The organism is Cellulosilyticum sp. I15G10I2 (assembly GCF_900095725.1).
GTDB lineage: Bacteria > Bacillota > Clostridia > Lachnospirales > Cellulosilyticaceae > FMMP01.
The window spans coordinates 57,539-115,209 of record NZ_FMMP01000015.1; the positions used below are offsets into that span (position 1 = coordinate 57,539).

The following is a 57,671-nucleotide window of genomic DNA, read 5'->3' on the forward strand; positions in this document are numbered from 1 at the left end:
GTCAATTCGGCCTGGCTGTTCGTATTGATTTACAAAGCTAAAAGTATAGCTACAATCTATGTTATTGCCATTACTGTCTTTTAAATAAAAGAATCCATGATTATCTTTATCTAAATTATCTTTAACTGAAGTCTGAATATGAAGATTGCCATCAATGTAACCTATCCCCGTCAAATCAATCCCATCTACGGTAAATTGACTCATAGGTGACGCTGGAACTAAGGCAATTATATTATCGCTCGAATCAATATACTCGTTATACTTGATTCCACCACCCCCAGTAATATTGTAAACCTTCTGTGTTTTTTGTTCAACATCAACTGATGAAAGAGATATTGGGATTTCTATATCCTCATATGTTTTTTTATGACTTAGAAATTGACGGACGGTGAATGTTATTTTATCTCCCAAAATATCTTTGTTGCCCCCTTCTTCAATAGTAATTAAAAATGTAGCTATCTTTGTGTTTTCGTCATATCCAACACGTTCGCAGCGAGCTGAACTGTCAAACGGACGATTAATTGAATAGCTGTCAAAAAGATCTGTGGTTTCATCAATGCGTTGTTCTGTTAGATCTTTCATTGTTATATAAATTTCCGCTACATTATCATGAATGTAGGCTGATACAACCTCCATTTTTATACCGTTATTCTCATCAGATTTTTGGACAGGCATAAAAAACTGTGCAATAGCTGGAGAAACCCTATACATAAGTTGATATATTGGTTCTACTGTAGCCGCTAAAGCTGGCATTGCAAGATATAAACAAAGACAAATGGACACTAACGCTATGGCAGGCTTACGGAATAAATAGACTTTATTATCACATTTTATTTCCAGTTTTTTAGCCTCACTAATGGTATCTCGCAGTAAATTTTCATTAGGGAGGACTTGTTTATTGAGTTCATCATACTTTTTTCTAAACATAATCTTCCTCCTTCATAAATTTTCTTAGAATGATTCGTGCTCGTGTGAGTTGAGTTCTAATTGTTGAATTCTTTCTATTAAGGGTACGGCTTATTTCTTCAAGTGACATGTTTTCGTAATAGAACAAATGAATGACTTCACGATATTTTAATGGTAGTTGTTGCAATTCAGCATATAGATTTACAGTTTCTTCTGATTCGAACAATATTTCTTCTGTAAGTTTCTGTGTTTTTTTCTTCCATGAAGAATTCCAGAAATTATTTGAACAATTAATTGTAACTCGAATTAGCCAAGCCTTTCGATGTTCCTCATCTTGGAATACAGGTTTCTTTTTCACATAGCGAAAAAAAACCTCTTGAAAAACATCATCAGCATCATGTTTTGTTCCTGTACGAGCAAAGGCAAGGCGGTATACCATATCTGAATAATATCGAATCACTTTTTCTGTGTAATCATTCATACACAATGGATGTTGATGCATGTTTCTAATCCTCCTTTTACTCTTAACACCAGTATGAAGTAGAAAATGCTACACAAAAAACATAAAATTTTAGCGTGCCTTTATAGCACGCTAAGTAAGGAATTATATAAATAATGGGCCTGCTACAAATACCCCATGATTAAAGCTCCAGCGAACTACTCACTAAATCAGAACAGGGATGTTCCAGCCTTTTGCACCCATTTTGTAGAACTACGGGACTCCCAACACTCATGAGTGAGGTGCCCGATTTTTCAACTTATAATTATACATAGTAGTACTATAAGAAGATCTATAGAAAAAACTTAAATCTGATCTTATACAATCAGATGAATTCAGTAAACAATTGCTACAGCTTAAAAAAAATTTAATAATTTAAAATATTATATTAATAATATACTATATTGTAGAAGTGAGGAGAATAGAGTAGATGTGAAAAATTCATGGGAGAATTAACAGGGCCAGTGTGGATGACCGTGATTAATGGAAAAATAGTTTATAAAGACGGTATACTCCAAGGAAAATTATAACTTAGGGAGTTTTATGCTTTGCCATCCATAAGCAGAAACAATACCAGAGAGTAGATCATTACTGCTATTAAATAGTATTGGTATAATCTTGACTTTTGGCGAGGTTTTAATAGAATAGTATTAATAAAAAGAATTTTTTATTCAAGAAGTGTTACTTATGGCATCAAAAAATGCTCTTTTCTTAATGTATGTTATATTTTTGAGTGGTAGCTTATAAAATATCACAAAATGATATTGAGAGGAATTTTATGCAAAAAGTTAAAACTTTACTACTTATTCTATTAGTTAGATTAACAATGGTTATTTATGCTTTAGCACAATCCCTCATTTTCTTGATATAAATTCCCGTGAAGAGTTTCAAGCAACAGACCATGAAATTCCTTTATATTTAGTGAATATATTTGACGATATTTCTCTATCCTGTAAGGTTTTAGATCGTTCTAACAATAGAGCCTTTAAGCCTATTTGGATTGACGACTATACAATAGAATATGATGCCCCACACACAGCCTCATATGAAACTGAACGCTTAACCTTTTTTTGGCTTTAAATATTCTAAGGAAATAGTCAAGTGACTTATGAATAAGTTTAAAAGTGGGAATGGGGTTATAGAGTTTACCGATGGCACATATATCAGATTTAGTAATACAACCGCTGGGTTTAGAATGGTCTCTTGTGGATATATAAAAGATAACGTATATTAGCAGCACATAAAAGTAGCCAACAAATGTTATTTGCTTCTAACTGCGCTTCCACCAATATAAACTTCTTTTATTATATTACCATCCAAGTTCAACTTAGCTATAATCTTTGAGGGCTTCTTCATACTGTAACCCTGCTCAATAATGAAATTACCGGTAAATTCATTTCTCATATACTTCATTAAATAACAGGCCAGTGCACCGTTAGAAGTTCCAGTAGCAGATTCTTCAGGAATTCCATACCTTGGTGCAAAGTTTCTTGTATGTGCCTCACATCCAGTAAAGGTGTCCAGGCAAAATGCATGAATGCCAGTCACATCATATTTCCTGCTTAATAAATCAATCAACTTAAAATCAGGCTGCATATCCAATAATGTCTTTAAATTTTTAACAGGCAAAATAATATCTTTAAGCCCCGTTGATACAATTTGTATGGGCATCTCACCAATATAATTCTTAAACTGACTTTTAAAACATTCTTCAATCACTGTCTTATCAATTAACTCAAAAAACTCAGGGGGATTCTGTTCCATATATACAGAATCATTATGAACCTGAATCTTTAAAATGCCCGCTTTTGTTTCTTGCGTATAATTGCCAATACTAATTAAACCTAGATCTCTTAACAAATTAAAAACAGCTATTGTAGCATGCCCGCATAAAGCCACCTCATCAACAGGTGTAAAAAACCTCACTCTAAAGTCGGCCAGAGCCGACTTCATAACAAAAGCCGTTTCAGAATACCCCACCTTTTTAGCAATTTCTAACATCTGTTCATCAGTAAAGAAATCTGCATCCAATACAACACCAGCAGAATTACCACCTTGAATATCTTTTGTAAAAGCGGAGATTCTATAAATTAAGTTCGACATAATTCCCTCCACAAATCTCTATTTATAGGTTGCTCATTATACTTCATTTGAATAGTCCATAATTTATAACCATAACAAAGTAAGACACTAAAGCCCTACTCATATTGATACAACGCTTAACGTCCTCGAGTTTACGAAGTTCATGAACCTTAGATAGCTCTTATCTTAGGTTCATGAATTTAGGTGCAGCGTAGCGGAACCGTAAACTCTTTGTTAGGTGATATATTATACGGAAGGTACCCATATTGTTCCATCTTCATCACCATACCCTTTTGTTTTATCAAATAAATAATCCATTCCTACTAGTGAAGAAATTAAAGAATCAATTATATCCTCATATCCTTTAAGATACCATCCAACATAATTTGCATTGATATCTAATAAAGGTAAATAGTCTTTAATATTATTTATTCTTATGCTTAACTTTTCTACTAGGTTATTTAAATTGTTAATAAGCTTCCTATCCCTTTCTTGCTTTGAAAGAAATTTCCAATCTTTATATTTATTTTTCTTACTTATTTTATATTCGTAGCGGTAGCCTAACTCCAAATATTCAATTATCGCAGTGTGTGGATATACTTCAATTAATGCTTTATTTCTGATTTGATTATGAGTAGTTGATAAATTATAACCTAATTCTTTGGCTGATTGGACAAGGTCAAAAGATATTCTTCCAGGCCTTTCAATAGTAGGACTATGAGTCGCGGCTCCTTTTGCTCCATAAGCCTTAGAAATTTCACTCTCACAACTTCTTCTGCCTTTAATTAATTGATTAGATAGTGGCATATCAATTGCTATACAATCGATACTGTATCCCTCAACTTCAATATCCTTAATCAATTTATATATTTCAGGTTTTGAACCCTTAGGCTTATTAACTAAACTTTGCTTTTTATACAAAAAGTTATAATATGAGTCAGCTAATCTTAATATTTTACAGTTATGTCCATCATCAGAGGATATTAGTGAAATTCCTGACGGTTCAACTTCTGTCCATGCTGCATCTATTCCTAATGCATTCAAATTACCACCCCCTAAATCTAGTATAATATGTCAACTAACTACGGGACTCCCGACACTCATGAGTGAGGTGTCCGTTTTTTTAACTTATAATTATACATAGTTGTACTATAAGAAAACTTATAGAAAAAACTCAAATCTGATCTTGTACGATTAGGTGAAGTTTAACAGACAATTGCTACGACATAAATAATATTACAATAATTTAAAATATTATATTAATAATATACCATACTGTAGAAGTAAGGAGAATAGAGTAGATTTGAAAATTCATGGGGAGGGGTAACTTTCAATTCGACTTGGAGCCTGTCGACGGAGAAGTGAAAGTTATCCCTCCCCATGAATGAGAAGACTAATGTGATACACAAAAAAAGCCGCAAGATATATAACATATCTTACGACTTATATAAACCCAATAAACTAACTTTTACTATAAAGAGTAGCGAAAACTAGATGCTCTTAAACCTCTCCATAGCTTCAATAGTAGCTTCCCTACCCCCAAAAGCAGTCAATCTAAAGTACCCCTCGCCATTCTTACCAAATCCAGCCCCAGGAGTCCCCACTACCGCAATTTTATTAAGCAGATAATCAAAAAACTCCCATGAACTCATACCTTCAGGGCATTTAAGCCAGATATAAGGAGAATTGTCTCCACCTACATACTCAATGTCCTTATCTTGCATTGCCTGGGCAATAATCTTAGCATTCTCCATATAGTAAGCGATATTTTCTTTAATTTCTTTTTGACCTTGCGCTGTAAAGATAGCAGCAGCACCTTTTTGTATAATATAAGGCACGCCATTAAACTTAGTGGTTTGTCTTCTATTCCAAAGCTTATTAATAACAACTTCGTCACCATCTGTAGTTGTACCTACAAGAGCCTTTGGCACAACCGTATAGCCGCAGCGTGTTCCTGTAAAGCCAGCAGTTTTTGATAAACTGCAGAATTCAATAGCACACTCTTTAGCTCCCTCAATTTCATAGATGCTTCTTGGAAGCGATGGATCTTGAATAAAAGCTTCATAGGCAGCATCATATAAAATAACAGCCCCTGCATTTTTTGCATAGTCTACCCATGCTGTAAGCTGCTCTTTGTTATAAACAGAACCCGTTGGATTATTAGGAGAGCAGAGGTAGATAATATCTGGAGCAATTTCATCATCTTGAGGAGGCATTGGTGAGAAATTGTTGCTTGCATTAGAGTCTAAGTAAACAATCTCACGGCCTGACATGATATTGGTATCGACATACACAGGATAGACTGGATCTGGAATCATGACAACATTCTCATTTCCAAATATATCTGTGATATTACCTACATCACTTTTAGCGCCATCACTAATAAAGATTTCATCTGCTTCAAGAGAAACTTTCATGCTTTCATAGTAAGCTTGAACGGCTTCGCGTAAGAAATCATAACCCTGTTCTGGACCATAACCTTTAAAAGTTTCCTTTTTACCCATTTCATCAATAGCTTCATGCATTGCATTAAGTGCAACAGGGGTAAGTGGAAGTGTTACATCACCAATCCCCATTCTTATAAGTTTTTTATCTGGATTTGCAGCTACAAATTCGTTTACTTTTTTTGCAATGGTCGCAAATAAATAGCTGTCCTTAAGTTCTAAATAGTTTTCATTAATAAATGCCATTATTCATCCTCCTAGTATTCTATTACACCGTCAAAGACTTTAGTTGCAGTTCCTTTCATAAGAACTGTTTCATCTGTTTGATAGGTAATTTTTAAGTCGCCACCAAGTAGTTTAACGGTTATTTCATCGTCTTTTTTGCAGTAGCCATTTAGTACAGCAGCTACAGCACTGGCACATGCACCTGTACCGCAGGCAAAAGTCTCACCGGATCCTCTTTCCCATACACGCATCTTAAGAGTGGATGCATCTATAACTTGCACAAATTCAGTATTAATTCTTTCTGGAAAAAGCGCATTGAATTCAAATTTAGGTCCTATTTTTTCAAGCGGAATATTATCTACATCATCACAGAAAACAACGGCATGAGGATTACCCATAGACACGCAGGTTATACCATAATCTTTATCTTCTATATGTATAGGCAGATTAATAAAGTGCTCCAGCTCTGATACAATAGGAATTTCTTTAGGTACAAGTATTGCTTTACCCATATCAACTTCAACATAAACTACAGTATTATCCTCTACAACAAGAGTTAAGTATTTGATACCACTAAGTGTTTCAATAGAGATTTCCGTATTACTTGTATAGCCTGCTTCATAAACGTATTTGCCAACGCATCTAATAGCGTTGCCGCACATTTTGCCTTCTGAACCATCTGCATTAAACATACGCATTTTAAAGTCAGCAGCATCAGATGGCAAGATCATTACCAAGCCATCTGAACCAATACCAAAATGTCTGTCACTTACAAATTCAGAAAAGGCATTTGGATTTTCTATTGTTTCTTTAAAACCATCGACATACACATAGTCATTGCCTATGCCGTGCATTTTTGTAAAGTTAATTTTCATAATTACACCCCTAAATCATACTTCATAAGTCTTGAGAATGTTATCAGCTACAGTTCTTGGAGAAACTCTAAGATCCATGGCTTGTTTTTGAATATACCTATGAGCTTGTTTTTCGTCGAAGCCTAAATATTTACTGAGACAATATTTAGCACGCTCTATGACTTTGACATCATCCATTTTTTTCTTAAGAGCTTTATTTTGTTCTCTTAAGGTAGCTATTATTTGTTTAGAGTTAAGGACAAAAGGTATAGATTGTAATAAAACATGCTTGTTGATGGGCTTACCTACAACAAAAGCACCCGTAACAGCAACTTTTTCTTGAACCTGTTCCAAAAGATCTGATTTCACAAGAATAAGTATAGCAGATAAAGATTTTTCTGCTATATCAAGAGCAAGCTCAGAGCCAAATTCATCAGTTAGAGGGGCATTGATGATAGTAAGATCATACTCAGCGTAGTCAAATTTTCTCCGAGCTTCACTCGCAGAGGAGGCATAATCATAACCAGATAAAACAAGCGGTTTAATGATATCATACAAGGCATCTGAAGACTGTTTTTGGGTAGATACGATCAATATCTTTTCCACGCTTCCTACTCCTTTTGCAATCATTTATAGTTAAGCTTTAGACTAAAGATAATTTTTTATTTCCCAGTCATGTATTGTCTGATTATATATATTCCATTCTTCTGATTTCAGTACTAAATAATGTTTGAATAAGTGCTCACCAATAGTTTCCTTTACGAAATCGCTAGCTTTCATGTAACACAAAGCTTCATGCAGACTTGCAGGCAATGTATCTATGCCTAGATCAATCAGTTCAGAAGGTGTTAGCTTATAAGCATTAGTTGTTAAAGGTGCTACAAGCTCCATTTTGTTCTTAATGCCATCAAGACCTGCTGAGAGAATAAGTGCCAGTGTAAGATAGGGATTGCATGTTGTATCAGGGCTGCGAAGTTCAATGCGGTTATAGCCAGAAGTGCCGCATGGTACTCTTATAAGTGAAGAACGGTTCTTATAAGACCAAGTAATATGCCTTGGTGCCTCAAAACCAGAAACAAGTCTTTTATAAGAATTAACAATTGGATTTGATATGGCACTGATTTCCTTAACATGTGAAAGGATGCCCGCAATAAAGTGCTTTGCTGTATCAGGCATTTCCTTATCGGACTTCACATCAAATATATTTTCGCCATCTTTATGCAGAGACATGTTAATATGCATACCAGAACCGCTTGTATCCATAAGAGGTTTTGGCATAAAAGATGCATAAAGCCCATTTCTTTGAGCAATGGTTTTTACGACAGTTTTAAAGCTTAGGATATTATCGGCAGAGGCTATGACACTATCATATTTAAAGTCTATTTCATGCTGACTAAAGCCAGATTCGTGATGCGAAGTTTCTATTTCAAAGCCCATTTGTTCAAGTGTTAAGCATATTTCGCGTCTGGTATTTTCACCTTGATCTAAAGGCGCAATATCAAAGTAACTAGCCTCGTCACTAAGATCAAGTGTAGCATTACCTTCAGCATCTGCTTTAAATAAGAAAAATTCACATTCTGCCCCTACTTTAAATACAAATCCCATTTCTTTTGCTTTTTCAAATGTACGCTTTAAGATATAACGACTATCGCCCTCAAAAGGATCACCTTCTGAGGTTTTAATATCACAAAAAAATCTTGCTACTTTCCCATGCTGAGGTCGCCAGGGTAAAATACAAAGGGTAGTAGGGTCTGGAAACAAAAATAACTCAGAATCCTCAATTGTTCCAAAGCCTTTGATGGAAGAAGCATCAAAGGCGATTCCTTCATCAAAGGCACGACTTAGTTGTTTTGAGGATATAGAAATATTTTTGAGTTCTCCAAAAATGTTGCAAAATTGGAGCTTTATAAATTTAACGTCATTTTCTTCTACGAATCTTAAAGCTCCGAGCTTGTTGTATGACATATAGCATCCTCCTATTATTGCAAATAATAAATTTAATTATCTATTATTAATAGTTTAAAACAATTAGTGATGTGTGTAAAGTTGTCTGTATGGATTTTTAGAATTTGCAGTCAATTTATAGAAGTTATCTTTTAATAATGTTTCGGAGTCAAGATCAAAAGCTGTACAAAATTCATCGATATGCACAGCTATTTCCTCTAAGTCTTCGGAAGTAGCAACTTGTGCCATAACTTGACTAGGTAAATCATTTGGAAGTTCATTTGAACGAATATAAATGGCACCGCCGTGCATACCTGTACCACAAAAATCTCCTACAGGCGTTTTACCTTCACTATTTAAACCAAGTACGATCAGAAGACCTCCGGCTTGATATTCGCCTAAGAAATCGCCGACCCTGCCACCTATTACAATAACCGGCTTGCATTCCTTATATTCTTTCATATGAATACCCATGCGGTAGCCGCCATCACCTTTAACAAAGATTTTGCCGCCTCGCATACCATAGCCAGTTGTGTCACCACAGTTTCCATGAATAATAATAGAACCTGTATCCATAGTATCTCCAGTAGCATCTTGCGCATTACCATAAACAGTAATCTCACTACCTGCAAGATAAGCGCCAAGGGCATTACCGGGTGTACCATGAATAGCGATAGTTTTACCAGCAACACCTGAACCTATGTATCTATGTCCAAGACAGTTAGTAATTTCCACATGAGCGTCCAAAGAAGCTTTTAATTTTTCATTTAAATCACGAAAATGAAGAGAGCATGCATTAATTTCCAACTTTAACACCTCCTAGTTTCTCAAGTCTACGGGTTTTGCCAAATAACATCATTTGTGGTTTTGTAAAGAGTAAGTTTGAATCTACCGCTGATAGTGGTATTTGCTCCTTAATAATAGAAGTATAAATACCAGCACGTGCCACATCACCAATCATAATGTATCCTTTAAGTAAACCATCTTTATAAACTAGTTTTTTATAATCACTCTCAGTTTCTAAAGTATAAGCTTCACCTTCGTAATTACCTGCAGTAATCATATGAAGACCAAAGAAACCAATGGCATTCATAGGTATAGCATTTTCATAGTTCTTTTGGCCGCCCGCCATATTAATGCCCGCTGCTTCTCCTTGCATATAAGCATTAGGTAAAAGCGCAAGTATTTTTCTTGTACCAGTTGATACGTCAAAGCTTTCACAGCAGTCGCCAGCAGCGTACACAGCTTCATCAGAAGTCATACAAGTATCATCTACAATAATGCCCCTATTAACTTCTAAGCCACATTCACTTGCAAGCTCTGTATTAGGTCTTACACCAACTGCAACAACAAGAATATCAAATGTGAGAGTAGTACCCCCATCAAGTAGGGCAGTATTTGACGTGAATTTTGAAACCTTATCATTTAAAATAAAATGCACGCCTTTACTTTCTAAATGTTTTTGTACAATATTAGAACCCTCGTGATCTAAAATACTAGGAAGTATACGGTCCGCAAGATCCACCACTGTAATATTTTTAGTCATTTTATAAACGCCTTCAGCGGCTTTAAGGCCAATAAGACCAGCACCTATAATAAGTACTTTGCTATCAAGACTTAGGACTTCTTTTACGGCTCTCGCATCATCATACTTCATAAAAGTAAACTTATTTTTTACTGTATCCAGGCCGCCCATTGGAGGAACAAAAGCACGAGAACCGGTAGCAATGAGCAGTTTATCATAATTAAGGATACTATCATCTTCAAGCGTAACTTCCTTTGCAGTTTTATCAATCTTGATGACTTTTTTGCTAAGAATCACATTACAGTTATGTTTTTTATAAAAATCTTCTGGTCTATAAAATATTTTATCATCTGATACTTTACCTTCTAACCAATAAGAAATAAGAGGTCTAGAATAAGTATGGTAAGATTCATCAGATATAATTGTAATAGTCCCAGCAGTATCTATTTTTCTTATCCCTTCAACACAGCCAATAGCAGCGGAAGAGTTACCAATAATTAAATAATTCATAGTTTAACCCCTTTCCTCAAAGACAATAGCTGCATTAGGACAACCTTTTACACAAGCTGGTTCACCAGTTCTTGATGCACATAGATCACACTTTTTAACAACTTTTTCATTGTCTGTTACAATACATCCAAATGGACAAGAAAGTACACAAGTATAGCAGCCTACACAACGCGTATCGTCTATTGTAATGACACCCTCTGTAATAGTTAATGCACCAGCAATACAGCCTTTTACACAAAGTGGTTCATCACAATGTCTGCACTGAACGGCGAAGTTAATATCGCCGCCTTCTTCTATCACAATACGAGGGGTAGTTTTTGTAGTCCCATTAAAAGCTTTAACCATATCAGGCTTACCGCTGTTTGCAAAACTGCAGTGATATTCACAAAGGTGACAGCCAAGGCACCAGTCTTCATTTACATATACTTTTTTCATTATTTTGCCCCCCTTATTCACCAGCATGAGAAATGCCTAAGATTTCTAATTCTTTTTCTGAAAGTCCAATGCCTCGAAGCATTAAACGATTACCACGAAGAGATTCGATAGAGTTAATACCCATACCACCCATCATTTCTTTTACTTCATGGTCCCAAGCATGAACAAGGTTAACGAGACGTTTGTATCCAATCTCTGGATTTAAACGCTTTACAAGATCTGGGCGCTGGGTTGCGATACCCCAGTTACATTTAGCGCCATGACAGCTTCTGCATAAGTGGCAGCCAAGTGCTAAAAGTGCAGCTGTCCCAATGTACACAGCGTCTGCACCAAGTGCAATGGCTTTAACAATATCAGCCGCATTGCGGACACTGCCCCCAACAACGACAGAAACATCATTACGTATCCCTTCATCACGAAGTCTTTGGTCTACTGAAGCTAGGGCAAGTTCAATAGGAATCCCTACATTGTCCCGGATTCTTGTAGGTGCAGCACCAGTACCGCCCCTATAACCGTCAATTGCAATAATATCTGCACCAGAACGGGCAATACCAGATGCAATGGCAGCTACATTATGCACAGCAGCTATTTTAACGATAACAGGTTTTTTATAATCAGTTGCTTCTTTAAGTGAATAAATAAGCTGTCTTAAGTCTTCAATAGAATAGATATCATGATGAGGTGCAGGGGAAATAGCATCTGTTCCTCTTGGAATCATTCTCGTTTTAGAGACATCTTCTCCAACTTTTGTACCCGGGAGATGGCCGCCAATACCAGGTTTTGCCCCTTGGCCCATTTTGATTTCTATAGCAGCACCCGCTTCTAAGTATTTTTTATGTACGCCAAAACGACCAGATGCTACTTGCACGATAGTATTTGCGCCATATTGATAAAAGTCTTCATGAAGACCGCCTTCGCCAGTGTTATAATAGATACCCAGTTTTGAAGCTGCCCGTGCTAAACTCTCATGGGCATTTTTGCTGATAGAACCATAAGACATAGCAGAGAACATCACTGGAATATTAAGTTTTAAGTTAGGATAAGTTTCTGAAATAATATTGCCTTCTTTATCGAATTCAATCGTCTTAGGATTTTTACCTAAAAAAGTTTGTGTTTCCATTGGCTCTCGAAGAGGGTCAATCGAAGGATTAGTTACCTGACTGGCATTGATAAGCATTTTATCCCAATACACAGGATAAGGTTGAGGGTTACCCATACTCGATAGAAGTACACCGCCGCTGCCAGCTTGTCTGTATGCTTCTGTTATAAGTGATTGAGACCAGTTTGCATTTTTCTTAAAGGTATTATCTGTTTCAACTATTTTAAGAGCTCTTGTTGGACATAGACTTACACATCTTTGACAATCAACGCAGCTCGCATCATCGGCACTCATACAGTCTAATTCTTCATCATAAGCATGTACTTCATTTGCACATTGTCTTTGACAGGCTTTACACTTGATACATTTTTTCTCGTTTCGAACAATTTCATAGTCAGGATAAAAATAATTAATTGCCATGCGCTCCACCTCCGTTATTTAAAGTTACGATAATAGGTTCTCCGCCTTTTGGAGACCAGATTCTGTCAACTTCAGGACAGATTGCACGGATTGCACATTCTTCACTAGCGATATACACCATATCATCTTTTTCAGCAGCCACCATTGAACGAAGTTTAAGGCGGTCATTAAGCGCCATAATACCTCCTTCAAAGCCTAAAATGATAGAAAATGGACCTGTAATCAAAAGACTTGAGAACATATTGCGGAAGAGGGTTAGTTTTTCTTTTTCTTTTGCAGGAAGTGTATCTATTTTGCTCCAGAAAGGTGCCGCAATAATTTTAGCAATATCTTCCATGCTTAATTTATGTTTTCGGTTTAATAAATCAATAATGTAAGTGATAACTTCTGTATCAGTAAGTAGTGTACATTTATAACCAAACATCTCAACAAAACGTCTGTTAGCATCGTAAGATGATATTTCTCCATTATGTACAATTGTATAATCAAGAAGTGCAAATGGGTGAGCACCGCCCCACCAGCCTGGTGTGTTAGTAGGATATCTGCCATGGGCTGTCCAAGCATAACCTGAATAATCTTCGAGTCTATAAAACTCCCCAACATCTTCTGGAAAACCAACCGCTTTAAAAACACCCATATTTTTACCGCTAGAAAAGACATAAGCACCATCAATTTTGATATTAATATTGATAACTGACTGTGCTACAAATTCTTTTTCCTCAAGCTGAGAGGCTATGAGCTTTGTAGAAATAGGCTCAAGAAAATATCTCCAGATTAAAGGTTCATTGGTAATATTCTTATGTTTCCTAGTAGGTATGCGACTGAGATTAACGATATCAAAGTGTTCCTCTAAAAATCTTTCGGTTTCTTCTCTTGCAGTGCTGCCTTCATAAAAAACGTGAAAAGCATATAAATCTTTATATTCGGGATAAATTCCGTAACCTGCAAAACCACCACCTAAACCATTTGAACGATCATGCATGTAAGAGATGGATTTTACTATTTTGTCTCCAGCGATGCGCGTGCCATTTCGATTGATAAAGCCCGAAATCGCACATCCTGAAGGAATTCTGATTTGCCCTTCTTTTTTTAGCATAGTGCATTTCTCCTTAAAAAAATTTTGTTATAAGATACTCCAGACACTCCAAATAACCAAAAAAAGGCGCACTTTGGGTATGGTTTACCCAAAGAACGCCTTTGTTCTTGTATATGATTATTTTATAGCATTTATATAGAAAAAAGTCAATGGATTTTGCAGGAAATCTCAATAGAAGCGTCATTTTTGGTACTTATTATAAAATAATATAATATAATAGGAGTAAATTATAATTTTTAGCAATAAAAAGATTATTGAAGAGGAATTAATTGCAAATTAAGTTATGTTTAAGAGGGAATATGCTGAAAAAGTAGGCATTATGGGAAATAGGGAAGCCTCATTTAAAAAAATAAAAGGCACTTAAAAAAATAACTCTTGAAATTTTAAATCTGACAATGTATAATGAGTCACAAAGAGAATAAAATTTAGCAATGGCGCTAACTTATTAACATAATTCATGTTATGATAAGTGGCGTTTTTTATTTTTTAGCAGTTTAGTATAATAAATCATAGGGAATTGGAGTAACCTATGATGGGCAGTAAAAATCGGAGTAATCTATTAGGTAGGTGATAGGAATGTTAGATACTGATTTAATTACTTATTTAGCAAAGCTCTCTAAGCTTCAGGTTGATGATGCAGATAAGGAGAGACTTGTATCTGAAATGAGTGCCATTGTTGATTTAATGGACACCATGAATGATGTAGCTATGGGTGAGGATGAAGATTTAAAGGGTGAAGGAGTGAGCCCAGAGAATCTAAGAGAAGATAAGTCAAGAGATTCTTTTGACAGAGAAAAAATACTTCAAAATGCCTCTCATAAAAAAGATGGTTTTTTTGTTGTACCAAAGATTATGGAGTAGTTAATTAGGAGGAAATTATGGAGCTATGTGATAAGAGTATTCTTGAGCTTAGACAGCTGCTGGATCAAAAAGAAATATCATCCGTGGAGTTGACAAAATATTACCTTAATAGAATTAATCAAATAGATAATAAAGTAGACAGTTATATTACAGTATGTGAAGAAGAAGCACTAAAAGGTGCCGAATGCGCAGATAATAGGATTGCAAGAGGGGAAGCTATGCCTCTTACAGGTATACCAATCAGTATCAAAGATAATATGTGTGTAGAGGGTATACGTACAACTTGTGGCTCTAAAATGTTGGAGAATTTTATCCCCCCATATAATTCAACGGCAGTTAATAAATTATTAGCAGAAGATGTGGTTATACTAGGGAAAGTAAGTATGGATGAGTTTGCAATGGGTGGTTCTACTCAGACATCCTATTATAAAAGAACAAAAAATCCATATGATACAACCAGAGTACCTGGCGGTTCTTCAGGCGGTAGTGCCGCATCTGTAGCAGCTAGACTTGCAGCTGCATCTTTAGGGTCAGATACGGGAGGTTCAATCAGACAACCGGCTGCTTTTTGCGGTATCACAGGGATGAAACCAACTTATGGGGCAGTATCAAGATTTGGACTTGTGGCTTTTGCAAGTTCTTTTGATCAAATAGGGCCTCTAGCTCATAGTGCAAAAGACTGTGCAGCAGTATTAAATACAATATCAGGGCAAGATCCTTCAGATGGTACTTCATCAAAACAAAAGATAAACTTTAGCAGTAAATTAGGCAAAGATATCAAAGGCTTAAAACTGGCAATACCCAAAGAGTTTTTTGGAGAAGGCATAGATCAAACCGTTAAGGATAATGTGCTTAAAGCTGTATCAGAATATGAGAAAATGGGAGCGGATATTATAGAAGTTTCCATGCCAAGCTTAAAGTATGCGATAGCAGCATACTACCTTATAGCTTCAGCAGAAGCAAGCTCAAACCTTGCCAGATATGACGGTATAAAATTTGGCTATTGTGCAGAAGATGCTAAGACTTACGAAGAGCGTATCACCCGTACTCGTAAAGAAGGGTTTGGAGAAGAAGTAAAAAGAAGAATTCTTCTTGGAACTTATGCACTATCTAGTGGGTACTATGATGCCTATTATAAAAAGGCACTTTATATACAACAGAAAATAAAAACAGAATACAAAAATATATTTGAAAAGTGTGATGCAATGATCACACCAACAGCACCTACAACAGCTTTTAAAATAGGAGAAATTGAAGGGGACCCAGTTAAGATGTATTTAGCGGATATTTGTACTGTAACGGTTAACATTGCAGGACTTCCAGCGATATCAACAACTTGTGGTTATGACGAAATAGGTATGCCAATAGGTATGTCTGTAGTAGGCAGAGCCTTCGATGATGCAACAGTACTCCAAATAGCAGATGCATTTGAGAGTAACTTTACAATTAAAAATCCTAAACTATAAAAGAAGAGGTAGGTGATAGAAATGGCAAAATACATTCCCGTAATAGGACTTGAAATACATGCCCAGCTTCTTACAAATACAAAAATCTTTTGTAGCTGTGAGGTAGATTTTGGGGGAGAACAAAACACAAGATGTTGTCCAGTATGTACTGGGCTTCCAGGTACACTGCCCGTACTTAATAAGCAAGTAGTAAACTATGCGATACGAGGCGGCCTTGCACTTAACTGTGACATTAACAGATTCTCAAAGATAGATAGAAAGAACTATTTTTATCCTGATCTTCCTAAGGCTTATCAAATTTCACAGTTTGATTTACCTTTATGTATAGATGGGAAGGTAAAAATAGATGTAGATGAAGAAGAAAAATATATTCGTGTGCATCGTATTCATATAGAAGAAGATGCGGGCAAGCTTGTACATGATGATATCGATAATACAAGTCTTGCAGATTATAATAGGTGTGGGGTTCCACTTATAGAGATTGTTTCTGAGCCGGATATAGGATCAAGTGAAGAAGCAAAAGCTTATGTGGAGAAAGTTGCAGGCCTTTTGCAGTATGCAGGAGTCAGCCTATGCCGAATGGAAGAAGGTTCATTAAGAGCTGATGTTAATATCTCTCTTAAAACGCCGGAAGCTGCAAAGCTTGGTACAAAGGTAGAAATCAAAAATCTTAACTCCCTTAAGTCTATTGTAAGAGCGATCGAGTATGAAATAGAAAGACAAACAAAAATGCTTAACGCTGGAGAAGAGATTATTCAAGAGACAAGAAGATTTAATGATAATAGAGGTATAACGACTTCTATGCGTTCTAAAGAGGATGCTCATGACTATCGCTATTTTAAAGAGCCAGATGTTACCCCTGTAAGTATTACAGATGAAGATATAGAAACAATAAGAAAAGAACTTCCTATGCTTATTGATGAGCGTTTTATGCTTTATGTCAAAGAATATGGTTTAAATAGAGCGGATGCAAAGATCCTTGTGGCCACTAAAGAAATATCCGATTTGTATAATGAAGCGATTAGTCATTATCCAAATTATAAAGCAGTAGCAAACTTTATAGTGGTAGAACTCTTAAGATATGTTAATGAAGGAGAACTTGATAGTAAAAACATTCCTTTTAAAGCCGAAGAGTTTGCAGAACTTGTAAAAATGGGCGAAGAAGAAATTGTTAATAAAAACAATGCTAAAGCTATCTTAAAGATCATGTTAGAAGGACAAAAATCACCACAGCAGATTGCTAAAGATGAAGGCTTTCTTATGAATGATAGTACAGATGAAATAGAAGAAGTAGTAAATGCAGTAGTTGGTGAATTTACTAAAGAAGTAGAAGGCTATCTTGCCGGTAAAGAAAAATTATTTGCTTTTCTGATGGGGCAATGCAGTAAGAGACTTGCAGGCAGAGCTAATCCGAAGAAGATTAAAGAAATACTTGAAGAAAAACTTAATAAACTTAAGTAAGCTAGAAAGGAGGCGTTTTTTTTGTTAAAGATGGATGGCGTATCAATTAAAAAAACACTGGATATAGAGTATATCAAACAAAATATAGACAGTACAGTAACTATAGAAGCATGTGTACACAAGATTAGAACAATGAGTGAATTTTCTTTTATTATTCTTAGAACGGCTAAATATCTTGTTCAGGCTATTTATGAAAAAGATAAATGTAAAAAGACTATAGATGATTTAAGAGAAGGATGCTATATTAGAGTACAAGGGCATATTAAAGAAGACGAAAGGGCAAACCTAGGTTTTGAACTTCAGCTTACAGATTTTGAGATATTAAGCAGACCAAGTGGGGATTATCCTCTTAATGTTGCACATAAGAAAATAGGATGTGGACTTGAAGCGAATTTAGATAATCGTTCAGTTGCACTTAGAAACCCTTATGAAAAAACTATTTTCAAAATTCAAGAAGGCGTTGTTTCTGGATTTAGAGAATTTATGCTAAAGGAAGGTTTTACGCAAGTTTTCACTCCTAAAATAGTGGCACATGGCGCAGAAGGTGGAGCCAATATCTTTAAGCTTGACTATTTCGACCAAGAAGCCTATCTTGCACAAAGTCCTCAATTCTATAAACAAACTTCAGTTGCTTTTTTTGATAGAGTATTTGAAATAGCACCTGTATATAGAGCTGAAAAGCACAATACATCAAGGCATCTTAATGAATATATTGGACTTGACTTTGAAATGGGATTTATAGATAGTATGTATGATATAATGACAATGGAAACAGCTATGCTTAAACATGTTATGAATTATCTTAATGAAAATTACAAAGAAGAGCTTCAAGTTTTAGGGGTTACTCTTCCTGTAATAGATACCATACCATCAGTTACTTTTGTAGAAGCCATAGAGCTTATGAAGGGTAAGGGCGGAAAAAATAAATATGACTTAGAACCAGAGGACGAAGTGCTGCTTTGTGAGTATGCAAAAGAAAACTGGGGCAGTGAGTTTGTATTTATTACACACTTTCCTGCATCAAAACGTCCATTTTATGCAATGAATGATAAGGAAGATGATAGATTTGCTCTAAGCTTTGACTTATTATTTAGGGGGCTTGAGATTACAACAGGCGGGCAGCGTATTCACGATTATACTGAACAAGTTGCCAAAATGAAGGAAATGGGTATGCACCCAGAAGAATTTACGCATTACTTAAATATTCATAAGTATGGGATGCCACCCCATGGCGGGCTTGGCATAGGCCTTGAAAGACTCGTCATGAAGCTTCTCAATCTTCAAAATATTAGGCAGGCAAGTATGTTCCCAAGAGATGTTCATAGATTAGAACCATAGTAGACAACAAAAAAAAAATAAAAATAAAAGAGTAAAATAAGGAGGATTTAGCAATGACAGAAGTAAAAGAAATTTTTGGATGTAACGTATTTAATGAAACAGTAATGCAAGCAAGATTACCTAAAAGTATTTTCAAGTCTCTTAAAAAGACAATGGCAGAAGGAAATGGCCTTGCACCAGAGGTAGCAGAAGTAGTTGCAAGCGCTATGAAAGATTGGGCTATTGAAAAAGGCGCAACACATTATACCCATTGGTTCCAACCAATGACAGGTATTACAGCAGAAAAACATGATGCGTTTATCGCACCAGCAGCAGATGGAAAAGTTGTTATGGAATTCTCAGGTAAAGAACTTATTAAAGGAGAGCCAGATGCATCATCATTCCCATCAGGTGGTCTTCGTGCAACTTTTGAAGCAAGAGGCTATACAACTTGGGATCCAACATCTTATGCATTTGTTAAAGATGGTACATTATATATTCCAACAGCTTTCTGCTCATACGGTGGCGAAGTATTAGACAAAAAAACACCACTTCTTCGTTCAATGGAAGCTATTAATGTTCAAGCTATAAGAATCTTGAAATTGTTTGGTAAAACAGTAACTAGGGTAAATACAACAGTAGGACCAGAACAAGAATATTTCTTAGTAGATAAAGCAATGTACAAAGAACGTAAAGACCTTATTTTAACAGGCAGAACATTGTTTGGTGCAAAACCAGCTAAAGGACAGGAACTTGAGGATCATTACTTTGGGAACCTAAGACAAAGAGTTTCTGATTACATGAAAGAATTAGATGAAGAACTTTGGAAACTTGGGATCTTAGCTAAAACAAAACATAATGAAGTTGCGCCAGCACAACATGAGCTTGCACCAATCTTTAGTACAACAAACATCGCAACTGATCATAACCAACTTACAATGGAACTTATGAAAAAGGTAGCAGACAAACATGGTCTTGTATGCTTGCTTCATGAAAAACCATTTGCAGGGGTAAATGGATCAGGTAAACATAATAACTGGTCAATTTCAACAAATGCTGGTGAAAATCTTCTAGAGCCAGGCAAATCACCAAAAGATAACACACAATTCTTATTATTCTTAAGTGCAGTTATTAAAGCTGTAGATAAGTATGCAGAACTTCTTAGAGTTGCTGCTGCAAGTGCAGGAAATGATCATAGACTTGGGGCTAATGAAGCACCACCGGCGATTATTTCTATGTTCCTTGGCGATGAGCTTACAGCTATTTTAGAAGCTATTGAAAAAGGCGAAGAAGCACAACCTAGTGTTAAAGCATTTTTAGAAACTGGTGTTGCAGCACTTCCAAAATTACCAAAAGATGCAACAGATCGTAACAGAACATCACCATTTGCATTTACAGGCAATAAATTTGAATTTAGAATGCTTGGATCATCTGCATCTATTTCAGGCGCAAATATTGTACTTAATACAGCTGTTGCAGAGGTTCTTGATGAATTTGCAAGCAGACTCGAAAATGCACAAGACTTTGGAAAAGAAGTTGCTGCTATTGTTAAAGAAACAGTTGCAAGTCATAAAAAAGTTATCTTTAATGGTAACAACTACAGCGATGCATGGGTAGAAGAAGCTGCAAAACGTGGACTTCCAAACCTAAGATCATCTGTAGATGCAATCCCAACATTTGCATCAGAAAAGAGCATTGCATTATTTGAAAAATATGGTATTTTCTCAAAGACAGAAGTTATTTCACGTTGTGAAATTATGTTAGAAGGTTATGCTAAAACTATCAACATTGAAGCGTTAACCATGCTTGAAATGGCTAAAAAAGAGATTTTACCAGCAGTTCTTAAATACAACAAAGAAGTATTTAAAACACTTAAAGTTAAACAAGAACTTGCTCTTAATATTAGCTTAGAAAAAGAAATTGCTTATGCAACAAAATTGTCAAATCTTACAGAGTCACTTATGAGTAAGATTGATGAACTTGATAATATATTACTTGAAACTAAAAACTATGAAGAAGTTCGTGAACTTGCTAAATTCTTTAGAGAATATGTATTTGAAGCAATGCAGACACTTCGTGGTGTAGCAGATGAATTAGAAACAATTGTATCTGCAGCTGACTGGCCATTTCCAACATACGTAGACCTACTCTTCTACGTATAATCACATAGATACTCCAAAAAAGGCGCCGCTACTCCCGGCGCCTTTTTACTATTGGAAAAATACTTTATCCTTATCAAAGTAAATAGAGACCAACCTTAAATGGTTGATCTCTATTATTTAGCTTACCTGGCATTGGAAGTGTTTGCTTTTAACATACTTATAAATTCACTAGCAATAAGTGGATCAAATTGTGTTCCAGAGCATTTAAGTATTTCCTTTATTGCATAATCCTTGTTAAATGCTTGCTTATATGCTCTTTGATGTGTCATGACATCAAAAGCATCTACCACATTAATAATTCTAGCGGATACAGGTATCTCCTGACCTTTTAAACCATTAGGATATCCCGTGCCGTCAAATCTCTCATGATGAGCAAGTATACCACTAGCAATATGAGAAAGTTCTGGAGTAGATTGCGCGATTCTATAACCTATCTCTGTATGTGTTTTCATAATGTACCATTCTTCATCAGTCAGTTTAGAAGGCTTAAGTAAGATATGATCTGGAATGCCAATTTTACCTATATCATGCAGTAAAGCCAAAAGTTCCAGTTCATCTAATTTATCTTGAGAAAGCTGAAGCCGCTTACCTAATTGCAGACTTAGATTTCTTATACGCATGGTATGTTCTTCTGTTTCACTGTGTTTTTCATGAAGGGTTCTTGAAAGAGAGTTGATAGTAGCACTTCTTGCACTTTTATTTTCCATGAGTTTATTACGATACATCCTTTTTTCTGCTAAGTTCATTACAGCCTCTGTATCACTATTTTCAGAACTTTTTTCGGCGTAGCCTAGGGCCATACTTATTTTAAAATGAAAGTCTGAAATATTTTCACAGGCTTCTCGTATTTTAGAAATGAGATTGGAAGTATACTTTTTATCATTATCTTTAACGAGTATAACAAACTCGTCTCCTCCCCATCTAGAAACAATATCATCCCTTGAACAAACTTCAAGAAGAACTTTACTTACAATGCCAAGAAGTCTATCGCCTTCTTTATGTCCTAAAGCATCATTAGTTAATTTTAAGCCATTTAGGTCACCCATGATAATGAAATAGTGGGTAGTCTTATTAAGATCTAAGGCTTCGAATTGTTCTTCCATATAAGCCCTGTTTTTGAGTCCAGTAAGCTTATCTGAATAGCTCAAAAACAAAACTTCTTCTTCATGAGTTTTGCGATCTGTTATATTAGTTAAGGTGCTGACCAATCTTATTGGCAGACCTTGTTCATCTTTTTCTACAACCTTACCTCTTTGTAATACCCATATAACTTGTCCAGAATGAGTCATAATTCTATACTCACAATTAAAGTAATCACAAACCCCAGAAATAACTGAGAGATAACTATCATCTACCCGTGGATAGCATTCAGGATGAATTTTAGAGGCATAAATTCTAAAAAGTTCATGAGGATTACTGCCATCGTATCCAAATAGAAGTTTCCATTCTTGGCTCATATAGATTTCATTTTTATGGATAAAGTAGTCTAAATAACCATCATTAGTAGCTTCCATAATAATTCTAAATCTTTCGTTCATTTGCTGAATACTTTTATAAGCGGTATCTAATTGTGCAAGCATTTTATTAGTAGAATCAGCAAGCTCATAAAACTCATCATTTCCAGACATAGATAAGACTAAAGAGGTATCCTTCGTCTTTGCTACAGTATTTAGGAAATCATTAATCTTTAAAAGCCTTTTTAAAATATATTTATGTATAATGAATATATTTATTATCCCAACAAGCAGAACAATAAATAAGAAGCCACTGATAAATAGTTTAAAGTAATAATAAATATTTTCGTAATTCTTATGTTCTTTTTTGACAGTAAGCAATATATTACTCTCACCATTGAGGTCAGTTATAATACGTGTTGCTTCTAAAAAAGTTTTAGAGCGGTGATCATCTAGAGTAGGAAGAAGCGTATTTAATTTTTCATGATTTTTAAAGCTCGTAGTATTATAGGATTCGAATTTCAAAGAAACACCCGTTACATTGCGTATATAACCTAATAGTTTTTCATCAATCTCACGAACCATTATAAGATAACCATTTGTGAGAGCCTGGCGACTAGAATCAGTTATAGGAGATATACCTACCAAGAATGTTTGATCTTTAACTAGAAGTATTCCAAGTTTAGTACTATGTATATCTGTATTTGATTGGATTTTTTGCAGACTTTTTTCTTGGTATAGAAGCTTATTAGTTATACTATGAACGACATCGCTTTGCAGATTTAGGTTAATATTATGAACAATGTCACCTTTAGTATTTAAGAAAATCATCATTCTTAATTTTAGGGCTTCTAATGTACTATGATCTAAATTTGAGTCAATATATTGTGTATTATTGGTATTTATAAAATCATAAGTATCATCCCAATAGGCCCAATCAATAAGTGTGCTTCTGAGGATATCTCTTTCGTTATAGAGCATATGGTCTATAACTTCAAAGCTTCTTTTTATTTGCTGCTCTTGATTTGTATTGATATAACCAAAATATGAAATATGAAAGACGAAATAAGTCAGAAGTACCACTAAAAGGGTACTCACAGCGGCGATTATAAAAGTCTTGTATCCGATCTTCATAGGCTGTCCTCCTTCCAGATAAAACGATTGTATGTATAGATTCATGTAATTCTTATAATTTGAATATTAAGATATAAAAAGGATATCTTAATAAATATTTTATAAAAACAAGTAGATATTATTAATAAAAAATATCTATTTAATACAAATTATACCATATTTTGCGTCCAAAGAGAACATATAATAAAAAGAGGTTGACGTGAAAAAGTTTCACGCCAACCTCTAAAAATATATTATTTATATAGAATGTTTTTTTAATGTCATATAAATAGGTGTTGTGATTAATACAGTAGATAAAATTAAAGTAATAATAAGCTCAGGGATAATATAAGATGCGTTATAAGCTAAAGAATATAGGATAGGACTTTGCCCTTCTGGTGCATAGTCTGCAAAGAAAACTGCGCCTGATAAAAAGTGCATGAGACCTCGGCCAAGTACTGCAATAGATACAGCGAAATAGGTACGGATTTTTAAGTTTGTTAAGAAGTTTGGAGCAAGGCCTGCAATTCCTAAAAACCCAAAAGCTAAAGGATAATCTAAAAATAACTGAGCCCAGTTAAGAACCCATGCATCTTGAATCAGTTGTAAAAGTCCGTAGGCAACGCCAGTTATAATACCAGCAATAGGCCCAAATACCATAGAATACAAAATGATTGGGAACATACTAGCAAGTGTAATAGATCCTCCTTGCGGCATTTTATAGAGCCTTATATAAGATAATATAAAAGCAATAGCAATGCACATTCCGCCATAAACAAGTTTTTTAGTCGTTAGAACAGAAGGACTTTTCTGATCTTTTTTTGATGTGATAATAAGACCAATAATAGACAGTATAACGATGATGCCAATAATTGCCCACACTATGGGACTGACTTCTAATAATTTGCCAAAAATTCCTTGCATTAAAAAAACCCCTTTCACAATTTTGTTTAGGTTTACTAGGGGCGTAAAAATGGCAATAAAAAAATGCCATACGAATGTGTAGGCAATAAATAATTATAGCACATTCGCTTCCTTGTAGCAGCATTATCTGTAAACAAGTTATGAGGGTCTGCATATATGTACGTTTGTACTAATGTACGTTCGTACTATGCACTCTCAGCTTAAAGCTCCCCTAGCAAAAAAATATTAAGTTACTATGAAAAATTATAGTCGATTTTTAATTTAATGTCAAATACTAGAAATAGAAATAGAAATATAAGCTCAATAGATTGACGTTTTAGGGTAAATATTATATGATAAAAATATTAACGTTAACGTTTAATCCGCATTAGACGAAAGTTGGTGGAAGGCATGAGTACTAATAAGGCAACATTAAAGGATATATCTAAGGCTATGAATGTTAGTATGACGACTATACACAGAGCTCTGCATAACAAAGAGGGTGTAAGTGAGAAGATTAGAGAAGAAATTAAAAGAGTTGCCGGCGAAATGGGATACAGAACAAATTATGTAGCTGCATCTCTGAAAAGAAAGACCGTAAAATTTGCAATTATAATACCAGAGCCTACCAATGAAAATAGATACTACTATTTATGTTTATGGCAAGGTATAAGGAAATTTTTAGATGAAGTTTCAGAATTTAATATCGAAACTTTGGAGTTTTCTTATCCCCTTTCAGTTGGGAGTAATGGTAATAAGCTGAAAGAAGTTTATGAAAAACATGGTGATGCATTAGACGGGATACTAACAGTAGGGGTAAATCATAATCAATCAAAATACTTTATTGAAAAATTCCATGATAAAAATATACCAGTGGTACTCATTGGTGCAGATCTATTAAAAGATAAAAGGTTATGTTGTGTAAAAACCTATGATCATATGGCTGGAAGCTTAGCGGCAGAGCTGCTCACCAGTTTTATAGAAAAGAGTCAAAACAAAAAGATTATGCTTACTGGAGATATGGAAATGATGGACCAGTATTATAATGCAGAAGGTTTTGAAAACTATATGAGAGACAATGTACCCAATATAGAAATTATTAAAGTAAGCAACCTAAAGGATGAAGAGGTATATTTAAGCATTAAGGAAGTACTGCTTAGAGAAAAAGATATTTATGCAATCTACTCATGCAGTGCAAGGAATACAGTTCAAATGTGTAAGGTAGCAATAGACCTGAATATGCAAAATAGTTTAAAGCTGGTTGGAAATGATAGTTTCCCAGAAAGTATAGAACTGTTAAGACAAAATATACTTAATGCAATAATACACAAAAGACCGAATAGGCAGGCATATATTGCTATGAAGGTTCTTTTTGATTATGTGGTTAAAGGAGAGTATCCTGATAGCAGTACGATTTTAATCAATTCTTTAATTACAATGAAAAGCAATTTAGATATATGTATATAAAATAGTGCAGCGTTTGGTTGCACTATTTTTACGTGTATTAAAGTTAACGTTTTCTGTTTTTTAAATAAAGGATAAAACTTTAAAAATGATATAAAACTATTATTTATTGTAAAATATGTAGCAAAAATAATTAAAATATATATCTGTATTGACAAATTAGATACTTATGTTAAAATAATAAAATAAATACTACGTAAACGTTTAAGTAAAACGTGAAGAAGTATAATAATATATCCAGGGGGTAATAAAATGAAAAGAAAGTTATGGGCATTATTAATGGCAGTGGTTACTGTGGGATCTTTTACAGCATGTGGGTCATCAACATCAGCACCTGCAACTGTGGCAAAAACTGAAGCAGCAGCACCAGAAGCCGCAAAGCCTGAAAATGTGAAAACACAGACATGGAGAATGGCATTTAATCAAACAGAAGCCCATCCTCAATATAGAGTGATGCAAGAATTCAGTGATAGCTTTAAAGAAAGAACAGGCGGAAAGTATGAGATTAAACTTTTCCCAAATGAAACGTTAGGCAACCAAAGAGAAACGCTAGAGCAAGTTCAAGCAGGAACTATTGAGATGTCTATTGTAAATAATACACATCCAGGCAGTGTTTCAGACTATTTTAAAACATTTGATATTCCTTTTGTTTTCAATGATATTGATCATGCTATTAAATTTATGTTAGAATCACCAGTTATGGAAGAAGTTAAGAAAGATACAGAGCAGTATGGATTTAATATTGCAACTTACCTTCCAGCAGGCGTAAGAAGCATGTATACGGTAAAAGCACCTATTAAAAGTGCTGCTGATATGAAAAGCTTAAAGATTAGAACGATGGAAAGTGATACATACGTAAAAATGATGACTTATTTAGGTGGTAATGCAACACCGATGGCGATGGGTGAACTTTATACAGCGATTCAATCAGGGGTTGTAGACGGCGCAGAAAATAATGAGATTACTTACGTAAATTCAAAACACTACGAAGTTGCACCATATTGGTCTGAAACAAAGCATCTTATTGTTCCAGACTGGTTAATTATTAATCATGATACTTTTGAGAGCCTGACAGACGAAGAAAAAGCTATTTTCAATGAAGAAGCGGCAATTGCTGTAGAAAAAGTTGCAAAACTTTGGGATGAAGATGTTGAGAAGTTAATGGCTACTTTAGCTGATAAAAAAGTTACAATTACAACAGGTGTTGATACAGAATCATTCAGACAAGCAGTTCTTCCACTACATGAAGAGTTAACGAATGCCAATGAAAAAATCAAAAAGGTTTATGATGCTGTTCAAGCTGTAAAATAAGCATTAAGACTTATAAAAGCTTTAAAGCTATAGGAGGGTAAAAGGTAGTGCAGACTATTAGAAAAAACTTAAATAAAATAGCAGTAAGTCTTAGCATAGCTGTAATGGGAATAATGGTTTTGCTCGTTACCTGGCAGGTTATTACAAGATATGTTTTTAATAATCCAAGTACATTTACAGAGCAGCTAGCGAGATATATGTTTGTATGGTTGGTGGTTATTAATGCAGCTTACATATTTGGCAGAAGAGAACATATGAATATTGGATTTGTTCATAGTAAATGCTCACCTAAATTACAAATGATCCTTAGTTTAATAAGTGAACTTGTTGTTTTAGTATTTGTGTTAGCTGTATTAGTTGGTGGAGGTATTCAAGCTGTAAAGCTTGCCATGCCGCAAATGGACTCAGCACTTCCTATAAAGATGGGGATTATATATTTAGCACTGCCTATTAGTGGTGTGCTTACCACAGCTTATACAATTTGTAATATTACAGATTTAATCAGAAGATCAAAAACTGCTTAATTACTTATTGTGAACATAAACTAAAAATACATACACTTTATTACGATTGGAGTTGAAGATATGGACGCTGCACTAGTGTGCGGACTCATTATGCTTGTATTAATTACTATACTTTTAATTATTGGTACGCCAATTAGTATCAGTATAGGCTTTGCTTCTACCATGGCAATGCTTGCTATTTTACCAGTAGGAAAGGCTGTCTTAATGTCAAGCCAAAAAATGTTTGCAGGAACGAATTCTTTTTCACTCCTTGCAATACCGTTTTTTATACTAGCGGGTATTATTATGAACAATGGCGGTATCGCCAGAAGACTTGTAAACTGTGCCCAGCTTTTAGCTGGAAGATTACCAGGCTCAATGGCACAGACTAATATAGTTGCTAACATGCTTTTTGGTGCTATATCTGGTTCAGGGGCAGCGGCGGCGGCTGCTATAGGTGGTATCATGGGGCCCCTTGAAGAAGAGGAAGGGTATGATAAGAGCTATTATGCGGCAGTAAACGTGGCATCTGCCCCTACGGGAATGATGATTCCACCAAGTAATACCTTGATTGTATATTCCACCGTTGCTGGAACAGTTTCTATTAGTGCATTATTTATGGCAGGCTATATTCCAGGAATTCTTTGGGGGCTTGGAAATATGGTAGTTGCAGGTATTATGGCAACAAGGCTTGGCTATAAAGGAAAAACTAAAATTCCATTTAAGCAGGGATTAAAGGTCTTTTTAGATGCTATACCAAGTTTGCTTTTAATTTTTATCGTTATAGGCGGTATTCTAAATGGTGTATTTACACCTACTGAAGGATCAGCAATTGCAGTTGTCTATGCAGCCGTTTTATCTATGATTTATAAAAGTATAAAACTAAAGGATGTTCCAAGAATTTTATTAGAAGCTGCGAATATGACATCTATTATTATTTTTATGATTGGTATTTCTACGATTATGTCCTATGTTATGGCCTATACAGGAATTCCAACGATTATTGCAGATGCTTTATTGGGGATTACAACGAATAAGTACCTTATTCTAATGATTATGAATGTATTTCTACTCATACTTGGTACTTTCATGGATCCAACACCGGCAATACTTATATTTACACCAATTTTCTTACCGATAGTACAGAGTTTTGGAATGAGTCCAATACACTTTGGTCTTATGATGACATTTAACCTTTGTATTGGTGCTATCACACCACCAGTTGGAACTGTATTGTTTACAGGTTGTAGGGTTGCAAATACTAATATAGAAACGGTTGTAGGGAAGTTAATACCCTTCTTTGCAGTAACTATTTTAGTACTACTATTAGTAACCTATATACCAGCACTTACTTTGACAATACCAGCATGGTTTGGCTTAATATAATTTTGAAAGCTATAGTATGTGCTTTATTGAAAGGACTAGAAAATGTTTGTTTTAGATAAAGAAATGACATCAACAACTTTAGAAAATGGCGTTATACGTAAAATAAAGGGTTATATAGATGAACTTATGGTAGTTGAGCTTAAATGGCAAAAGGGGATGGTTGGAGATGTGCATACACATCCTCACTGTCAATGCGGCTATATTATTAAGGGGAGCTTTGAAGCCTATATGGACGGCAAAAAACAAGTATTAAAAACTGGGGACTGTTTTTATGCCACCAAGGATGTACCTCATGGGCTTGTATGTTTAGAAAATGATTCATTAATGATAGATATTTTTACGCCTATGCGAGAAGATTTTATACAATAACATTGATTATATATTTTCCAAAGAAATATGTTTTGATATAAAAGACAGCTATGAAAAATAAATTATATTTTTCATAGCTGTTATTGTCTTAGGTAGCTTGACAATAGGTTAGTATTTGATTATTCTATAATAAGATTAATAAAATAATGCTATAAGCAATGAAGAGAAATCAATAGTGTAAATGGTTTAAGATTAAAAGAGAGGAAGCTCACCGGCTGCAAGGCTTCTAAAAATCAAACTTTATTGTCCAAGTCTCTGAGCACTGCGTAAACTCATAAGCGCAGCGGGTTCTCCCGTTATAGAGACCTAAGCGAATAGAGTAAACTATAAGAGAACTTACTTTATTAATCAGGGTGGTACCGCCGATTATTTGGCCCCTATGTATTTTTACATAGGGGTTTTATTAATTTTAAAGATGAATACTTAAAAATAAACTATAAAAGTTGGGAAATAACAAGGAGGATATTATGGCAGGAAAACAAAAGTTTGTATCAGAGATAACTGATATGGATCAGGACTTTGCGCAGTGGTATACGGACGTTGTAAAAAAAGCAGAACTTGTAGACTATGCAAGTGTTAGAGGATGTATGATTATTAAACCTTATGGCTATGCCATCTGGGAACTTATTCAAAGTGAACTTGACCGCCGTTTTAAAGAAACGGGGCATGTGAACGTCTATATGCCGATGTTTATACCAGAGAGCTTACTGCAAAGAGAAAAAGACCACGTAGAGGGCTTTGCACCAGAAGTGGCATGGGTGACTCATGGGGGTTCTGAAAAGCTTACAGAAAGACTTTGCGTAAGACCTACATCAGAAACATTATTCTGTGATCATTATGCAAAAGAAATACAATCTCATAGAGACCTTCCTAAGCTCTATAACCAGTGGTGTTCGGTAGTAAGATGGGAAAAAACAACTCGTCCATTTCTACGTACTTTAGAATTTTTATGGCAAGAAGGGCATACTGCACATGCAACAGCAGAGGAAGCAGAAGAAGAAACAGTACGTATGCTTAATGTGTATGCGGAGTTTTGCGAAAATGTCCTGGCTATTCCAGTTGTAAAAGGACAAAAAACAGAAAAAGAAAAGTTTGCAGGGGCAAAAGCAACTTATACGATCGAAAGTCTGATGCATGATGGTAAAGCACTGCAGTCAGGCACAAGCCACAACTTTGGAGATGGCTTTGCAAAAGCATTTGGCATCCAATATACCGATAAAAACAATCAATTACAATATGTGCATCAAACCTCATGGGGCATGACAACCCGTTTGATCGGGGCTATGATCATGGTTCACGGAGATAACAGCGGACTTGTTGTACCACCAGCAGTTGCACCGGTTCAGGTCATGATTATTCCTGTGGCACAGCATAAAGAAGGCGTACTAGATAAGGCCTATGGGCTAAAAGAAAAGCTATCAAAACTTGCAAGAGTAAAGGTAGATGATAGTGATAAATCTCCAGGATGGAAATTTAGTGAGCACGAAATGAAAGGTGTACCTGTTCGTTTAGAAATAGGACCAAAAGACATTGAAGCGAACCAAGCAGTACTTGCAAGACGTGATACAGGAGAAAAGACTATCGTATCATTAGATAATATCGAAGAAGAAGTGGCAAAGTTACTTGAAAATATGCAAAAAGAAATGCTAGAAAAAGCAAGAGCACATAGAGAAGCACACACCTATACAGCTGCAACTATGGAAGCATTTGCAAAAACAGTAGAAGAAACCCCTGGATTTGTAAAAGCAATGTGGTGTGGTGATGAAGCTTGCGAGCTAAAAGTTAAAGAAGAAACAGGAGCAACCTCTCGCTGTATGCCATTTGAACAAGAGCAGATTGCAGATACTTGTATTTGCTGTGGCAAACCCGCAAAAACAATGGTATACTGGGGCAAAGCTTATTAAATGAGTGGGCGCACTGGCGACGATAGTTGAAAATAAGCCTAAAGTAAGACCATGGGGATTTATGCTTGCAGATAACGATAAATTTACTTTTTAGGATAATATTATAATACAGAGCGTATTTAAGAATAAAGAAATTAATAAACTAAACAAAACCTCTTTTCCCTAATTAGCGGGGAAAAGAGGTTTTGTTTTATGAAAGAAGTTTTTTAATGTCATCTTCCATATCTAAGGGGGAAGTAGTAGGCTCATATCTCTTTACAATATTACCATTCTGATCGATAAGAAACTTTGTGAAGTTCCATTTAATAGAGTCATCTATAAGGAACTCAGGATGTTTTTCTTGAAGTAAGCTCTGAAGAATTTTACCAATCGGATGATTTAAGTCAAATCCTTTAAATGGTGCATTTTGAGTTAAATATTTAAATAAAGGATGGGCGTTTTCTTCGCGAACATCTACCTTTTCAAAAAGTTGAAAAGAAACACCATAGTTAAGTGAACAAAAAGCTTGAACTTCCTCGTTGGCGCCTGGTTCTTGGCCTTCAAACTGATTACAAGGAAACCCTAATATTTCAAGACCTTGGTCTTTATATTCTTCATAGAGTTTTTGTAAATCTTCATATTGTGGGGTAAAGCCACATTTGCTTGCAGTATTTGCTATAATAATGACTTTACCTTTGTATTTATCAAAATCAATAGGCTGACCGCCGATAGAATTTGCTGAGAAATCATAAATAGTCATAGAAAATGCTCCTTTCAAATTTTAATTGTGCAAAATTATATTTTATAAAATTAATTTATCATATTCCTTTTATTTTGTCAATATAGATTTCATATCTTTAATTTTAGGTATTCATGATAATAGGTATTGTTTATGTATAATTTTAGATAGATATAATACAAACTATGGGGATAATGAAAGAAATTAAGGTAAAACTAATGACAAAAAGATTATTAATAATTTTTTGTACCTATGGGTACATAAAATTATAGAATCTATAGCTATAATAAACGCATAAGAACTAATAAATAAACGGAGGTTAAGAATATGAAAATTACAAAAGACATGACAATTGGTGAAGTAGTTAGAAATTATCCAAGTACAATACAGGTGCTTGGCAGTTTTGGAATGGGCTGTGTAGGGTGTCCTTCTGCACAGGCAGAAACACTAGAAGAAGCATGCCAGGTACATGGTATGCAGCCAGATGAACTTCTTGCAGCATTAAATAAAGCAGTACAATAGTCGAAAGGAGAATCCACATGAGCGCATTTTTAGGAAAAATACATTACTGGCTATATAATAAAGTATTATGGCATGAAGAGTTATTAGAAGAAATAATAAAGTTTGCAGCAACAAAAAACGTGCCCGTTGAGGCAGTCAAAGCAGATATTTACAATAAATATGGCCAGCCGGATTTTAGTCCACTTGAAGAAGTTATAGATCATGGCAATATTCATGGCTGGCTGCAGTCAAGAATCCAAAGTGTAGAATATCGTATAGCAGCTGTTATTACAGAACTTATTAATAAATACGATATTAAAATTGAAGAAATAAGTGAGATCTATAAAAATAATGGTATTAAGGCAGCAAAGGTAGTGCCAGCAGAAGTTAATCAGCCGCAGGATTTGTTTACACTTATTTTTGATTTTATGCTGGCAGGAATGCCTTGTGACAGAGTACATGAAACAGTTTCAGATACGCAGGCAGAATTTACGTGGCAAACTACTAGATGTCTTCATAAAGAGTACTGGGATGCTGTAGGTGGGGATATCAATCATTACTATTTATTACAAGATGCATGGATCTTAGGATTTGTTAAGACAATAGATCAAGGTTATTCCTTTATACGTAGTGCAGATGGACTAAGGTCTATTAGAAAGGGGTAAAAATATGAATGGTATTTCACTTATGGTAGAAGAACATAAGTATATTAAAAGAATGCTAAACGTCATTAGAAAGGCAAGTTATTCAGTCTTGCAAGGAAATCCCATAAACTACGACGATTTTGCTGATATGATAGACTTTGTAAGGAACTATGCAGACGATCATCATCATGGCAAAGAAGAAAAAATGCTTTTTAATAGGATGATGGATGAAATGGGCGGAGCAGCCCAGAAGCTTGTAAGGCATGGCATGTTAGTAGAACATGATATGGGAAGACTGCACATGAAAGACCTTGAAGAAGCACTTCTTAAAGTAAAAGAAGGAGATCATGAAGCACTCATTGATGTCATTGCCAATGCAGTAGCGTATGCAAATCTGCTTTACAGACATATTGATAAAGAAGACAGCCTTGTGTATCCTTTTGCCGAAAGAGAACTTCCACAAGTTACTCTAGATAAAATTAATGAAGAATGCGATGCATTTGAAAAAGAAATGGAAAAGAAAAATGTACAAAAAAAGTATATAAAATTATTAGAATCATTAGAGGATAAATATGTTAGTTTAACCTTCTTATAAAAATGAGCATACATTCTAAATGCCTTATAGTTTATAGATTAGGTCCGTCAAGTTATTAGGCGGACCTAATTATAGTATTTATTTAGGAATCACCTATGAATGCCAGGTATAAAAGACATTTCCTAAGAAATAATACATGTATAGGGAGAACTATTAGGAGGAATGTTTATGGATATGGTAATGGATAAGACCGGTTTGCTTCAAATATGTATAGATGCTTGTTCAAAATGTGCACAGACATGCTATGAGTGTTTTAATGCATGTTTAAGTGAACCTGACCTTAATGCAAGAAAGGACTGTGTAAGTATATTGGTTGAGTGTGCCATGGTCTGTCAGATGACGGTGTCAATTATGTCAATGAATGGACTTTTTTCTAAAGAGCAATGTGAGTTATGTGAAAAGATTTGCAATAAATGTGCTGAAGAATGTGCGATGTTTAAAGATGAGTACTGCAAAAAATGTGCGGATATCTGTTTAACCTGTGCGCAGGCGTGTCAAAACATGACCCATAGTCAGTATTCAGTTATTTAACCGATATATATTAGGACTTTGATTGACAATAAGAATAAAGAAGCCGTGAATATTTATAAGCTTAGATAGCTAAATATTCACGGCTTCTTTATTCACAAAAACCTTCTATTAGAACATGCATAACGCCACCACATACCATGCCTTCGGATTCGGCTACTTCATTTGTCATATCAACTTGTTCGATTAGAAAATTCTGACTACCCATAACGGCTCTGGCCTTAGTGAGTATTTCTGATTCACTGCAGCCTCCTCCTATACTCCCAATGCTTCTGCCATCAAGGTAGGCAAGCATTTTAGCACCAGCTTTTCGAGGCACAGAGCCTTTAGAGGAAAGGATGGTTATAAGGGCTCTTGGGATATCTGATGCTTCAGATGTTTTTTGAGCTGTTTCTTTATCAAACTCAGGTAGAACAAGACTTTTATTTTTAAAGCTAATAAGCTCGGCTACTATAGAAATAGCTATTTCATCTGGGGTAATAGCGCCTATATCAAGGCCTATTGGAGAATGAACGGCATCCAGTTTATCTTGAGGGATGCCCTCGTGCAGTAACTCGGCCATCATGCCTTTTACTCTGCGTTTAGATCCTATCATACCAACATAATGAAAATGATGCTTTAATACTTCACGCAGAACAGTACCATCATACCTATGCCCCCGGGTTATAATGACTATAAAATCAGAAGGTCTAAAATCAATTTGACTAAAGGAGTCTTCAAAACTCTCGCAAATAACCTGCTTGGCATTTGGGAAACGGGTTGTATTTGCAAATGCTAGTCTATCATCTACAACTATAATATTAAAGCCTACATGAGCTGCATAGTCAACCAGGGGTTTCGCAATATGTCCGCCGCCAAATATAATTAAGCGCGGATTTGGTATAAAGGGTTCAATAAGCATAGCGTGGTTTTCTTTAAGCGGAATGATCTGAAGTTTGCCTGTGTCTATTGCAAGACGCGCTTTATCGCAGAGCATTTTATCAATTGCTAGGGAGGGTGTATCTAGCATTTTTTTGGTTAAAAGAATTTTGTTTTCTATAACTCCGCTTTTAGTGTTATTATAGTGCAGGTCTGTAAGTAATAAACACTCATTACCAGCGTCGATCTGTGTGATTAATGTTTTATATATAGGTTCAAACATATCTATCTACCACCAAACTTTATATTTTTAAATAACGTATATTTACATCTATTCTACTTCTTTTTGAGTAATACTTAAAGCGTATGATCCTCTTATTTTTTATAGGGGTAAATCTGGGTCTATAGTTCCCTCAAAGAACTCCTGTGCGGCACTATACCCCTGATAATAAAGGAATTTATAAGTTAAATCCTCAGTTAATATATTAAAATTAACAGCAGAAACTTCTTTAGTATTTATCTGAATACTTCGCGATAGATCTTCTGGACTTGAAAGATAAAGTTGTTCTTGAACTTTTGAGCTGCAGGCTAAAACATTACTGATAAAATCTACAAGATTATTGATAGGTTGTGGAGGAAGCTCACTTTTAAACATCCCTCCTAAAGTTACAGCGGGTGGATCTTCTTTGTCAAAAAGATTGATTGGATAACTGTACATAACGCCTCCATCAGAGAAAAGGTTAGAATGACTATCAGAGGATCTTTCTATAGAGGGGCTTTCAATTGCTTCAAAGAAGAGTGGGATTGACATAGAGATTCTAACAGCTTCAGCAACCTCCATATGCGGCGTGTTTTCATAGCAAAAAACACGGGTGACATGGTTTGATATATCTGTTCCTATGACACAAAGGTCACGGAAATGGCGGTTATCTTTATGTAAAAAAGGATTCTTAAAATCTGTGAATGTATAAGGTGGAAGTTTTTTATCAGCATCAAACTGTGAAGCAATTTGCTGCTTGACCCACCTATAGAAGTAATCTGAGGAATACCATCCATATTGCTTAATAAGCCTATAAACACAATCGATATCTCCAAAAAGTTTATTAAGGCTTCGCTTAAGGGCTCTTGGCATAATCTTAGGTCCAAGAAGTTCTCCTTTTCCAGGGACCTTTTGATAGTCTAGGGAATCAGCCATAGTCTTCATTTCATTAAAGGGCAGATTAAAGCTTGTGATACAAGCCGATATAGCCCCAGCAGAAGTACCAGCTACTCGTGTTATATTATCCAAAATACCATGATGATACAGATAATCCAACATACCAATATAAGCTATGCCCCAAACACCCCCGCCTTCAAATACTAAGTTTTTAAATTGACGCTTCAAGGAAATCCCTCCTTTGCCTTTTGGTTTTAATATATTCCTATAGAGGCTTTTCCTACTACAAAGTTTAAATAGAGATAGGAAAATAATTTTCTCCATGGTTCCTCCATAAAACATCTCTATAATCAAGTTATAAAGACTTAGGAGGTATAACAATGTCAAAACAAATACTTAATAAAAAAGAACAGTTCACGCAACCACAAAAAAGTAAATTGCCCTTAATAATGGGTATTTTAGGTGTGACCTTGGTGGCTGTCATTCTATTTTTTATGTTTGGACCTAGTAAAAAAGAGAGTAACAATTACTTCGGAGATCCTGTGGCAGCAGAGCGCTCTTATGTTGGAGAAGTTATTGCCATGACAAAAATCGAACCCAATATTGAGGATGGCAAAATAAAGATCCCACTGGATGTAGTGGATCAAAATAATATTGTTTCTTTTGAGATAGAAAACAATGAGCAGATTTTGGTTCCTTTAATGGCTTATATTACACCAACAGGACGTTTGTTTGTTGGAAGCAGTATGTGTGAGCCTTGCCGTGGACGCACGTTTTCACTGGGTGGTGAGACACTGATCTGTGATACATGCCGAACGACTTATACCATCGAAGATCATGAGTTTATCTCTGGTGCAAAAGCATGCGGCGCATATCCACCTGTTAATATGAACCCAATAGTTGAAAATAATGTGATCAGTATTGAGTTAGATGAAGTATTAAATTGGAGAATTCGTTCTTAGATTTTAAATACAATAAGGAGGGTTAGTCGTGAAGATAAATATTAAATACATTCAAGGTGGTTTGATTGTTTTATTGGCTGTTATAGTCGTTAATAAGTTTTTGCCATCACGAAACATCAAGGGATCTGCGCCTAATAATAGTTTTAATGCAGCGAGCCAAAGTGATTGGGAAAGTTACCCGGAAGAACCTGTAGATAGTCAGTCTAATAATACGCTTGAGCCGCTTGCACAGGCAGGTTTAGATTATTATCTTGAAAAAAGTGGGGATGATCCAGACTCTGGAGATATTGAGTCTAGAATAGAAAATTTTGGTTGTCATAGTGAGGTTCATATTTATAAAGATGGAGAGCTCGTTATGAGACTGGCATATTTTGGTGGACAAATGTTTGAACTATAAATAAGGCTTAGTATGGATAGATAGGAGTGAGTTCATGAATATTTTTCAGATTGCTTTAAACAACCTGAAACGGCGAAAAATGAAGATGTTGTTTTTAATGATAGGTCTCGTGATAGGCGTTACGACCGTTGTTGCATTTCTAAGTATTATAGAGGCTATGAACACAGACCTCGGAGATAGAATAGATGAGTTTGGCGCAAATGCCGTGATTTTGCCACGGAGTGAAGGAATAGAGATGGATAATGGCGCCATGGTTTCTGATTTAACCTATGATGTGCAGATTCTTACATTAGATGATATACCTAAGATTTATGCATCCTCTGTAAGTGAATACATTAATATTGTATCACCTAAACTTATAGGAGCAGCTCAGGTAGGGGATCAAAAGTCTCTGATTGTAGGCATAGAGACAAAACAAGAATTTACCCAAAAACCATGGTTTTCTTTAGACATGCAAGATGGTGTTGCACCGGGTGATACACCAGGTGATCTAGCACTTCTAGATGTACCAGAGGATGGCCTTATTATGGGTGCTTCTGCTGCGCGGGTGCTTAATGCTCAAGTAGGTAATCAGATTAGTGTAAATGATAGAACCTTTAAAGTATTTGGTATTCTAAAAGAACTCGGCAGTGAAGAGGATGGGCTGGTTTATGCTAACCTAGGCGTTGTTCAAAGTTTACTTAATAGACCCAATGAATTGTCTATGATTGAAACCTCGGCATATTGTAACAATTGTCCTATTGAGGAAATTGCAGTTGGTCTTGAAATGGCTTTGCCAAATGGCCGAGTTATTCCACTTAGACAAGCAGCGCTTTTTAGAGAAGAAACCATTGGGCAATTTTCTACCTTTGGTTATGCACTTTCAGGCATCGTTTTACTAGTTGCTGCTTTAATGGTATTTACTACGATGCTCTCGTCTATTAATGATAGAACAAGAGAAATTGGGATTTTTAGAGCAATAGGTTTTAGACGTATGCATATTGTTCAAATTATATTTTTAGAAGCAGGTATTATTAGCATTATTGGAGGTTTCATTGGATTTATATTAGGAAGTGTTTTGGCTAAGTATGCAGGGCCCTATCTGGCACAAATTCAAGGAGAGATCCCGATGCGTCCAGAGCTTCTTCTGCCTGCAATATTACTCTCAGCAGGCGTAGCAATCTTAGCAAGTACCTATCCAGCCCTAAAGGCTGCGCGCATGGATCCAGCTGAAGCACTTCGTTTTATATAGCCCTATTATGAGAAAGTATTACGAATATGGAGGTAAAATATGTCTGAAATAATGATTTCACTTAAAGAGATAACAAAAACATATCAATCTATGGGAGATACGGTACAGGCGATACGCTCAGTAAGTTTAGATGTCAAAAAAGGTGAATCTGTAAGTGTCATGGGGCATTCGGGTTCTGGTAAAAGCACACTGCTTTCTATATTAGGAGCCCTCACACCGCCTACATCAGGGGTTGTAGAGATAGATGGTATTGATATTTATAAGCTTACACAAGAGAAACGTGCGGATTTTAGGCGTGAATACCTTGGATTCGTTTTTCAGCAGTTTCAGCTTATTCCTTATCTGACTGCGGGGGAAAATGTTATGCTCCCATTAACAACGACCAAAAAGTCTAATAAAGAAAAACGTGATATGGCAGCAGAAGTTCTTGCCCGTGTAGGTTTAGGGAATAAGATGAACAGGCTTCCAAATCAGCTCTCAGGAGGAGAGCAAGAAAGAGTGGCTATCGCGAGGGCTATTGTTAATGAACCCCCTCTAATACTCGCTGATGAGCCTACAGGGAGTCTTGATACTAAGACTGGAGATGAGATCATGGAGCTTTTTCAGAAGCTAAATGAAGAAGGCTTAACCATTCTTATGGTGACACATAACCCTGATTATACCCATTACATGGGGCGTACTATTACTATGAAGGATGGGCTGCTATTACCGGATCAATCTTTAATAATGGATACTCATAAATAAATATAATGGAGGGATAGCATGCAACTTTATCATATTGTGCTCAATAACCTCAGAAGGCGTAAGGCTAAAATGCTTTTTGTTCTTTTGGGTTTGATTATAGGTATTGCGACCATAGTATCTGTCTATGGTGTAGTAGAGACTATGAAAACAGAAATGACAAGACAAGTCACTGAATTTGGTGTTAATGTGGTCATAACGCCGGATTCGGGCGGGTTAACTTTTTCCTATGGAGGCATTACGCTTCCAGAAATTATGTATGATGTTAACGAGTTAACATCAGAAGATTTAGATAAAATTAATGGTCTGCCTTCTAAGGAAATGGTGAGAGTTATAGCACCTAAGCTAATTGGAATGGAGATGCTAGAAACTGGACAAAAGGTTACAGTAGTTGGAGCTAACCTACAAGAAGAATTTACGGTAAAACCATGGCTGCGTATAGACACTTCAGAACCAATGTCAGAGGTGAACCGCTTAGATGGTGAGGCATCATCTAATGAAATACTTGAAAATAAGGCCATAGATAATGCAGAGAAAAAAGAAATGGATTATGAAGCCATTGATTTAACCCGTGAAGACATAACACAGCTTAATCTTTCAGATCAAGAGATTATAATAGGCTCTGTGTTAGCTAAAAGCCTAGGCGTAAGTAGTGGTGATACAATAACAATAGCTGGAAGTGAGCTTGAGGTTTATGCCACTTTATTAGAAAGTGGTACGATACAAGATCAGCAGCTATTTATGAATCTTCCAGCAGCACAAAGCTTATTAGAACGTCCAGATAAGATTACTGTTATTGAAATGGCGGTTGACTATTTTCTAGGATCAGAAGAAGCTTTGCTGACTGAGATAAAAGAGGAACTTCCTCATACCAATGTGACGAGTCTGCGTCAAGAAACCCTTAGACAAGATGAAATGCTTACAAGGTTGGTACGTTTTGGTACAGCCATATCTATACTAGTTCTTTTAGTAGGCATGTTTGTAGTAGGGCTTACAATGTTAAGTTCTGTAAGAGAACGGACCCGTGAAATAGGTATTTTCCGTGCACTAGGGTTTAGAAGGAAGCATATCACTCAAATGATTATTATGGAAGGAACTATTATAAGCTTTATAGGTGGTGTAATTGGTTTTATTATGGGTATGTTTATAGCCCGTTATGCATCCCCTTTATTTATAGGAGCCGAAATGCAAGTAGCGTGGAGACTTGACCTGTTACTTATTGCCCTAGGAACATCTGTTATAATTGGTCTGATATCCAGCCTTTATCCGGCTTATCAAGCAGCCAAGTTAGACCCTGTTGAAGCACTTCGTTTTATATAGTATGACTCAAAGCTTAAAAATAGGAGACTGTTATTCAAATTTTAAAGTTTAATTTGAGACAGTCTCTTTTTTGTATCCTTTTTTACACTTAAAGATAAACTTCAGCGTTCTAAGAAGATTTTTGCTTAAATTAAACGATCAAGAGGATAATGCGAGAGATTACGGTAAAACTAATGAAGGGTTAAAAAAGCGAATGAATGATAACAAACGGAGGTTAGGTAGTATGAAGATTTCAAAGGATATAACAATTGGTGAGGTCATTAGAAACTATCCAAATGCACTTGAGGTACTTAATCGTTTTGGGCTAAACCATGTCAATGAAACAGAGATACAGCTAGAAAAAATCGGAGAAGCCTGCGCCGAACATGGCGTGCCAGTAGATGCGCTTATTGAAGCCTTGAAAGAAAATGTTGAGTCAGAAATAAGGTGGTAAGACAGAAGATGCTTAGAGCCAACCATGGGAAATGGTTGGCTCTAAAAAATGGCGTTAATACCCTATATACTCTGAATAGATGGACCGCGCCGCATTTTCATCTTTGGCATTTTTGATGATTGCCCGTCCATCTGAAAAAAGATTGATTTCTATAGTACTATCAGAAAAAGAAAGCATAAATTTGTTAAACTTTACATTGCCTGCATGGGATAATTTTTTAGATAGACTCTCAAAGTTAATGTTACGCTTACCAAAGGGAATAACCTGTATAGCATCTCGACCGCATAAGGTAGTGGTATAAGGCGTTTGAGGCTGCGAAAGAAAGGTAAATTCACGATGAACGCAGGCAGGGCATTCTAGGTTTTTCTTAATATCAATCTGCCCTGTATCGTTACTCCATACATCCATATAGAGTAAACTGCGGCGTATGTCTTCTGAACCAATAAGGATTTTTAGTGCCTCTACGGCCTGATAAGAAGCGACAATACTAGGAATCATGCCAAGCACACCTACTGTACTGCAAGTATCATGGGAAACATGAGCACCCGCTCCAGGAAAGGCGCAGAGGAAACAAGGGGCATCTTCACTGGTCAAAATATTCATAGACATACCAGTAGTGGTAATGGCACCCCCATATATCCAAGGAATATGGTTTTTTACACAGGCATCATTAATGATAAGGCGAATACCCATATTATCAGTGCCATCTAAAACTAAGTCGCATCCCTTAATAAGCTCCTCTATATTCCAGGCATTAACATCAGTTACAATGGGTTCGATCGTTATAGAGGAATTGATTTTTTTAAGATGCTCTGCAGCTGCAATTGCCTTTGGGGTATTATTTGTTACGTCATCTTCGTTAAAAAGAGTCTGTCTTTGTAAATTAGAAAGTTCTACATAGTCTCTGTCAATGAGTCTAATATGGCCTATACCTGAACGACATAGAAGATTGGCAAGTGCAGTACCCAAAGCACCGATCCCTATAATGGCAATAGTAGAAGATAATAATTTTTCTTGACCTGTCTGTCCGATATCTCTAAATGCTATTTGTCGTGAATACCTATTAAAGTTGTGCATTATTGCCATCTCCCCTCTTTGACAATTGCTTTTATGGCCTGGATGCAGGCATCTATATCCTGAGTGGTATTAAAATGATTAGGACTTATACGGAGTGTTCCACCCGTATTTACTGTGCCTATAAGCGTATGTGTATCTGGAGCACAATGAAGTCCTGCACGAACTGCTATATCAAACACATTATCTAACATAAAGGCACAGTCCATAGTATCTATTCCATCAATAGTAATAGATACAACACTGCTGCGCTGTGCATAGGGACCAGGGCCGTATAGTGTAACTTCATTTATTTGGCTTAGTCCTTCTAGTAGGCGGTTGGCAAGGAATGTCTCTTCTGAATGAATGCGTTCTACGCCTTTATCAAGTATATATTGAATACCTTTGCCTAAGCCATAGATACCAGCTGTATTTAGCGTTCCGCTTTCATAACAATAGGGGCTTTCTTTTGGCTGCAAAAGTAACTCAGAATGAATGCCTGTACCGCCTTCTATAAGGGGAAGAACGTCTATCCCACTGCGCATATAGAGTCCGCCGGTGCCTTGTGGTCCGAGGAGTCCTTTATGTCCTGGAAAAGCAAGAAGATCAATACACATTTCCTGTACATTAATTGAATAAACCCCTATAGACTGTGCAGCATCAACCAAGAATAAAATATTTCTTTCGCGGCATAGTTCACCTATTTGTTTGATCGGATTGATTGTCCCTGTGACATTTGAAATATGAGTAAATACCATAAGCTTTGTATTTGGCCTAATAGCGCTTTTGATAGCTTCAATATCAGCACCGCAAGAGACGGAGCAGGGAATTTTGGTTAGCTGGATGCCGTGAGACTTTAGTTCTTCGAGTGGGCGGGTAACAGAATTATGCTCTAAGGTACTTGTTATAACATGATCGCCTGGACGAAGAACGCCTTTTATAGCTAAATTCAAACTTTCTGTGGCATTTTTGGTAAAGATTATTTCTTCTGTTTTTTTAGCAGAGATAAGTTTTAGAATCAGTCTTCTTGTTTCTTCAATAGCCTCTCTTGCAGCTAGAGACAGCTTATGACCCGAACGACCAGGATTACCACTATAGTGTCTCATTGCTTGATCGACCCCTAAATAAACACTCTCTGGTTTTTTAAATGAGGTTGCCGCATTATCTAAATAAATCATGATTAAAACCTCCCTAGACTTATCGTACTAAATAGATAGGAATTATATGTTTATCTTACAAATAAGATGAATGAAAGTCAATATACTATAAAAGATATGATTTTATAGTACTTTAGACAAGAAAAAAGCCTAGCGGTAGATAGAATGCTAGACCAAAATATTATTAGTGTGTCTCATTTTGAGGAAGTGCTATTTTAAATACAGTGCCTTTGTTTATTTGGCTGATAGCAGTTATGGTACCGCCATGGGCTTCAATAATGGCCTTAGTGATAGTAAGACCTACTCCAATACCGCCTGTTTTATGATTTCTAGACTTATCTACACGATAAAAGCGTTCAAATATAAGCGGTAGATCTGATTCGCTTATACCTATACCAGTATCTTTAATATATATTTCAACTGTTTTTTGATGGCTTACGCTATTAATTTCAATCTTTCCGCCTTCATTGGAGTATTTAATAGCATTAGAAATAAGATTATTAAATACTTGACTCATTTTATCTTGATCAGCATAGACTAAAACTTTTTTGGGGTGATATGAAACATGAATGTTTTTTGATAAAAGGTCTTTCTCATAATTATCTAAGAGCCTTAAAATAAGCCCAGATATATCAAATTCTTGCTTATTAAGTAGGACATTGTCGTTTTCGATGCCTGATAGATTTTCAATACTGCCAATAAGTTTTTGTATGCGGATTATCTCGTCATAGCAGCTTGAAAGCCTTTTGGTATCCATCTCCCAGATCCCATCAATCATGGCCTCCATATGACCTTGTACAGAGGTGAGTGGTGTTCTAAGCTCGTGAGCAACATCTTGGGTAAGTTGTTTTCTTAACTTCTCCTTGCCTTCAAGCGCTGAGGAAAGTTTATTAATTGTTTTAATTAACATTTCAATTTCTTTGGTATTAGAAGTATCATCTAACTTCTCTTTATATTTTCCTTCAGATAATAAGAGCGCTTTATGGGCAATCTTCTTAAGCGGATCACTTATTCTTAAAGACATTATTATGCCAAGACCAAATGCTAGAACTAAGGAAATAATACCGATAATCATAAATAGATTATTAAATGTTTTGATAAATATAAGTTCTTCATTATTAAAGAAATAGGGCCCAAGATATCCTGTAGTAAGCGTTCCAATTTTTGTACTATTACTCATAATAGTATAAGTTTTTTCCTCATACTGGCCATTCCAGTCGGAGCGGTAACTATACATGTTTTCTTGCATGCTGAATATCATTGCTTCACATAAGCCATTATTATGATGAGAGGCAGACCAAATAATCTTATTATCAGCATCAAAAACTTCAATAATCATACCTTTTTCTAAAGCATTCATACCTATGCGCTCAAGATATGTTGCATCAAAGAAACGATCAGTCTGGTATTGCTCTTTGATTAAGCCAATAATCTCATTTGTTTGTTTCTCTTGCCGGTTGATGACATAGTCTTGAAATTGTTTTTTGATATACGTATTTGCAACTAGACTTATAAGCCCAACAATGATAACAACAACTAATAGGTATGACACGGTTAGCTTACTGCGTAATGAATAGCGCAATCTAATCACTCCCAAACTTGTAGCCAATGCCACGGACAGTTATGATATACTTACATTCTTTAGGATCATCTTCAATTTTAGAACGAAGATTTTTAATATGAGAGTCGATAGTTCTGTCATATCCTAGGTAATCACCCTCAAATGCAACACTAATAAGTTCTTCTCTTGTAAAAACCTTACTTGGACGTTTGGCTAAAGTAATTAATATTTTAAATTCACTGGGGGTTAAATAGGTTGCTGCGTGTGCTTTCTTAACAGTATAATCTGCACCGTTAATGACTAAATCCTCGTTATTAAAAGACAGCATATCTGAGTTTTGATCATCAGAAAAAGTTCTTCGAAGAAGTGCCTTAACACGAGCGATCATCTGTCTGGGACTAAAAGGCTTTGTGATATAATCATCTGCTCCAATATCAAGCCCATTAAGAATACTTACTTCCTGAGATTTAGCGGTTAACATGATAATAGGAACTTTAGAGGTTTTTCTTATTTCCCTGCATATTTGTTCGCCGCTAATATCGGGCAGCATCAAATCCAGCAAGATAAGATCAATATTTTGACTGTTAAATAGTTTAAGCGCATCATAACCTCTTAGTGCTTTATAAACTTCATAACCACTATTAAGCAGGTAAGATTCTATAAACTCAACTATTTTTTCTTCGTCTTCAACGATAAGTATTTTTTTAGAATGGTTATTCATTAAAATCACCTTTTTTTGGGTTTATTTAGATTACAGCAATCTAATCTATCTTTACCATAAAGTGTTTCATTTTGTTTTGCAACTGTTTCAAGAAATTTTTTTAACATACTTTTTAGTTTAGCAAACATATTTAACCCTCCTGTTTTTATTATTTTCTCCAATTTGCAAACATTGGTGCATATTGAGTAAGTGCAGTTTCTGCAATGAGGATTTCTTCTTCATCTTCTGTTTTGAGATCCTCTGTTATTGGAACAGGATTACAGCCACCTTTAATAAGTTCAATCTGATCAACTGTAAAACGATTGCCGCAATTTCTGCAGATCAGTACATCATCTTTCTGCTCATAGTACCCACGTCCTGATCTGTAGCAGACTTGGCAGGTATTAAGTGCTGTTCGAACGCTGCCATCAGAAGCTCTTACGGCTATAATCTCCATGTAAGTATCGTTAGATTGGTATGGATAGAAGCTAGCTTCTTCTGTAATATCAGATTTTATAATAGTTAAATCTCCACGACTAACTGCTTCAAGATTATTGCTTGTGGAAGCAGCTTGTGATTTATTTTGAGTGTTAAGGAATACAAATAGTACGGCTATTACTAAAACAGAACCGATTATAATGGGCATTTTATTATTAACATTACCTTTAGAAGTTTTATTATGCTGATTTTTATTCATTTTAAAACACTCCTTTAACTTAGTGATATACTATGAGCATATCAAAGCTTTATGGATTTTTCATGGATACGATGCAAAATCTATTTCAATACATAGCTTTAATAGTATAAAGTTACACTATTAATAACGTAAGTTAGAATAAGTATTTGAGGTTTATAATCATACTGTATATAATTAAAGAAGTATACATTGAGAGAGAGGTTTAATATGAAAATAAATAAAAAAGCAGGGTCAATAATGGTTATTGTGTTAGGTGCTGCAACTGTTTGTCTAGGCGTATTGGCTTTATTAAATTATGTCCCTATTGATATTGCAATGATATTTTTAGGCTGCACACAATTAGTTAGCGGCATAAGTCAAATGCGTATGGCACAGGAGTTAGATTCAAAAGGAGAGAAGAAAGACACTAAAAAAGTTGGAAGGTTTTCAGTTATTATAGGTCTCACAATAGTTGTTCTTGTTATTTTTAAAATGATAATAGTACAGTTTATCTGAACATAACTTATAGGTGCAAAACTCTAAGATATCATTTTGCAAATAAAAACCGATATAAGGGAAATATCACCTTATATCGGTTTTTATTAATGCTGAGAAATTAAGCTTCTTTACTTGTAATATAGCCTTCTGCTTTAAGAAGTTCTGCGATAAGTACAGCACCTCCGGCAGCGCCTCTTACGGTATTGTGTGAAAGACCTACAAATTTATAGTCGTAAAGAGAATCTTCTCTTAACCTACCCACAGTAATACCCATACCATTTTCAATATCACGGTCTAAATGAGTTTGAGGTCTGTTGTCCTCTTCAAAGTATTTAATAAATTGTTTTGGCGCGCTTGGAAGTTCTAGTGTTTGTGGTTTACCTTTATAGTTTGCCCAAGCTTCAAGAATTTGTTCTTTAGAAGGTTTGTTTTTAAATGAAACAAAAACTGTTGCTAAATGACCATCTGTTACAGGAACACGAATACATTGTGTTGTAATGAGTGGCGCTTGCGCTTTAACAATTTCTCCATTTTGAACTTCGCCCCATATTCTAAGTGGTTCTTGTTCGCTTTTTTCTTCTTCTCCACCAATGTAAGGAATAACATTATCAATCATTTCTGGCCAATCTGTGAAGTTTTTGCCCGCACCAGAGATTGCTTGATAAGTAGAAGCAACTACTGTTGTTGGTTCAAATGCCATTAAAGCTGAAAGCATTGGTACATAGCTTTGAATAGAACAGTTAGGCTTAACTGCAATAAAGCCTCTTGTTGTACCAAGTCTTTTTCTTTGAGCTGCAATAACTTCTAAGTGACTATCATTGATTTCTGGTATAACCATAGGTACATCTGGCGTCCATCTATGTGCAGAGTTATTAGACACAACTGGTACATCAGCTTTTGCATAAGCTTCTTCAAGTGCTTTTATTTCTTCTTTTTTCATATCAACTGCACAGAAAACGAAGTCTACCCCAGCTGCTACTTCTTCAACATCCGCAGCATCTTTTACAACTAATGTTTTGATCGCTTCTGGAATAGGGGTACTCATTTTCCATCTATTAGCTACAGCTTCTTCATAAGTTCTGCCAGCAGAGTTTTTACTAGCTGCAATAACTTTTACTTCAAAATAAGGATGGCCATCAAGCAACGTTACAAAGCGTTGACCTACCATGCCAGTTCCGCCGACAATACCTACTTTTAATTTATCGCTCATTTCATCACCTTACCCTTTTGATTATTGTATAATTATTATATTTTACTAATAAAGTAACAAAAACACAAGAACCTATATTATTTTTTCATATAATTACCAAATATTATAGACATTTAAGTAAAATACTGGTTGTTTTATGAGGCCAAAATCAGAATCAAACAATTATTACCATGATAAGATTGTTTGATTTAAAGAACGCTTTATGATGTTTCACATATTATATTCATAGAAGGATGTGGATAAGCTGCGATGTATTGTTGAAGTGGAGGGGAAATGATGGGAATCGAAATACTTTATGTCTTTTGGTTTGCAAGTATTATTATGGTAGGGGGCTATATAGTGTGGATAAAAAAGACGAGCTGTAAGCAATCAATTGTAAATGAAAGAAAAGTTTGCGAAGAAAGGATAAAATTTGATTCCGATATTATATACAAGTTAGCCTTTGAAGATGAGCTAACAGGATTATACAACAGGAGGAAATTTTTAATAGAAGGAAATGATTTGCTGCAATCTAGTCATCTAGCCCATCAGTATGCACTTTTATCTATTAATATAGATAAATTTACTTTTATAAGAAGTATTTATGGATACCATACGGGCAATGAAATTTTAATAAAGACAGCTCAAATTATACAAGAGCTTACTGCAAAAAATGGTATTTGCGGCAGAAGAGACGACGCGGGGTTTGCTATTTTATTTCAAATACAAGAGGTAGGGGACATAAGCCTTTTATATGAAAGTTTAGCAGCTCGTATTTCTAAGATAAAGATTAAAGAGAATATAAACTATGGACTACAAATATTAGTTGGCGCGGCAATTTATCCTACTCATGGAAGCCGAATGAGTGAACTTTATGAAAATGTAAAGTTTGTTGAAGATCAAATGAGAAAAAATGGGAATAAGACATTTCAGATTTTTGATAACGAACTCAAAGAAACTATTTTACGTCAGCAAGTTATAGCAATGGAACTGCAGGAGGCTATTAAAAATAAAGAGTTCATATTAAATTATCAGCCTAAAATTGATACGCTTTCACAGAAAATAGTAGGGATGGAAGCACTCATAAGATGGAAACATCCTAAAAAGGGTTTTATATCCCCTAATGAATTTATACCTATAGCAGAACAAGCGGGACTTATTACAGAAATAGGAAAGTGGGGACTTATGGAGGCTTGCTTGCAAAATAAAGCTTGGCAAGACAAAGGCTATGAAAAGTATATTGTTTCAGTGAATATCTCAGCTATTGAATTTTATCAAGAGGATATGTTAGATAGTATAAAAGAAACATTAAAAACATCAGGTTTAGAAGCGCAATATTTAGAAATAGAATTAACAGAAAGTATGACAATTATAGATAAGAAACAAACAATAGCTAAGATGAAAGCAATAAGGGCGCTTGGGGTAAAAATTGCATTAGATGATTTTGGAACGGGATACTCTTCATTAAGCTATCTCAAGGTACTGCCAATAGATGTGCTTAAACTAGATCAAAGCTTTATTGTTGAAATAGAACGGGATCACGTAAGTAAGTGTATAACACTTTCTATAATAGATCTATCTAGATTATTAAATATAGAGACAGTTGCAGAGGGCGTAGAAACAAAAGAGCAGGCAGAGCTGCTAAGCGCAATGGGGTGCAATATGATACAGGGCTACTATTATAGCAAGCCTATAGAAGCGGATCTATTTGAAGAACGTTATATGAAAATAGTGTAGGAGGTCTATTGATGAAAGCCGCCGGAGAATTTTAGTGTGCTCCAAATGCTCACCTCCACATTTCTAAAAATGTAAGTACCATTTGCAAAAACCACTAAGATTTTCTTGGCAAAATGTTGCAGAGGCAGCTTCCGTGTACTAAAATCTCCCGATTACCTATAGAAATCTCCCTAGGAAAATTAACAGTCTGCCCTTCCAGATTAGGAGGGGCAGACTGTTAATTGATTGAGTAGTTAAGCCTTAGTTGCCGTAAGAATCCATACAAATTTATTCATTTGTTCAAAGGTAATGCTAAAGCCTACATGTGTAAATAAACCTTTTAGTACAGTATGCGTAGTATAGAACTCTGTTTGCAGATCATTAGCCAGATTATGATAGCCCTTTGATAAGGCATCTTGTAGAATGGCTTCACCGTCTTCTGGTGAGCGATACATAGTATCAGCAATAACAACCTTACCTGAGGGTTTTAATTTTGAGGCAAAGATGTTGATCGCTTCCCCTTTTTCATCGTCTGAGAGGTGATGAAAAGCGTAGCTACATATAATAGCATCCACACTTTTATCAGGAACTGGGATATTCAGAAAGCTTCCTTCGATAAAATAGATACTCGGGTATTTATCTGCAGCAAGTTTCCTCATTTTTTGATTAGGCTCTATCCCTGTCACGGCATAATTTGCAAGAGAAGCAACATAGGCAAGATTGCCAGTACCAGAACCTATATCTAATACTTTAGCCCCTTCAGGTTGATCTATTTGTTTAACCGTCTGCTTAAGAATAGCTTGATAATTAATAAAAACCTCTTGGTACTCACCGTCTTTATCAGCTACAGTAGCGTCATAAGCATCTGCCCAGCCATCAAATAGTGCATTAAACCTAAAGTCAGAAAGATTAAATTCAAAATCATACAAGTTTTGGCTAAAGTACCTGTCACTTCTATCAGGAAATACTGTAACAATATTGATCTCTTTACTCGCCCTATAAGCTTCTTTAACAGCTCCTGCGATAGCCGCACCAGAAGAAGATCCGACCAAAACCCCTTCTTTCTTACCAAGAAGTTGGACATAGTAAGAAGCTTCCTCATCAGATATTTTTTGAACCTCATCAATAAGAGAAGCATCAAAAATACTAGGAATAAAGTGATTGCCTATGCCTTCAATATGATAAGAACCTTCCTCGCCGCCACCGAGTATAGAGCCCTCGGGGTCTGCAAGCACAATTTTAATATTAGGATTCATTTCTTTAAAATAAGAAGCAATGCCCATAATCGTGCCGCCAGAACCTGCACCGGCTACAAAGACGTCAATTTTGCCATCAAGGGCATCATAAATTTCTTTGCCAGTTTTACGATGAGCGGCTACGTTAAGTTTGTTTTCAAATTGTCTAGGCATAAAAGAGTTCGGAATAGCAGCAGCTAGATCCTGAGCTTTTTGCATAGCACCTTCAATACCATCTTCTGTTGGGGTTACAATGATTTCAGCACCCAGTGCACGCATGAGTACTTGTTTTTCTATAGCAAATTTAGCAGGGATTACAAGCTTAAGATGATAGCCTTGTTCAAAAGCAGCCATCGCAAGCCCTATGCCAGTATTACCAGCAGTAGCTTCTATAATGGTAGCACCAGGTTTAAGAAGTCCTTGCTGCTTGGAAACTGTTAGGATCTCATGTCCTACCCTATCCTTAACACTTCCACCAGGACTCAGATACTCAAGTTTAGCAAAAAGATTTGCCCGAGTACCAGGAGCAATGCGGTTTAGCTTAAGAAGCGGGGTATTGCCGATAAGTTCACGGATATCGTTAATATAATGCATACTTTTCCCTCCTCTATTCATATTTATAATCTTTTATACGTCTTATAAACCACGTTTTAGATCTTCTATAATATCATTAATGTCTTCAATACCTACTGATAATCTTACCAGACTATCTGAAATACCAAGTTTTTCTCTTTGGTGTTTTGGAATAGAAGCATGCGTCATAGCAGCGGGCAAGGAGATAAGACTTTCGACACCGCCTAGACTTTCGGCAAGGGCAATCATTTGCACACCTTCTAAGAGCTTGTGTGCAGCTTCAGCACTAACAAGTTCAAATGAAATCATGGCCCCCATATCAGGGTAATAGATTTGCTTAACCTGAGGAAGAGTCTTTAAAAACTGTGCTAATTTCAGAGCATTGTCCTCGGCCTTATCCATTCTAATAGCAAGTGTTTTGATACCTCGGATCAGCAGCCAGCTGTCTTGAGGCCCTAAAATAGCGCCTACTGCATTCTGTAAAAAATGTATTCGTTCTTTTAATTCTTCTGTATTTACCACTGCAAGACCAGCAACTAAATCACTATGGCCTCCTAAGTATTTGGTAGCGCTGTGTACGACAATATCAATACCATGCTCAATGGGTCTTTGAAGATAAGGGGTAAAGAAAGTATTATCGACTATAGAAAGCAAACCATGTTTCTTAGCAAGCTTGGCAATGGCAGATAAGTCAGTTAGTTTCATAAGCGGATTGGTAGGCGTTTCAATAAAGATCGCTTTAGTGTTTGCGGTGATGGCATTTTCAACTTCGATCAGATTAGAGGTATCTACTAGCGTGTAGCTGATCCCTAAGTTAACAAATACTTTATCAACCACTCTAAAAGTCCCTCCATACACATTATCTGATAAAAGTATATGATCTGTGGATTTTAAAAGCATCATCACTGTAGAGAGTGCAGCAAGCCCTGAAGCGAATGCAAAGCCGGCGAGCCCCCCTTCAAGTTCTGCTATAAGTGTTTCGAGTGCATGACGTGTAGGGTTACCTGTTCTGGAGTATTCGTATCCCTTATGTCTGCCTATGCCATCTTGTCTGTAAGTAGATGTTTGATAAATAGGAACACTTACTGCGCCGGTTGATGCGTCTTCAGGTATGCCCCCATGTATTAGCTTTGAATGAAAGTTCATTTTAATGCCCCCTTTAAAATAACAAATAAGTTTATAAATGAATTGAAAAATAATTTTATAAATACTAAATCAACTAAAAAAATCATATCCGAGTAAAATGATTATTTACTAGGATATGATTTTTCAGTTTGAAAAGAACCTTGTTCTTCCTAAAATCCTACTATAAGATGAAGACGCTTTTGCATTAAATGTGTATATAACTGAGGAAATTGTGGATATCTTTAGAGCGATTCATTGTAAGCTGGGGATTACTGTTCCTCTATTTACCCTATTTATTGCTCAACTTAAGGTGTATGAGAAATGAATAAAATCAAATACTACCCAAATAGGCAATCATTTTGAATAGACAAGAAGTACGAATAGGTAAGGAGGATGAAAAATGTTTAAAAAGATAGTTGTTATATATATGATGCTATGTATAAGCATCCTATGTACAGGATGTAACCGCAGATCTGAATTTATATATGAAATGAACGTTGGCAATATGTTAGGAAAGGCCATCAAAGTCGATGTAGTAGGTCTGGGAACGGAATTAGATGAAACGGGAAGCCAGATTACCTCTGCGATTTTAAATATTAATATTACGAATATTGGAGCGGAGGATATTCAGTTAGAAAAAGATATTGTTATATCAGCTATTCAGGGCAGTATGAAGGCAACTCTAATCAAAAATACTATTATTGAAGGTAAAAGTCTTGAACCTCAAGATATAGGAAGTTATGAGGTTGATTTTGATTTTAGGGGCAAGGGAGATGTAAGAGTTGATTTCGAAGTAGATCATCAAATACAAAGCTTCGTTATTACAACAAATTATCCGGCGAAAATAACAAAAAGCAGTTAAATTTCAAGTTAATAGCCTATTATAAAAGATATTGCAAAAAAATGGAATATTTTAAAAAAAATGTTTGAATAAATATACAATAAGTAATAAAATAAATGATGAAATAGATTAATAATTTAAAAAATTTACATTGTTTGGAGGTAGTATGAGGAAGTATAGCGCAAAAATGCGTCTAATAATAACAAGCTTATTTTTGACTTTAATGTATAGCTATAGTGTTGAGGCCAGTGATCATATACCTAAAGAAAAACTTATAATAGAAGCTAGATATAGAGGTGATCTCTTTTTAATACAAATCATTATTGTTTTAATTATTGTTGTTGTAATACTTATAATCAATATTATACAGAAACAAAAAACCGAAAACCTTTTAAGACAATCAGAGGAAGGCTACAAAGAATTACTTATGGGTATTCCTAATAGTGTTATTTTGATAGAAGATAAAGAAATAAAGTTTATTAATCAGCATGGTATTGAGCTTCTAGGACAAGCTAATCAAGATAAAGTGACGTATTCTAAATTGAAAGAAATATTTGTTAAAGATGTAGATTTTGAAGCGTTAGATGCTATTCCGAGAAGAATAGAATGCCACATCAGGACCTTACATAATGAAGTTAAAGAAGTAGAAGTTACAACAGTAGCTAAAAGCAAAAAGAATCACAGTAAAAGTGTTATTATGCTTATTCAGGACATTTCTCATAGGAGGCTTTTATGCGAAAGTATAGAGCGTGATAGGATAAGAAATGAATTCTTTGCCAATCTTTCTCATGAATTTAAAACCCCGATCAACCTTCTGATCACAACATCTAAGCTTTTAGAAAAAATACAATATAAGGAAGATTTGCAAAGGGTACTTCCTAAAGCAATTAGGATACTCAAACAAAATGGATACAGACTTATTCGGTTAATTAATAACATCATAGATGCTGCGATGATAGATAGTGGCTGCATAAAACTTAATTTAAATAATTATAATATTATTCAATTAACAGAAGATATTATCTTATCTACTGTTAGTTATGCAAGAGCAAATGATATAGCTATATTATTTGATACAGCAATTGAAGAATTAGTGACTGCAATTGATAGACATCAATATGAAAGAATCATTCTTAACCTTATATCAAATGCTATTAAATATAATAAAAAGAACGGACAGATTTTAGTCTATATGTACCCCCTGAAAGGGGAAATTATTATTTCTATTAAAGACACAGGTATAGGAATAAGTTCAAAAATGCTTCCTTATATATTTGATAGATTTATGCAAGTTAATAAATCATTAATTAGAGATGTAGAGGGAAGTGGCATAGGACTTGCGCTTGTAAAATCGCTTGTACAGTTACATCATGGAAGAATAGAGGTATTTAGTAAAGAAGGAGAAGGAACAGAAGTTATTTTATACTTCCCTATCCATATGACAAAGACTATTGACAAGGAACTGAGTGAAAAAGTGTTGTTTAAACACAAAAGCAGAAATACAGAAATAGAGCTGTCAGATATTTATGTAAAAGAAGATGCGTATTAATTAGAAAGGCAGACAGCTGATCTTAAAAAAGCTTATTTAGGATATAACGTTTAATAATCCTAAATAAGCTTTTTTTCTCTATGAATAAAATATATAGTTATCTCCATATAAAATCCATTAAAAATCCATTAAAAGTATCTATAATCCATGATAAGCCAATAGGAATAATAAATAAGAGTAATAGTTGATTGGTTGCTATTAAAGGTGGGATGCCTAGTAAATTTTATTCATTTTAAGTGAAATAAAATAAAGTAAGGGAGGAGTGTATGAAGTAGAAGATATGCTTTTTAACCTGTGCTTCAAGTATTGGAAGTATAGCAGCACTTATTCAGGGCACAATATGTATGTTATTATTTTGAGGCATGAAATTTGACGTAAAGGAAGTGAAAGAGTTGAGTAACAAAAGAAAAAATTTTAAGTGGGTATCCCATACACATTGTGGCCACAGTAAGGATGTGAACAAATGAGAGCATTAAGAAGTTTTATTGCCACACTACTAATCTTAATTATTATAGGAGGATTAGGCTATGTTGGATATAGTGCATATTTTATGGGCGGAATGAATAATTTTTTAATAAATATACCTCAAACTAATCAGCCCCCGTCAAATAATGAACAAATGCCAACTCAGAACAATACTGAACAGAGCACAGTGGTACCAAATGCAGCTGCAGCTGGAAATCGAGAAACATTAACAGAGGCAATTGGATTAATTAACCAAGCAATAGATCTAATCACTGTTGATCCATATTCTAAGACGACTTTACCCGATATGAATAATGGCAGTATGCAGATGGAAGGAATGCAAGGACAGCAAGGACAACCATCATCAGGCACACCTACCATTAATATCTATCCTAATGGAAACAGTTCAGTAACTATTACTCCTTCTGAAAATCAATCCACTGATGCTAATAATCAAGTACCTGCTGTAACTAATCAAGGCGCTATGAGTGGGATGAGCGGAATGACTGGTATGGCCGGCATGGATAATATGCAGCAAGGTCAAAATAACTTTGTCTATGATCAAGATAAGTTGCAGCAACTTCATAACGGCATTTTTACATTGGCACAAGGAGTAATGTTTATTAATCAGTTGAATGAGGAGCTTTTTGCTCAATCAACTATGGTAGAAGCAAGTCCTGCAAACTACCAAACTTATATCATTAGATATAATACAGCTTTACAAAACAGAAATAAGCTTAGTAATGCCATTAACATGTTAACTCAAGCATCTGTACTTGTAAATGTAAATCCTTATGCACCACCAAATGGCTATTCTTATAATAGTGAAGCTATGAAACAATTACATCAAGGAGTATATAAGCTTGCACAAGGAATGGCATTATTAGACCAATTAAATCAAGAGTTTGGTAATCAAATGATCAATGCTGGAGTACAAGTTCAAAGTCTAAACAGTACATCTAATCCAACTGCAGTAGATTATGGAAGCACAGCTAGTCAAGGCATATTCACTAATATGAACTTTACAACAATATTTAACATTATTCTTGTTATTTTATTAATCAGTCTTATTATAGGGGTGCTAGGAGGCATAATTAATATGCTTAGTCCACGTAATAAAAAAAGCGAAGAAATAACAAGTAAGTTTGAAGGTGAACCAGATGTATAGGTGTAAAGGAGGTGAAGAGTTTTGACAGGAAAAACTAGAAACGATTCTATTATTAGGACGTTATTAATCATTATAATGGGTACAATTGCATTTAATTTATTATTCAATATTTTCATTGGAGGTGGAAGTAATATGGGAGAACATTACGTAAATAATATGGGTGGCACTGCATTTTCAATCGATTTATTTCTTTCAGGGTTACTTGTTTTATTAGTTAAACTTCTTCTAGGAGTACTGGTAATAGCAGTTATTATTGGTGTCATAATGTGGATAAAAGAAACATTCTTTAAAAACACGAGTATTAGAAGTATTAATACAAATGTTTTAAAATCGGTCAATGATGATCCTATTTTAAAAGCTGTAGCAGG

General features: G+C 35.4%; 54 protein-coding genes (2 of these 54 running past the window's edge). 27 read left to right on the forward strand and 27 right to left on the reverse strand.

All coding sequences use genetic code 11. From position 1 onward, the window contains the following. The 13 genes from BN3326_RS14445 to BN3326_RS14505 form a co-directional block, all read right to left on the reverse strand. Positions 1 to 927: the 5' portion of a hypothetical protein gene (locus tag BN3326_RS14445; RefSeq protein ID WP_069999958.1), read on the reverse strand. The gene continues 123 nt to the left of window position 1, outside the view; 927 of the gene's 1,050 nt are visible here — the first part of the coding sequence; it begins with the start codon at positions 925 to 927; its stop codon lies off the left edge, out of view. Continuing rightward, a complete protein-coding gene (locus BN3326_RS14450; protein WP_069999959.1) occupies positions 920 to 1,408 on the reverse strand; it encodes an RNA polymerase sigma factor in 489 nt (162 codons plus the stop codon). Before BN3326_RS14450 ends, BN3326_RS14445 begins: the two co-directional genes overlap by 8 nt. A gap of 1,257 nt (positions 1,409 to 2,665) precedes the next feature. Continuing rightward, positions 2,666 to 3,508, reverse strand: a complete 843-nt coding sequence (locus tag BN3326_RS14455) for a PhzF family phenazine biosynthesis protein (protein WP_069999960.1) — start codon at positions 3,506 to 3,508, stop codon at positions 2,666 to 2,668. Positions 3,509 to 3,733: 225 nt separating this feature from the next. After that, positions 3,734 to 4,531 carry a DUF429 domain-containing protein gene (locus BN3326_RS14460; RefSeq protein WP_069999961.1) on the reverse strand — a complete coding sequence of 266 codons (798 nt, stop codon included), beginning with the start codon at positions 4,529 to 4,531 and terminating at the stop codon, positions 3,734 to 3,736. Between the two features lie 446 nt (positions 4,532 to 4,977). After that, complete coding sequence (locus BN3326_RS14465) at positions 4,978 to 6,177, reverse strand: LL-diaminopimelate aminotransferase (protein ID WP_069999962.1); 1,200 nt, start codon at positions 6,175 to 6,177, stop codon at positions 4,978 to 4,980. Positions 6,178 to 6,188: 11 nt separating this feature from the next. After that, positions 6,189 to 7,025: a diaminopimelate epimerase gene (dapF, locus tag BN3326_RS14470; RefSeq protein WP_070000147.1), complete on the reverse strand. Its 837-nt coding sequence runs from the start codon at positions 7,023 to 7,025 to the stop codon at positions 6,189 to 6,191. Between the two features lie 21 nt (positions 7,026 to 7,046). Then, positions 7,047 to 7,616 carry an ANTAR domain-containing response regulator gene (locus BN3326_RS14475; protein ID WP_069999963.1) on the reverse strand — a complete coding sequence of 190 codons (570 nt, stop codon included), beginning with the start codon at positions 7,614 to 7,616 and terminating at the stop codon, positions 7,047 to 7,049. Between the two features lie 42 nt (positions 7,617 to 7,658). Continuing rightward, entirely contained in the window at positions 7,659 to 8,975 is a 1,317-nt protein-coding gene (locus BN3326_RS14480) for a glutamine synthetase family protein (RefSeq protein ID WP_069999964.1), read from the reverse strand. A gap of 63 nt (positions 8,976 to 9,038) precedes the next feature. Further along, positions 9,039 to 9,761 (reverse strand): GltB/FmdC/FwdC-like GXGXG domain-containing protein, encoded by a 723-nt coding sequence (locus tag BN3326_RS14485; RefSeq protein WP_069999965.1) that lies wholly within the window; start codon positions 9,759 to 9,761, stop codon positions 9,039 to 9,041. Continuing rightward, a complete protein-coding gene (locus tag BN3326_RS14490) occupies positions 9,751 to 10,989 on the reverse strand; it encodes an NAD(P)/FAD-dependent oxidoreductase (protein ID WP_069999966.1) in 1,239 nt (412 codons plus the stop codon). The genes BN3326_RS14485 and BN3326_RS14490 overlap by 11 nt, the downstream gene beginning before the upstream one ends. A gap of 3 nt (positions 10,990 to 10,992) precedes the next feature. Further along, positions 10,993 to 11,424: a 4Fe-4S dicluster domain-containing protein gene (locus BN3326_RS14495; protein ID WP_069999967.1), complete on the reverse strand. Its 432-nt coding sequence runs from the start codon at positions 11,422 to 11,424 to the stop codon at positions 10,993 to 10,995. Positions 11,425 to 11,437: 13 nt separating this feature from the next. After that, the gene (locus tag BN3326_RS14500; protein ID WP_069999968.1) at positions 11,438 to 12,943 is read right to left on the reverse strand and encodes a glutamate synthase-related protein; all 1,506 of its coding nucleotides are present in this window, start codon (positions 12,941 to 12,943) and stop codon (positions 11,438 to 11,440) included. Further along, positions 12,933 to 14,039 (reverse strand): class II glutamine amidotransferase, encoded by a 1,107-nt coding sequence (locus tag BN3326_RS14505; protein ID WP_069999969.1) that lies wholly within the window; start codon positions 14,037 to 14,039, stop codon positions 12,933 to 12,935. Before BN3326_RS14505 ends, BN3326_RS14500 begins: the two co-directional genes overlap by 11 nt. A gap of 576 nt (positions 14,040 to 14,615) precedes the next feature. Between BN3326_RS14505 and gatC the strand changes: the two genes are divergently transcribed. From gatC to BN3326_RS14530, 5 genes are read left to right on the forward strand one after another with little or no spacing between them, the layout of a single operon-like run. Then, positions 14,616 to 14,900, forward strand: coding sequence for an Asp-tRNA(Asn)/Glu-tRNA(Gln) amidotransferase subunit GatC (gene gatC, locus BN3326_RS14510; RefSeq protein WP_069999970.1), 285 nt, complete (start codon positions 14,616 to 14,618; stop codon positions 14,898 to 14,900). A 17-nt stretch (positions 14,901 to 14,917) separates the two neighbouring features. Then, a complete protein-coding gene (gene gatA, locus BN3326_RS14515) occupies positions 14,918 to 16,366 on the forward strand; it encodes an Asp-tRNA(Asn)/Glu-tRNA(Gln) amidotransferase subunit GatA (RefSeq protein ID WP_069999971.1) in 1,449 nt (482 codons plus the stop codon). Between the two features lie 21 nt (positions 16,367 to 16,387). Beyond that, positions 16,388 to 17,827: an Asp-tRNA(Asn)/Glu-tRNA(Gln) amidotransferase subunit GatB gene (gene gatB / locus BN3326_RS14520; RefSeq protein ID WP_069999972.1), complete on the forward strand. Its 1,440-nt coding sequence runs from the start codon at positions 16,388 to 16,390 to the stop codon at positions 17,825 to 17,827. A 30-nt stretch (positions 17,828 to 17,857) separates the two neighbouring features. Continuing rightward, positions 17,858 to 19,165, forward strand: a complete 1,308-nt coding sequence (gene aspS / locus BN3326_RS14525) for an aspartate--tRNA(Asn) ligase (protein WP_070000148.1) — start codon at positions 17,858 to 17,860, stop codon at positions 19,163 to 19,165. A 53-nt stretch (positions 19,166 to 19,218) separates the two neighbouring features. Beyond that, the gene (locus tag BN3326_RS14530) at positions 19,219 to 21,306 is read left to right on the forward strand and encodes a glutamine synthetase III family protein (protein WP_069999973.1); all 2,088 of its coding nucleotides are present in this window, start codon (positions 19,219 to 19,221) and stop codon (positions 21,304 to 21,306) included. Between the two features lie 122 nt (positions 21,307 to 21,428). Here the strand turns inward: BN3326_RS14530 and BN3326_RS14535 are convergent, their stop codons facing one another. After that, positions 21,429 to 23,894, reverse strand: coding sequence for an HD domain-containing phosphohydrolase (locus BN3326_RS14535; protein ID WP_069999974.1), 2,466 nt, complete (start codon positions 23,892 to 23,894; stop codon positions 21,429 to 21,431). Positions 23,895 to 24,131: 237 nt separating this feature from the next. Beyond that, on the reverse strand, positions 24,132 to 24,797 hold the full coding sequence (thiT, locus tag BN3326_RS14540; protein ID WP_069999975.1) for an energy-coupled thiamine transporter ThiT: 666 nt from the start codon (positions 24,795 to 24,797) through the stop codon (positions 24,132 to 24,134). A 390-nt stretch (positions 24,798 to 25,187) separates the two neighbouring features. Between thiT and BN3326_RS14545 the strand changes: the two genes are divergently transcribed. The 6 genes from BN3326_RS14545 (at position 25,188) to proS (ending at position 31,713) form a co-directional block, all read left to right on the forward strand. Continuing rightward, the gene (locus BN3326_RS14545) at positions 25,188 to 26,243 is read left to right on the forward strand and encodes a substrate-binding domain-containing protein (protein ID WP_069999976.1); all 1,056 of its coding nucleotides are present in this window, start codon (positions 25,188 to 25,190) and stop codon (positions 26,241 to 26,243) included. A 249-nt stretch (positions 26,244 to 26,492) separates the two neighbouring features. Further along, positions 26,493 to 27,551, forward strand: coding sequence for a TRAP transporter substrate-binding protein (locus BN3326_RS14550; RefSeq protein ID WP_069999977.1), 1,059 nt, complete (start codon positions 26,493 to 26,495; stop codon positions 27,549 to 27,551). Positions 27,552 to 27,598: 47 nt separating this feature from the next. Further along, a complete protein-coding gene (locus BN3326_RS14555; protein WP_069999978.1) occupies positions 27,599 to 28,075 on the forward strand; it encodes a TRAP transporter small permease in 477 nt (158 codons plus the stop codon). Between the two features lie 60 nt (positions 28,076 to 28,135). Then, positions 28,136 to 29,440 carry a TRAP transporter large permease gene (locus BN3326_RS14560; RefSeq protein ID WP_069999979.1) on the forward strand — a complete coding sequence of 435 codons (1,305 nt, stop codon included), beginning with the start codon at positions 28,136 to 28,138 and terminating at the stop codon, positions 29,438 to 29,440. A gap of 42 nt (positions 29,441 to 29,482) precedes the next feature. Next, the gene (locus BN3326_RS14565) at positions 29,483 to 29,809 is read left to right on the forward strand and encodes a cupin domain-containing protein (protein ID WP_069999980.1); all 327 of its coding nucleotides are present in this window, start codon (positions 29,483 to 29,485) and stop codon (positions 29,807 to 29,809) included. Between the two features lie 467 nt (positions 29,810 to 30,276). After that, positions 30,277 to 31,713 carry a proline--tRNA ligase gene (gene proS, locus BN3326_RS14570; RefSeq protein ID WP_069999981.1) on the forward strand — a complete coding sequence of 479 codons (1,437 nt, stop codon included), beginning with the start codon at positions 30,277 to 30,279 and terminating at the stop codon, positions 31,711 to 31,713. A 190-nt stretch (positions 31,714 to 31,903) separates the two neighbouring features. Here proS and BN3326_RS14575 read toward each other — a convergent pair whose 3' ends face one another. Next, positions 31,904 to 32,452: a glutathione peroxidase gene (locus BN3326_RS14575; protein WP_069999982.1), complete on the reverse strand. Its 549-nt coding sequence runs from the start codon at positions 32,450 to 32,452 to the stop codon at positions 31,904 to 31,906. A gap of 306 nt (positions 32,453 to 32,758) precedes the next feature. Between BN3326_RS14575 and BN3326_RS14580 the strand changes: the two genes are divergently transcribed. The 4 genes from BN3326_RS14580 (at position 32,759) to BN3326_RS14595 (ending at position 34,702) form a co-directional block, all read left to right on the forward strand. Further along, positions 32,759 to 32,953, forward strand: a complete 195-nt coding sequence (locus BN3326_RS14580; RefSeq protein ID WP_069999983.1) for a DUF1858 domain-containing protein — start codon at positions 32,759 to 32,761, stop codon at positions 32,951 to 32,953. Between the two features lie 17 nt (positions 32,954 to 32,970). Further along, positions 32,971 to 33,597, forward strand: coding sequence for a hypothetical protein (locus BN3326_RS14585; protein ID WP_069999984.1), 627 nt, complete (start codon positions 32,971 to 32,973; stop codon positions 33,595 to 33,597). Positions 33,598 to 33,601: 4 nt separating this feature from the next. After that, the gene (locus tag BN3326_RS14590; protein WP_069999985.1) at positions 33,602 to 34,171 is read left to right on the forward strand and encodes a hemerythrin domain-containing protein; all 570 of its coding nucleotides are present in this window, start codon (positions 33,602 to 33,604) and stop codon (positions 34,169 to 34,171) included. Between the two features lie 168 nt (positions 34,172 to 34,339). Next, positions 34,340 to 34,702, forward strand: coding sequence for a four-helix bundle copper-binding protein (locus BN3326_RS14595; RefSeq protein ID WP_069999986.1), 363 nt, complete (start codon positions 34,340 to 34,342; stop codon positions 34,700 to 34,702). Positions 34,703 to 34,790: 88 nt separating this feature from the next. On the opposite strand, the gene BN3326_RS14600 is transcribed toward BN3326_RS14595, so the two are convergent. Continuing rightward, positions 34,791 to 35,840, reverse strand: coding sequence for an XdhC family protein (locus tag BN3326_RS14600; protein ID WP_069999987.1), 1,050 nt, complete (start codon positions 35,838 to 35,840; stop codon positions 34,791 to 34,793). Positions 35,841 to 35,939: 99 nt separating this feature from the next. Beyond that, positions 35,940 to 36,941: a patatin-like phospholipase family protein gene (locus BN3326_RS14605; RefSeq protein ID WP_069999988.1), complete on the reverse strand. Its 1,002-nt coding sequence runs from the start codon at positions 36,939 to 36,941 to the stop codon at positions 35,940 to 35,942. A gap of 152 nt (positions 36,942 to 37,093) precedes the next feature. Here BN3326_RS14605 and BN3326_RS14610 point away from each other — a divergent pair, with 152 nt between their 5' ends. From BN3326_RS14610 to BN3326_RS14635, 6 genes are all read left to right on the forward strand, one after another. Next, a complete protein-coding gene (locus BN3326_RS14610) occupies positions 37,094 to 37,675 on the forward strand; it encodes a Fe-S-containing protein (protein WP_069999989.1) in 582 nt (193 codons plus the stop codon). A gap of 28 nt (positions 37,676 to 37,703) precedes the next feature. Further along, positions 37,704 to 38,072 carry a hypothetical protein gene (locus BN3326_RS14615; RefSeq protein WP_069999990.1) on the forward strand — a complete coding sequence of 123 codons (369 nt, stop codon included), beginning with the start codon at positions 37,704 to 37,706 and terminating at the stop codon, positions 38,070 to 38,072. A gap of 34 nt (positions 38,073 to 38,106) precedes the next feature. Beyond that, positions 38,107 to 39,303 (forward strand): ABC transporter permease, encoded by a 1,197-nt coding sequence (locus BN3326_RS14620; RefSeq protein ID WP_069999991.1) that lies wholly within the window; start codon positions 38,107 to 38,109, stop codon positions 39,301 to 39,303. A gap of 39 nt (positions 39,304 to 39,342) precedes the next feature. Then, positions 39,343 to 40,047: an ABC transporter ATP-binding protein gene (locus BN3326_RS14625; RefSeq protein WP_069999992.1), complete on the forward strand. Its 705-nt coding sequence runs from the start codon at positions 39,343 to 39,345 to the stop codon at positions 40,045 to 40,047. Between the two features lie 18 nt (positions 40,048 to 40,065). After that, positions 40,066 to 41,364 (forward strand): ABC transporter permease, encoded by a 1,299-nt coding sequence (locus BN3326_RS14630; protein WP_069999993.1) that lies wholly within the window; start codon positions 40,066 to 40,068, stop codon positions 41,362 to 41,364. A 223-nt stretch (positions 41,365 to 41,587) separates the two neighbouring features. Continuing rightward, complete coding sequence (locus BN3326_RS14635) at positions 41,588 to 41,797, forward strand: DUF1858 domain-containing protein (protein WP_069999994.1); 210 nt, start codon at positions 41,588 to 41,590, stop codon at positions 41,795 to 41,797. 54 nt (positions 41,798 to 41,851) lie between these two features. Here BN3326_RS14635 and BN3326_RS14640 read toward each other — a convergent pair whose 3' ends face one another. The 6 genes from BN3326_RS14640 to BN3326_RS14660 form a co-directional block, all read right to left on the reverse strand. Next, a complete protein-coding gene (locus tag BN3326_RS14640) occupies positions 41,852 to 42,874 on the reverse strand; it encodes a ThiF family adenylyltransferase (protein ID WP_207646353.1) in 1,023 nt (340 codons plus the stop codon). Beyond that, positions 42,874 to 44,028, reverse strand: coding sequence for an aminotransferase class V-fold PLP-dependent enzyme (locus BN3326_RS14645; RefSeq protein WP_069999995.1), 1,155 nt, complete (start codon positions 44,026 to 44,028; stop codon positions 42,874 to 42,876). The genes BN3326_RS14640 and BN3326_RS14645 overlap by 1 nt, the downstream gene beginning before the upstream one ends. A 163-nt stretch (positions 44,029 to 44,191) precedes the next feature. Further along, the gene (locus tag BN3326_RS14650; protein WP_207646354.1) at positions 44,192 to 45,559 is read right to left on the reverse strand and encodes a sensor histidine kinase; all 1,368 of its coding nucleotides are present in this window, start codon (positions 45,557 to 45,559) and stop codon (positions 44,192 to 44,194) included. A 31-nt stretch (positions 45,560 to 45,590) separates the two neighbouring features. Then, on the reverse strand, positions 45,591 to 46,289 hold the full coding sequence (locus BN3326_RS14655) for a response regulator transcription factor (RefSeq protein WP_069999997.1): 699 nt from the start codon (positions 46,287 to 46,289) through the stop codon (positions 45,591 to 45,593). A gap of 5 nt (positions 46,290 to 46,294) precedes the next feature. Next, complete coding sequence (locus tag BN3326_RS22555) at positions 46,295 to 46,417, reverse strand: LDCC motif putative metal-binding protein (protein ID WP_255363197.1); 123 nt, start codon at positions 46,415 to 46,417, stop codon at positions 46,295 to 46,297. Between the two features lie 20 nt (positions 46,418 to 46,437). Then, complete coding sequence (locus BN3326_RS14660; RefSeq protein WP_069999998.1) at positions 46,438 to 46,965, reverse strand: DUF2318 domain-containing protein; 528 nt, start codon at positions 46,963 to 46,965, stop codon at positions 46,438 to 46,440. Positions 46,966 to 47,172: 207 nt separating this feature from the next. On the opposite strand from BN3326_RS14660, the gene BN3326_RS14665 reads away from it, so the two are divergent. Further along, entirely contained in the window at positions 47,173 to 47,460 is a 288-nt protein-coding gene (locus BN3326_RS14665) for a hypothetical protein (protein WP_069999999.1), read from the forward strand. Between the two features lie 100 nt (positions 47,461 to 47,560). Here BN3326_RS14665 and asd read toward each other — a convergent pair whose 3' ends face one another. Beyond that, entirely contained in the window at positions 47,561 to 48,652 is a 1,092-nt protein-coding gene (gene asd / locus BN3326_RS14670; protein ID WP_070000000.1) for an aspartate-semialdehyde dehydrogenase, read from the reverse strand. Between the two features lie 276 nt (positions 48,653 to 48,928). Between asd and BN3326_RS14675 the strand changes: the two genes are divergently transcribed. After that, on the forward strand, positions 48,929 to 50,368 hold the full coding sequence (locus BN3326_RS14675) for a putative bifunctional diguanylate cyclase/phosphodiesterase (protein WP_070000001.1): 1,440 nt from the start codon (positions 48,929 to 48,931) through the stop codon (positions 50,366 to 50,368). A 233-nt stretch (positions 50,369 to 50,601) separates the two neighbouring features. Here BN3326_RS14675 and BN3326_RS22670 read toward each other — a convergent pair whose 3' ends face one another. Continuing rightward, the gene (locus BN3326_RS22670; RefSeq protein WP_070000002.1) at positions 50,602 to 52,176 is read right to left on the reverse strand and encodes a pyridoxal-phosphate dependent enzyme; all 1,575 of its coding nucleotides are present in this window, start codon (positions 52,174 to 52,176) and stop codon (positions 50,602 to 50,604) included. Positions 52,177 to 52,218: 42 nt separating this feature from the next. Then, complete coding sequence (locus tag BN3326_RS14685) at positions 52,219 to 53,301, reverse strand: trans-sulfuration enzyme family protein (protein ID WP_070000003.1); 1,083 nt, start codon at positions 53,299 to 53,301, stop codon at positions 52,219 to 52,221. A 379-nt stretch (positions 53,302 to 53,680) separates the two neighbouring features. Here BN3326_RS14685 and BN3326_RS14690 point away from each other — a divergent pair, with 379 nt between their 5' ends. From BN3326_RS14690 to BN3326_RS14705, 4 genes are all read left to right on the forward strand, one after another. Next, positions 53,681 to 54,142 carry a hypothetical protein gene (locus BN3326_RS14690; RefSeq protein ID WP_070000004.1) on the forward strand — a complete coding sequence of 154 codons (462 nt, stop codon included), beginning with the start codon at positions 53,681 to 53,683 and terminating at the stop codon, positions 54,140 to 54,142. A gap of 145 nt (positions 54,143 to 54,287) precedes the next feature. Beyond that, positions 54,288 to 55,670 carry a sensor histidine kinase gene (locus BN3326_RS14695; protein ID WP_070000005.1) on the forward strand — a complete coding sequence of 461 codons (1,383 nt, stop codon included), beginning with the start codon at positions 54,288 to 54,290 and terminating at the stop codon, positions 55,668 to 55,670. A gap of 463 nt (positions 55,671 to 56,133) precedes the next feature. After that, positions 56,134 to 57,303: a hypothetical protein gene (locus tag BN3326_RS14700; protein WP_070000006.1), complete on the forward strand. Its 1,170-nt coding sequence runs from the start codon at positions 56,134 to 56,136 to the stop codon at positions 57,301 to 57,303. Between the two features lie 21 nt (positions 57,304 to 57,324). Beyond that, positions 57,325 to 57,671, forward strand: the beginning of a protein-coding gene (locus BN3326_RS14705; RefSeq protein WP_070000007.1) for a hypothetical protein. Its footprint extends 367 nt past the window's final position; only the first 347 of its 714 coding nucleotides appear in the window; it begins with the start codon at positions 57,325 to 57,327; its stop codon lies beyond the right edge, outside the window.

What these genes read in the sequence shown, in the direction of transcription:
- BN3326_RS14450 (WP_069999959.1), bottom strand. Translation starts at nt 1,408, where the DNA reads ATGCATCAACATCCATTGTGTATGAATGATTACACAGAAAAAGTGATT.
- BN3326_RS14455 (WP_069999960.1), bottom strand. Translation starts at nt 3,508, where the DNA reads ATGTCGAACTTAATTTATAGAATCTCCGCTTTTACAAAAGATATTCAA.
- BN3326_RS14465 (WP_069999962.1), bottom strand. Translation starts at nt 6,177, where the DNA reads ATGGCATTTATTAATGAAAACTATTTAGAACTTAAGGACAGCTATTTA.
- BN3326_RS14480 (WP_069999964.1), bottom strand. Translation starts at nt 8,975, where the DNA reads ATGTCATACAACAAGCTCGGAGCTTTAAGATTCGTAGAAGAAAATGAC.
- BN3326_RS14490 (WP_069999966.1), bottom strand. Translation starts at nt 10,989, where the DNA reads ATGAATTATTTAATTATTGGTAACTCTTCCGCTGCTATTGGCTGTGTT.
- BN3326_RS14495 (WP_069999967.1), bottom strand. Translation starts at nt 11,424, where the DNA reads ATGAAAAAAGTATATGTAAATGAAGACTGGTGCCTTGGCTGTCACCTT.
- BN3326_RS14500 (WP_069999968.1), bottom strand. Translation starts at nt 12,943, where the DNA reads ATGGCAATTAATTATTTTTATCCTGACTATGAAATTGTTCGAAACGAG.
- BN3326_RS14505 (WP_069999969.1), bottom strand. Translation starts at nt 14,039, where the DNA reads ATGCTAAAAAAAGAAGGGCAAATCAGAATTCCTTCAGGATGTGCGATT.
- gatC (WP_069999970.1), top strand. Translation starts at nt 14,616, where the DNA reads ATGTTAGATACTGATTTAATTACTTATTTAGCAAAGCTCTCTAAGCTT.
- gatA (WP_069999971.1), top strand. Translation starts at nt 14,918, where the DNA reads ATGGAGCTATGTGATAAGAGTATTCTTGAGCTTAGACAGCTGCTGGAT.
- gatB (WP_069999972.1), top strand. Translation starts at nt 16,388, where the DNA reads ATGGCAAAATACATTCCCGTAATAGGACTTGAAATACATGCCCAGCTT.
- aspS (WP_070000148.1), top strand. Translation starts at nt 17,858, where the DNA reads ATGGATGGCGTATCAATTAAAAAAACACTGGATATAGAGTATATCAAA.
- BN3326_RS14530 (WP_069999973.1), top strand. Translation starts at nt 19,219, where the DNA reads ATGACAGAAGTAAAAGAAATTTTTGGATGTAACGTATTTAATGAAACA.
- BN3326_RS14535 (WP_069999974.1), bottom strand. Translation starts at nt 23,894, where the DNA reads ATGAAGATCGGATACAAGACTTTTATAATCGCCGCTGTGAGTACCCTT.
- thiT (WP_069999975.1), bottom strand. Translation starts at nt 24,797, where the DNA reads ATGCAAGGAATTTTTGGCAAATTATTAGAAGTCAGTCCCATAGTGTGG.
- BN3326_RS14545 (WP_069999976.1), top strand. Translation starts at nt 25,188, where the DNA reads ATGAGTACTAATAAGGCAACATTAAAGGATATATCTAAGGCTATGAAT.
- BN3326_RS14550 (WP_069999977.1), top strand. Translation starts at nt 26,493, where the DNA reads ATGAAAAGAAAGTTATGGGCATTATTAATGGCAGTGGTTACTGTGGGA.
- BN3326_RS14560 (WP_069999979.1), top strand. Translation starts at nt 28,136, where the DNA reads ATGGACGCTGCACTAGTGTGCGGACTCATTATGCTTGTATTAATTACT.
- BN3326_RS14565 (WP_069999980.1), top strand. Translation starts at nt 29,483, where the DNA reads ATGTTTGTTTTAGATAAAGAAATGACATCAACAACTTTAGAAAATGGC.
- proS (WP_069999981.1), top strand. Translation starts at nt 30,277, where the DNA reads ATGGCAGGAAAACAAAAGTTTGTATCAGAGATAACTGATATGGATCAG.
- BN3326_RS14575 (WP_069999982.1), bottom strand. Translation starts at nt 32,452, where the DNA reads ATGACTATTTATGATTTCTCAGCAAATTCTATCGGCGGTCAGCCTATT.
- BN3326_RS14580 (WP_069999983.1), top strand. Translation starts at nt 32,759, where the DNA reads ATGAAAATTACAAAAGACATGACAATTGGTGAAGTAGTTAGAAATTAT.
- BN3326_RS14585 (WP_069999984.1), top strand. Translation starts at nt 32,971, where the DNA reads ATGAGCGCATTTTTAGGAAAAATACATTACTGGCTATATAATAAAGTA.
- BN3326_RS14590 (WP_069999985.1), top strand. Translation starts at nt 33,602, where the DNA reads ATGAATGGTATTTCACTTATGGTAGAAGAACATAAGTATATTAAAAGA.
- BN3326_RS14595 (WP_069999986.1), top strand. Translation starts at nt 34,340, where the DNA reads ATGGATATGGTAATGGATAAGACCGGTTTGCTTCAAATATGTATAGAT.
- BN3326_RS14600 (WP_069999987.1), bottom strand. Translation starts at nt 35,840, where the DNA reads ATGTTTGAACCTATATATAAAACATTAATCACACAGATCGACGCTGGT.
- BN3326_RS14610 (WP_069999989.1), top strand. Translation starts at nt 37,094, where the DNA reads ATGTCAAAACAAATACTTAATAAAAAAGAACAGTTCACGCAACCACAA.
- BN3326_RS14620 (WP_069999991.1), top strand. Translation starts at nt 38,107, where the DNA reads ATGAATATTTTTCAGATTGCTTTAAACAACCTGAAACGGCGAAAAATG.
- BN3326_RS14625 (WP_069999992.1), top strand. Translation starts at nt 39,343, where the DNA reads ATGTCTGAAATAATGATTTCACTTAAAGAGATAACAAAAACATATCAA.
- BN3326_RS14630 (WP_069999993.1), top strand. Translation starts at nt 40,066, where the DNA reads ATGCAACTTTATCATATTGTGCTCAATAACCTCAGAAGGCGTAAGGCT.
- BN3326_RS14635 (WP_069999994.1), top strand. Translation starts at nt 41,588, where the DNA reads ATGAAGATTTCAAAGGATATAACAATTGGTGAGGTCATTAGAAACTAT.
- BN3326_RS14640 (WP_207646353.1), bottom strand. Translation starts at nt 42,874, where the DNA reads ATGCACAACTTTAATAGGTATTCACGACAAATAGCATTTAGAGATATC.
- BN3326_RS14645 (WP_069999995.1), bottom strand. Translation starts at nt 44,028, where the DNA reads ATGATTTATTTAGATAATGCGGCAACCTCATTTAAAAAACCAGAGAGT.
- BN3326_RS14655 (WP_069999997.1), bottom strand. Translation starts at nt 46,289, where the DNA reads ATGAATAACCATTCTAAAAAAATACTTATCGTTGAAGACGAAGAAAAA.
- BN3326_RS22555 (WP_255363197.1), bottom strand. Translation starts at nt 46,417, where the DNA reads ATGTTTGCTAAACTAAAAAGTATGTTAAAAAAATTTCTTGAAACAGTT.
- BN3326_RS14660 (WP_069999998.1), bottom strand. Translation starts at nt 46,965, where the DNA reads ATGAATAAAAATCAGCATAATAAAACTTCTAAAGGTAATGTTAATAAT.
- BN3326_RS14665 (WP_069999999.1), top strand. Translation starts at nt 47,173, where the DNA reads ATGAAAATAAATAAAAAAGCAGGGTCAATAATGGTTATTGTGTTAGGT.
- asd (WP_070000000.1), bottom strand. Translation starts at nt 48,652, where the DNA reads ATGAGCGATAAATTAAAAGTAGGTATTGTCGGCGGAACTGGCATGGTA.
- BN3326_RS14675 (WP_070000001.1), top strand. Translation starts at nt 48,929, where the DNA reads ATGGGAATCGAAATACTTTATGTCTTTTGGTTTGCAAGTATTATTATG.
- BN3326_RS22670 (WP_070000002.1), bottom strand. Translation starts at nt 52,176, where the DNA reads ATGCATTATATTAACGATATCCGTGAACTTATCGGCAATACCCCGCTT.
- BN3326_RS14685 (WP_070000003.1), bottom strand. Translation starts at nt 53,301, where the DNA reads ATGAACTTTCATTCAAAGCTAATACATGGGGGCATACCTGAAGACGCA.
- BN3326_RS14690 (WP_070000004.1), top strand. Translation starts at nt 53,681, where the DNA reads ATGTTTAAAAAGATAGTTGTTATATATATGATGCTATGTATAAGCATC.
- BN3326_RS14695 (WP_070000005.1), top strand. Translation starts at nt 54,288, where the DNA reads ATGAGGAAGTATAGCGCAAAAATGCGTCTAATAATAACAAGCTTATTT.
- BN3326_RS14700 (WP_070000006.1), top strand. Translation starts at nt 56,134, where the DNA reads ATGAGAGCATTAAGAAGTTTTATTGCCACACTACTAATCTTAATTATT.